Raw genomic sequence first — 54,155 nt, forward strand, 5'->3', positions numbered from 1 at the left:
CATACGCCTTGAAATCACCGAAATACTTCGTAATCGCAGCCGTCAGCGTCGTCTTGCCGTGGTCAACGTGACCAATCGTGCCAATGTTTACGTGCGGTTTCGAGCGGTCAAACTTTTCCTTAGCCATATCTGAGGCGCCTTGTCAGTTGGGGGGCGTTTCAGCCCGATTATTTACTCCGCGCGCCGTTTATTGGCTTGCGGGCTGAAAATCAAGCGCTTCCTTGCGGGTCACGCCAATTGGTGCGGGCCTGTTGCAGCGATCGGAAAGCCACCGGCGTTCAGCCTTCTGCATCGTCCGTTTGCATGTCCGGGGCCACGGCCGGGTCTTCAACGATGACACTGGTCTCTTCTGTAGCTTCCGGTGCCTCGGCGTCCGCTTCGTCTGCAACAAGGGACTGATCCGGCTCAGGTGCGCCTTGCCGCGGCTTTCGTTTGGCAGGCAGGCCGTCATCCTCGAACCAGCCTTCATCGTTATTCATCTTCACCAGCCAGTTCTGGATCTGCTTGGCGGCATTGCGGGTCAGGTTGTGCATCTGCTTTTGCTTCGACTGGGTCAGCCCCGAGCCAAAGATGGTGTTCCCGGAAATCGTTTCAGCCACGATCACCTGATGCGGTTTTTCGTTCAGCTTGCCACCCGCCGCGTCGTCCCAGGCGGTGACGTTGAGAACCAGTGCCGACTTTGGCGAGGCCACAATCGGAACACCCGGTATCGCCAGAACATAGCCTTCGACGCTGATGCCCAGATGATACAGCCTGGTGCCGTCGTAGCGGCCGAACCGTTCATCAATCGCGGCCTTCATCTCGTCGATCCATTCTTCCTTGCTTGCATCGCGCGACACCGGGCCTTTGGTCAGGTTCGGGGCCACCACAACATTATGCCCCAACGCGAAGTTCCCCAGATAGGCGGGGGCTTCATCCAGGTCATTGGGATTGGTACAGCCGGCAACGGCCAGCAGGCCAATCAGCAGAACAGCAAGACGGTACATCGGGTCCCCCTTCAGGATTTTCGTTCGTCCCCGATAACGCAGCCCGGCAAAGGGTGCAATGATTTGCCCCAGGGCCTGCCAGCCCCTATATCAGAGGCATGCCAACGAAAGGCCTCTGATGACGTCTGCCGATATACCTGTACGTGTGCCGCTGGTGACCCAGCCAATGGGCATCTGGGCCAGCCTTCAGGCAGCGCGACACAATGTGCTTAGCATCATCCCCGATATCGCGACCAAACAACCGATGGTGTCGGGCCGCACCGGCAAGCGGTGGCATATGGTGATGGACCCCGATGCCATCCGGCACATTCTGCTGGAAAACCTGGATGACTACCCCAAGTCGCTGGTCACGAAGAACCTTCTGCGCCCGGCGATCGGCGAGTCGCTTTTCATTGCGGAAGGCGCGCACTGGCGCTGGCAGCGGCGGGTGGCGGCCCCGGTGTTTTCACATCGCAATGTGATGAATCTTGCCCCGATCATGACCGCCGCCGCCGAGCGCAGTTGCGAGCGAATTGCGGCTGCAGGCCCGCGTGCGGTCGACATGGCCGCCGATATGGTGCGCACCACCTTTGATGTGATTGCCGATGTTACCTTTTCCGGCGATGGCATGTTTGACTCGGACGCGGTGCATCGCGGCATCGACGCCTATATCGCCGAGGCCGGCCGGATCTCGCTGTTCGACATCATGGGGTTTCCGGACTGGGTACCGCGGCCGGGGCGGATTCTGGCAGGCGGCGCCGTGAAAGAGATGAAACGCGTCGCCGATGAGGCCGTCGAGGCCCGCCGAAACCGCGGTCATGCAGGTGTACCCGACCTGCTGGATTTGTTGCTTGAAGGTGAAGACCCTGAAACCAAACGCCGCATGAACACAGCCGAGCTGCGCGATAACCTTCTGACGTTTATCGTTGCCGGTCACGAAACGACGGCGCTGACACTGGCCTGGTCCCTGTACCTTTGCGCCTTCGACCAGGAGGTGCAGGGCCGCGCCCATGCCGAGGCGCAAACAGTACTGCAAGGGCGTGCCGCCACAGGTGCGGATGTGGCCAAGCTGCCGTTCATCCGGATGATCGCCGACGAGGCTTTGCGGCTTTATCCCCCTGCGGGCATGATCTCGCGTACGGCAATGGCAAATGACACGCTTTGCGGGCGCGAAATACGCAAGGGCGATACGGTAATCGTGCCGATCTATGCGCTGCACCGAAATGTGCAGCTGTGGGACGATCCGGATGCCTTCCGCCCCGACCGGTTTGCCGATCGCAAGGCGGTGCCGCGCTATGCCTACCTGCCGTTTGGCGATGGCCCGCGGATTTGCATCGGCGCCTCCTTTGCCCTGCAAGAGGCGGTGATCATTCTGGCCACACTGTTTTCGCGGTTTCGGTTTACGCCTGTTCAGGGCCGGGATCCCGATCCGGTGATGATCATCACGCTTCGGCCCCAGGGCGGTGTCTGGCTTGAGGCCGAACCGCTTGGCGGGCCCTGAAACCCACCTCAGGGGGCCGCCTGTCATCGGAACGGGTGTCCCAAGCAAAATCTTTTGGAACGCACACCCGAGGGGGGCGTATTGCAAGGCGCAGTTCCTCGCTGGGCATCCGATCTGCCGAGTATTGCTTGTCCCTGAACGCTGCGTAGCACTTTCGCAGTGCGCGGGCCGCGCCCCCCTTTTCAGAGTGCAAAAAGGCCCCGCCGGACAAGGTTCAATCCAGCCAACAGCAGTACGGCCAGCGTAACCTTGCGAAAGGTTTTCTGGTCAAACCGATCCTGCAATCTGAACCCCAGCCACAGCCCCAGAACGGCGGGTGGCACCATTGCCAGCGACAGCGGCAACGTCTCGGATCGCAACACGCCTGATCCTATATGGGCCCCCAGCAACAGCAACGCACCTGACCCGTAAATAACACCCTGAATACGCATCTGTTCGGCAATCTCCGTGCCGCGCGCCGTCAACATGACAACCGTTGGCGGTCCCCAAACACCTGAAATTCCGCCAAAAAACCCGGCTACTCCGCCAATCACCGCCTCGCCCCGCGGACCGGGATCATGCGACAGGCGGATCGGCCGCCCGATCAGGGTCAGCAAGGCGTAGATCGTGATCGGCACGCCCAGCATCAGCAACATCCACGTATTTGGTATCACCCGGACCAGCTGTGCGCTGACCAGCATGACAAGCCCGCCAGTGATCAGAAACACCCGAAACCGCCGCACTGATCCCCAAGCCGCCCCAAATCCCTGCCGCAGAGCCTGCCACAGGTTGGTCACCAAGGTGGGCAGAATCAGCCCCGCCAGCGCCATTTCGGGCGACACCACAGATCCCAGACCTGAAATCATTACCATGGGCATCGCAAAGCCAACGACGCCTTTGACCACCCCCGCAAGCATCGCGATGGCAAAGGCAAGCGCCCAGAACCACAGGGGGCCGATCTGTAAAAAAACGTCCATGGGCCCTTCTTACCACCCTAGCCCAGCGCTGCACTGCAAAAATTCAATGCGTAATTTTCGAACAAAATCCAATAAAAATTGGCATAATAGTTGCGCTGCAGCTGCGAAATAGATAGAACCATGCGCAACTGCAAAAGGATGTGATTCATGGCGCATGACGGACAGGATATTGCAATGGCAAACCCAATCATTCTAGACGATTTGATGGCCCTTACCGGCGCGGCACTGGCCCCGGTCGTGGCTGTCTTCGAAGCAGCAAAAAGTAATGTGCGCCAACTGGTTAGCATCGAGGGGCGGGTATCTGGCGCGGCAATTGAAGCGAACCAGACTTCGGCGCACGGACTGGCTTGGCTGGCCACCTATATGGAATCATTGCGGCAGATGCAGCATTGGGCCACCCGGCTGCAGAAAGACGGCAGGTTCGGCGAGGTCGAGCAGCTGATTCACCAGATCGCGTTTGGCGAATACCTCAGCCAGATAAAGGGTGGCATCCAGATGAACCAGGGCGAGGTCATCCGCCTGCAGGACCTGGGCCTGACCGATGCTGACACATCCGCTCTTTCGGACCCGGCAATTGCCAGGCTTACCCAGGGCGGAAACACCCAGGCCGCGCGCACCCGTCTGGTTGAGCTGATGCAGGAACGCAACGCCGAGATTACCGTAGGCCGCACCGGTCTGGATGACGAGCTTGAGATGATACGCGAACAATTCCGCCGCTTCGCTGTGGAAAAGGTCGAACCTTTCGCCCATGACTGGCACCTCAAGGATGAACTGATCCCGATGGAAATCATCGAAGAGCTGGCCGAAATGGGCGTGTTCGGCCTGACCATCCCCGAAGAATTCGGCGGTTTTGGCCTTTCCAAGGCCTCGATGGTGGTTGTTTCCGAAGAGCTTAGCCGCGGCTACATCGGCGTCGGCAGCCTTGGCACGCGCAGCGAAATTGCAGCCGAATTGATCATTTGCGGCGGCACCGACGCGCAAAAGGCAAACTGGCTGCCGAAACTGGCCAGTGCCGAAATCCTGCCTACGGCCGTTTTTACCGAACCCAACACCGGGTCCGACCTTGGCAGTCTGCGCACCCGCGCCGTCAAGGATGGCGATGATTATCGCATTACCGGCAATAAAACCTGGATCACCCATGCCGCGCGTACTCATGTGATGACGCTGCTGGCACGCACCAATCCCGACAGCACCGATCACCGGGGCCTGTCGATGTTCCTGGCCGAAAAGACACCCGGCACGGATGAAAATCCGTTTCCCACAGAAGGTATGACCGGTGGCGAGATCGAAGTACTGGGTTACCGCGGCATGAAGGAATACGAACTGGGCTTTGATAACTTCCACGTCAAAGGGGAAAACCTGCTGGGCGGGGAAGAGGGTAAAGGCTTTAAACAGCTGATGGAAACCTTTGAATCCGCCCGTATCCAGACCGCCGCGCGCGCCATCGGTGTGGCGCAATCGGCGCTTGATGTGGCGATGCAATATGCCATCGACCGCAAGCAATTCAGTAAATCTCTGATCGAATTTCCCCGCGTATCGGGCAAGCTGGCGATGATGGCCGTTGAGATCATGATCGCCCGTCAGCTGACCTATTATTCAGCCTGGGAAAAGGATCACGGCCACCGTTGTGACCTTGAGGCAGGGATGGCCAAACTACTGGGTGCGCGTGTGGCCTGGGCTGCGGCTGACAACGGTCTGCAAATCCACGGCGGCAACGGCTTTGCCATGGAATACAAGATCAGCCGCATCCTGTGTGATGCCCGTATTCTGAACATCTTTGAAGGGGCTGCCGAAATTCAGGCGCAAGTGATTGCACGGCGCTTGCTGGGCTAACCTCTAGTCCGGCTGAAACACCGCCCCCGACCGTACCGCCCCGGCGGTACGGATCAAAAGCGCGGCAATGATCACGCACAGCAAGGCCAGCAGGGCAAGGCCGATTACTGTGTGCGGCATTGATCCGGTAGCCTCGGCATAGGTGAAACTGGCAATGGTCACCCCGGCAAACGGAAAAGACAGCGCCCAGAATGACAGCGAAAATGGCAGGCGCAGAATGCGTGGCAACTGCACCGCCACGATCAGGGAAAACAGGTAGGCGCCGTTCAAAAGTATACGGGCAAAGGAATCGACCTCGCCCACCAACTGCACCCAGCCCAGAAAGCCCACGGCAGGCGGGGCAATCAGGATCACAAGGGTCGGCTGCAGACGTTCCGGCAACGGATCATGAAAGATCAGCCGGTTCATCACCAGGGACAACAAAACGATCCAGAAAATCAGCCCGACCGATGCGTAAAACCAACTGGTCTCGACATAGCCCAGCTGCACCCCGGCGATGGGTACAATCACATTTCCCACAACCGGAATGAACCACGCAGGTGACAAATGACCATGCAGAAAGGCCCGCGCGCTGATCCAGCCGGATATGACGGCAATGGTCAGCACGCCCTGTAAAGGCACAGCAATGCACCACAGCAGCCGGGCAACGGGCATCGAAAGATTCAGCAGCGCGGCTGACAGCAAAAGAAGTGAGATTGAAATGGCCGGGAAAAAGGCCAGTTTCACCGGGTTGTTCCACTCGGCCGCGACTGCGGAGGGGTGGCGCAGGGCCTTGGCCAGATAGGCCAGACACACCGCCAGAAAAACGCCGATGGCAAGGGCGCAGGCCGCCAGAGACAGCACATTGGTCAGGCCAAGGGCCCGTTCTCCTGCGCGCAGGGCCAGTGAAAAACCACTTAACCCCATGCCAAGCGTGAACAGGGTCACCGGCACATGCTCAAGCCAGATCAAAGAATTCTTTGCCGTGTTGGCCATCAGATCACACGCTTTCCGATGCTGATCACTCGGGCGCTGCGATGGTCAGATGCAGGTCTGTCAGCCCGTCAATTGTGCCCTGCAACCGGCTACCCGGTTTCACCGGACCTACCCCCGCAGGTGTACCGGTATAGATAAGGTCTCCCGGCTGCAGGTGATAGAATCCCGACAGATGGGAAATTATTTCAGGAACCGACCAGACCATATCGCGCAGCGTGGCCTGTTGCGCCAGGGCGTCGTCATGCAACAGCCGAATGGCCTGATCCCCGATATCGCCAAACTTCGACGCCGGTGTGATGGGTGCGATTATCGCCGAATTTTCGAAATCCTTGCCCAGATCCCAGGGGCGGCGCTTGTCCTTGGCGGCCCCTTGCAGGTCACGGCGGGTCAGGTCAATGCCGCAGGCATAACCAAAGACGGCCTGCAACGCCGCGTCGGAAGACACCCGAAAGGCAGGCGCGCCGATGGCGACCACGAACTCCATCTCGTAGTGGCATTCCTGCGTACCCGGCGGATAGGGAATGGTGCGGCCTGTATCACACAGTGCATGGGCGGATTTGGTAAAGTAAAACGGCGCTTCGCGATCCACCTCGTTGCCCATTTCAGCGGCATGGGCAGCATAATTGCGTCCAACACAGAAGATCCGGCGCACCGGAAAGGTTTCATCGCGCCCCGAAACAGGAACGCAAGGGTTGGCGGGCATATCAAATAGCGGTTGGGTCATGTCAGCTCCGGCGACATCAGAGGGTACGAGACGCGTTATGCGGCCTGACCGGGCAGGTGTCAAAGCGATCCGAAGGCCATCGGCCTTGGCGCGGGGGTAAAGATTATGTCATTAGATCCTCACGCAGCCCCGCCGGTGGCTGGAACACACCGAGGGACCGCATGCCGTTCAACAGATTTGCCATCTACTACACGCCCCCACCTGGGCCTCTGGCCGAGTTTGGCAAGGAATGGCTGGGCTGGGATCCGGCGACAGGAATGCAGGTTCAGCACCCGCAGATCGACGGCCTGCCAGTACCCTTGCATGAGATCACGGAACAACCCGGTAAGTATGGGCTGCATGCAACGATGAAACCGCCTTTCCGTCTGGCCCCTGGTCAGGGCGATGCAGCACTGCAGGCGTATTTCGCAGCCTTTTGTAAGGCTGGCGCACCGGTCACGCTGGATGGTTTGGAAATCGCCCTGTTGGGCAGGTTTCTGGCGCTGATTCCTATCGGCAATCAGGCCGCACTCAACGCGCTGGCGGCGGAAACGGTACGGGGATTTGACCGGTTCCGTGCCCCCCTTACCAAAACAGAACTGGCCCGCCGCCGCGCCAATGGTCTGGACGCCGAGCACGAGGCACTCTTGCACGAATGGGGTTATCCCTATGTGATGCAAGCCTTTCGGTTTCACATCACCCTGACTTCAAAACTGCCAAAGGCACGGGCGCGGCAGGTGCATGAGATACTGACGCCTCTGCTGTCCCCCCTGATCCCGTCATGCTTTACGATCGACGCATTATCGTTGATGGGCGAGGATGATCAAGGAAGGTTCCACCTAATCGAACGTCGCCAGCTTGAAGGCTAGGACAGGCTAAGATCACCTTGGGTCATAGGAAAATTCCAGTCTTGTGCCCCCTGGCTCCAGAATCATGAAATGCTGTTTGGGGCCTTTACCAGACAGTTCCGGCGCAAATTCCACCTCGACCCCTGGCCAGTCTTTCACCCGTTCGTAAAGGCGTTGCAGCGCTGCCGCATCGGGCAGTTTCAACGCCGTGTGATGCAGGCCCACATTGGTATGACGGTCAAACCCGCTGCCCCGGTTTTTTTGTTGCCAGAGGGTCAGCTTGGCATGGCCGTCGGTCACATAGGCCGAAGGGTAATCGGGATTTCCGCCAAACTTCTCCCACCCAAGGGCCTTGGTGAAAAACTCAAGACTGGCCTGCAGATCGGCGACTGTCAGCCCCAGATGGTCGATCCCCAATGTGGTGCTCTCGGTGTCCACCTTATGTATCCTTTCAGATTTACCCCTTGGAAATCCGCAGCAGTGCAGCCCCCGACAGCGTTGCAGCCGTGGCCGCAACCTTGAGCAGGTTCAGCCGTTCCTTCAGGAAAACCACGCCAATCAACAACGCAAAAACAATGCTGGTTTCCCGCAAGGCTGTAACAAGGGCAATCGGTGAATGTGTGAAGGCATAGACCACCAGCGCATAGGCCACAAACGAGGCGCCACCGCCCAGGATCAATGTTTTAAACTGGCGCAATGCCATCGGCAAAAGTTCTGGCCGCCACCACCAGGCCACAACCGCCATGGCAATTCCGTTCAGCACCGCAAGCCAGCTGTAAAACCCCAGCGATGTCCCGGCAATCCGCGCGCCTATGCCGTCAACAATCGAATAGGACGCGATAAATCCGCCCGTTGTCAGCGCCAGCACCGCAGCCTTGCCCTGAAACAGCCCATCTGCACGGCGCACAAGGCTGATGCTGGCAATGCCGATTGCAATCATCCCGATGGCCAGCCATTCAAGGCGCGAAAACACCACCCCCAGAAACAGCACTGACGCCAGCGCCACCAGCAGCGGCGAGACCCCGCGCGCAATCGGATAGACCTGCGTCAGATCCCCCAGCCGATAGGCGGCCACCAGAAATATCTGATAACCAAAATGCAGCACGGCCCCCGCAATCAGCCAGGGCCAGCATTCCGGATTTGGCACAGGTGCAAACCCCGCTGCGGTCAGCGCGGCAATCGCCTGCCCCAATACCACGGCCACCATTGCCACAGTTTTGTCAGCGCCACCTTTGACAAGCGCATTCCACGCAGCATGCAGCAACGCTGCCAGCATCACGATGGCAAATACTCCGCCGCTCACGGTGCGGACCCGGTGATTGCGGCATAGCTTTTCAGCCGCTCGGCCAGCGTGCCGGTGTGCAGCTCGAACAGGTGATTGTCGGGACCGTGAAAATACAGCGACCGCCCTTCGCCCTCGACCCTTGGGCGTGGCGGAAGCAGATCCAGCCCCAAAGCCTTGATGCGGGCCATACAGTTGTCAAATTCGGCTTCCTCAATCTTGAAGGCCACGTGATTGTATGTGCGCGAGGGCAACGGATCACCCAGCATGGTGGCAATCCAGACCTCGCCCACCAGAAAAAACCGTTCTTCGGACAGCGAGAATTGCTTGTTCTTGCTGTCATAGACACAAACCGCGCCCAACAGGGATTCAAGAATCGCCTGCATCCGGTCCAGATCGGACACGATGAAAGTGATGTGGGATAGTCCACTGCTCATTTTTTTGCCTATTCCTGCGCTTGCCTGCCAATCCGTCTACGAATCAAGCTTAGAGCAGCCCGGACAGGATTGTCACGGAAACACCACATTACCTTTACACAAATGTCCAAAAGCTAACCTAACGTCAGTTTTGATTTCATCGACCTCGAATTTCAGCACCAAAAAGGGCGGCCCCTGTGGCCGTCCGCTTTTCTTATCGGGATACGCAATCAACACAGCACCTACTGGCAGGATTGCGCCTGTGACATTCGCGCGCCTTGAAGGTGGCTGTGGCTGGGACTATTCCGCGTGCATGACATCCGCCCCCTCAAAACGCTTGAACGCACAGGACTGGTTGCAGACCGGGTTTCAGGCCCTGTTGCAAGATGGCCCCGAGGCCTTGAAAGCCGAACCACTGGCCCGCCGGCTGGGGGCGACCAAAGGGTCGTTCTACTGGCATTTCGCCGACGTTCCGGCTTATCACGCCGCCCTTCTGGCCCAGTGGGAAACACAGGCCATCACCGATATTGTCAACGCCCTGGCTGACGAATACACCGACGTCGGACGACTGCGCCGTATGGGGCAGGTGATCGCCCAGAAAGGCGCGTCCGATCAGATGGGGCTGACGGCCGAACCCGCAATCCGGGCCTGGGCCAAAGGCAATGCCAAAGCGTTCGAAACCGTTGCCCGTGTGGATGCCAAGCGGTTGGCCTATCTAGGTGATTTGCTGTACAAGACCGGCATCGGCAATGCAGAAATGGCGCGGATCATCTATGCCGCCAGCATCGGCATGGAAGAGCTGGACGACAGCGATGCCGATCGCAACGGCGACGCAATGGGATCGCTGGTGGATCTGGTTCTGGCGTTAAGGTAACCGATATGCGGCTGACACTGATCATCGTGGCGCTCTGGGTGCTGGTAAATTGCAGAGGGGATGAAACCGTGGCCGCTTATGGCGCTGCCGGCATTATCTGGCAACTGCACGAAATTGATGGCCAGCCGTTTGAGGCCCGTACCACACTCAGCTTCCCGGAAGAGGGCAAACTGTCGGGTGACGCCCCTTGCAACCACTATTTCGGGGCTCAAACGGCACCTTATCCGTGGTTCAAGGCCGAAAACGTTGGCGCCACGCGCCGCGCCTGCCCCGATCTGGCAGCCGAAACAGTCTATCTTGCCGCGCTTTCCGAAATGAGCCTTGCCGAAGTGGCTGGTGATACGCTGATCCTCAGCAATGATGCGGGTCGCGAAATGGTTTTCCGAACCAGCGAATAAGATCCGGTCAAACACTGGCGACGCAACCCGGTAAAGGTTGACAAGCAATTCTCTATTCTGCGGCTGAAATCCTCGCCTCAAACCGGTCGACAAACCTTTGCCGTGCCTCGGGCAGCGGCTTGTGCCCCAATTCGGGCGCTAAACGGTTGCGCAGGAAATACCCGGTCAGGCGAAAACCCTCGACAATCTCGCTATCGGGGGCGGGTCCCTGACCCAGCAGGCAGGGTGGCAGGGGCAACAGCCGGTCAGCCCATTCCCCGGCGCCTGCGCGCGACACCGCCCGCCCGGTGCGCGGCGAGACATAGCTCAGATCATTCGCCTTGGCGCCATTGACCGCGCAGGCACTCAAATCCAGACCAAAGCCCAGCTCTTCCAGCAGGGCCAGTTCCCAGTTGAGATAGGCAAGCGGCCACACCTCACCCTGCCCCAGCAGGTCCAACAGCATCTCGGTTCGCCGGTAAAGCGCCGGGTGCGCCTCGCGTTCGGGCAGGGAAAAAAGCAACAACGCCGTAACCGCGTTCAACCCCGCCAGCGCCAGCCGGTCGCCCATGGATGCCGCAGCACGCGAGCGCAGCGGCTCGACCTGAAAAGTACCCAGGTGATCTTCCAGCCGCGCACGCCACGCCAGGTCCAGTTGCGCACCGGGTTGTAGCACCGGCGCCAGCTTGCGCGAAGTTCCCCCGCGCACCACCCCCGCATGCCGCCCCCGCGACGGCGTCAACACCTCAATGATCGCCGAGGTTTCACCATGTGTCCGGCTGGACAGCAAAATGCCCTGATCGCGCCACTCCATCGCTGGTCCCTTGCCCGTTCGGAACCATTCGACACCAGATCACGCAGGTTGCCAAGCCCCGCACAATTGCGCTGTGAGCATTATCGTACAGACAACACCGAACAACCGGCTTGCTGCACGACTTTCAGTGCCACGCTGCCCAAAAGCATCGTTTTCACACGCCCCAGCCCGCGATGCCCCACAACACACATGTCCGTACCGGTCTCGTCAATCATATCAAGAATTGCATCAGCTGTATCGCCTTGCGATATCATGGTCTTGGTAGTTTTGACGCCCAGTTCCTTGGCGCGATCCACCGCGCGTTTCACGATTTCTTCGCCAATCACCGTGATCAGACGCACAGTGTTGTCGCCAGGCGCTGTGTCCTTGAACAGCCCCAGCATCGTATCGGGCACGTTTGGGAAATTCACACCGGATGCCTGCGTTGCGTGCCGCACCATGTGTTCAACCTCGGCCATCCGCGCCAGCTCGTTGGCGGGGCGTTCAAAATGAAGAACATGGCCCACCGTCAGTGGTACATCAAATTTCGCGGCAAGCTCAGCCGCCTGCTCAACAGCCCTAGATGAGGCGTCAGACCCGTCCGTTGCCACAAGTATATGTTTCATTTTTTTCTCCTCATTTCGCGGCCCGCGCCATTGGCAGGGTGAAATTAAGGATAATGGAGCAAACGCTCCGGCGCATTGACGTGCGTCAACGCGGGTGTCGTGCATCAGACCGGGCCTGTCAGTCGGACAGGCCTTCCTCATCCAGCAAGTGACGTCCTGTGCGGTCTTCAACCTCGATGACCCAAAGGTCAGGGTCAAAGCTGCGCTGCCGGGCAATGGCGAGGTCAACCGCCGGCTCGTCCCCGTCGGTCAGAACCACCCATTTACGATCGCCACTCATCAGATCGAAAGAGCGCTGATAAGCTATCGCGCGCCCGTCCAGCGTGTTCAGCTTGATCAGAACAGCGCCTGCCGTGTTGTCGCCATGGGCCACCACAAAAGCAGGAATTTCATGCAGGCGCAAACGTGTCAGATAGGCCTGCACCCAGAACTCTGCCGTCAGGCGTGTCACGTATTGCCGTCCTTGAAATCAAGGCCCATTTCGGAATACCGCTCGGACTCTTCCAGCCAGTTGGGCCGGACCTTGACCTGCAGAAACAGATGAATGCGACGCCCCAGAAACTCTTCCAGTTCTTCGCGCGCGGCCTTGCTGACCGCCTTGATCGTCTCGCCTTTGTTGCCCAGTACGATGCCTTTATGGCCGTCGCGCATGACATAAATGATCTGGTCAATCCTGGCCGAGCCATCCTTGCGCTCTTCCCATTGTTCGGTCTCGACGGTCAACTGATAGGGCAGTTCCTGATGCAATCGCAGGGTCAGCTTTTCGCGGGTGATTTCCGCGGCAATCATCCGCATGGGCAGATCGGCGATCTGGTCTTCGGGGTATAGCCAGGGGCCTTCGGGCAGTTGCCCGGCAAGCCACTGGCGCATCGCATCCACGCCATGGCCCTTTTCGGCTGAAATCATGAAGGTCTCGGCAAATTCGAACTTTTCATTCAGGTCCTTGGCCAGCCCCAGCAACGCCTCGGATTTCACCCGGTCGATCTTGTTGATGGCCAGCGCCACCGTGCGCCCCCTGGTGACATCGCCCAGCCCCTCAAGGATGTTTTCCACCCCTTCGGTGATACCGCGATTGGCTTCGACAAGCAGAACAACCACGTCAGCATCCGACGCCCCGCCCCAGGCGGCGGCAACCATCGCACGGTCCAGACGGCGGCGCGGCTTGAACAGGCCCGGCGTGTCAACGAACACCAGTTGCGCCTCGCCCTCGATCGCGACACCACGGATGCGCGCGCGCGTGGTCTGCACCTTGTGTGTAACAATTGAAACCTTGGCGCCCACCATGCGGTTCAGCAGCGTGGATTTGCCCGCATTGGGCTCTCCGATCAGGGCGATAAATCCGGCGCGGGTCATGAGTTTTCCAATCTGTCCAGAAGGGCACGGGCGGCAGCCTGCTCAGCCTGGCGTTTTGATCCGGCCGTTGCCTGACTGCTTTCACCATTGTCCAGCCGGACCGCGATGGTGAATTGCGGCGCGTGGTCGGGACCGGACCGTGCTGTTTCAACGTAGGACGGCGGTTGAAACCCAAGCGCCTGCGCCCATTCCTGCAGCGCTGTTTTGGCGTCGCGCGCGTCGGCCTCGACCGCGCTCACACGATCACCCCAAAGGCGCAGGATCATGTCGCGAGCCACGTCAAAGCCGGCATCGCGGTAAACGGCGGCAATGACCGCCTCCATCGCATCGCCCAGCAGGGCCTGCTTGCGCCGTCCGCCCGACATCATCTCGGACCGGCCCAGTTTCAGCACCACGCCAATATCCACCTCGCGCGCGACGTCGGCGCAGGTTTCCTTGCGCACCAGCGCGTTGAAACGCGGCGCCAACTGACCTTCCGACGCGGATTTGTCATGCTCCAGCAAGGCCTCGGCCATCACCAGCCCCAGCACACGGTCGCCCAGAAATTCAAGTCGCTGATTGTCGTCTCGTGTAACCGAGGACATCGAAGAATGGGTCACCGCGCGCACCAGAAGCTCGGGTCGGTTAAATTGATGCCCCAACCGCGCCTCAAGCGCTTTCAAATCCGCTGATAATTTCAATCCAGCCCCTCGAAAAAGCGATCACTGCGCCATGTCCAGAAGAACAGCATCGAGCGTCCCGCGGACGAGAACATCACCCGGTCCGCGCGACCAATCAGGTTTTCAAAGGGTACAAAGCCGACCCCGCCCACAGCTTGCGGAAAGCGGCTGTCGGTCGAGTTGTCGCGGTTATCACCCATGAAGAAATAGTGCCCCTCCGGCACCGAATAGACGCCCGTGTTATCCGATCTCTGATCGCCAATATTGATGATGTTATGCGACCGGCCACCCGGCAGCGTTTCGATCTGGCGGGACTTGATGCAATCGGCGCCATTGCCCACCACACCATTTTCGCAACGGGGGCGAAGGCGCATCGGGCCTTGCTGGGCAAACTCTTCAACAAAATCACCGGCAGGTTCCAGCTTGACGGGCTCGTCGTTGATATGCAGCACCCCGTTTTTCATCTGCACTTTATCGCCGGGCAACCCGATCAGGCGTTTGATGAAATCCGAACCTTGCACCGGATGGCGAAAGACGATGATATCTCCGCGCTTGGGTTCTCCGGCCCAAATCCGGGTGTTATCGCCGTCAAGGAACCCACAAATATCCGCCGCGTCGATGTCGAGACCCAGGCGCTGAATGCGAATAGACGGGCATGACGCATAGGAATAGCCGTAGGCCATCTTGTTGACGAACAGGAAATCGCCAATCAGCAGTGTGTCCTTCATCGACCCCGAGGGTATCCAGAATGGCTGAAAAAAGATCGTGCGGAAAATGCCCGCAATCACAAGCGCCCAGAACACCGTCTTGATGGTCTCAATGATGCCGTTACTTTTTTTAGCTTCGTCGGCCATTGATCTCTCCACAAAGGTTTCCGGCGCTACATGCGGTGCGCGGGCCGGGGTGTCAAGGCGGGCGCCGTTTGCTCAGACAACAGGCCGCGCCTCGATCACAACAAAGGCCTGTGCCCAGGGGTGATCATCGGTCAGGGTGACGTGAATGATCGCCTCAAAGCCCGGCGGTGTCATATCTGCCAGTCGCTCGGCTGCCCAGCCGGTGACATGCATGACCGGCTGGCCGGTATCCAGGTTGGACACCGCCATGTCTTTCCACGATATTCCCATGCGTAAACCGGTGCCCAGTGCCTTTGAACAGGCTTCTTTGGCGGCCCATCTCTTGGCATAGGTGCCGGGGGTATCGGCGCGGCGCTCGGCCTTGCGCTGTTCGGTCTCGGTAAAGACGCGGTTGCGAAACCGGTCACCGAACCGCTCTAACGTTCCGGCGATCCGGTCGATATTCGCCAGGTCAGTGCCAATACCCAGAATCATCGCGGCAGCGCCGGGCGGATCAGCGCCTCACCGCCAAGGGCAAAAAGCGCGGCACTTACCTCGTCAATCCGGCCGATCAAGATCAGAGATGTTTCATAGCCGATCATCAAGCCTGCCCTCTTGTAAATGTCCGCTGATCTTATTCCTGGTGGCCAGCATTGCGGGCCTGTGCTTTCAACTCGTTCCTTGCCCCCATCCAGAAGGAAAACCGAGCCCCCAGAACAAAGAAAACCATCATCACACCGGTTACGATGCTCAGCGCTGAAAAACCGACCGGTGTCAGAAAATACCCCAGCATTCCCGGCAGGGCTGACATGAAAATGGCTGAACACCCCATCGTCACGCCCATTCCTACCAGGCCGAAAAGCACCGATTGCTGCCAGGCCCACGCGCCCTTGGGCAGGGCCCTTTCAGCCTTTGCATATGCGGTTCCCTCCATCATCGAGACCAGGATGATCGGCACCAACGTCGCCCCGGACGAGCGCATGTTGTAATTCAGAAATTTCTGCATGACGTAGATGAAAACCGCGACAGCAACTACGGCCAGCGCATAGCGTATCACAAATCGGGACCAGTTGGTGGAGTAGGTCATGTTCCGCCTTTCGTATCATTGCGCCGTGCCGCAGCGCTCAATTCGGTAGAAATACCGATGCCCAGAAAAAACCGGTTTGAAATAAGATAGCCCACCGCATAGATCGCCAGCACTACGTTGAACTGCATCGACATCACCGGGGCAATGGCCAACTTGGCAAATTCCGGCACCACTGCCGGGCCCACAAAGGCCAGCAAGATGTTCAGCGCCAGGGCAATAATAGTGGCTATCCAGGTGAACCGCCAGGCTTCAGCCGTGGTGGCCTTGCGCCCGCTGGTGCGCGCAAATCTCTGCCCTTCGATCAGGGCGCCGATCATCGCAGGCACAAGGACTTGCGCCGAAGATCCAAGCGCCGATTGCAGTGTCGTATTTACAAAAGTGATCAGCAGCGCGGCGCCAATGGCCACAACCAGAAACACAATCGTGTAGCGGGGATAATTCATCCGACCGAGCGATAGGCTTCACCACGCGCCTCATCCATCAGGCGCCGCATTTCGACGATTGCCGGGGCCAGCCCCAGAAAGATCGCCTCGCCGATCAGGAAGTGACCAATATTCAGCTCTTTCACCTCGGGAAAGGCGGCGATCGGCTTTACCGTTTCATAGGTCAGGCCATGGCCGGCATGCACCTCAAGACCCAGCGAATGGGCATAGGCGGACATCTCGCGCAGCGACTGGTATTCGCGGTCGCGATCCTTGATCCGGCCCTCGGCATGAGCGTCACAATAGGCGCCTGTGTGCAGTTCAATGATTTGCGCGCCGATCCGGGCTGCGGCATCAATCTGACGGGCATCGGCCGCGATAAAGATCGACACCCGGCACCCCACCTCGCGCAGCGGCGCAATGAAATGCGCCAGCCGGTTTTCCTCACGCGCCACTTCCAGCCCGCCTTCGGTTGTGCGCTCCTCACGCTTTTCGGGCACGATACAGACCGCGTGCGGCTTGTGACGCAGAGCAATCGCCTGCATCTCTTCTGTCGCGGCCATCTCGAAATTCAGCGGCACCGAAAGAACGTCCATCAATCCGTCAATGTCTGCGTCCGAAATGTGCCGGCGGTCTTCGCGCAGATGGGCAGTAATGCCATCGGCGCCTGCCTCTTCGGCAATTTTGGCTGCCCGCAGCGGATCGGGGTAATCACCGCCACGCGCGTTGCGCACAGTTGCAACATGATCGATATTCACGCCAAGCCGCAATTTTTCGTCCGTGGCCATAACAGCCCCCTTTTTTGATCAAACTCTGAGTCGCCGTTAAATCTAGTCCGGATTTTTCTTGGCGTCAGCCTTGGCAGCGGCTTTTTCTTTCATCGCTTCCCATTTAGCCTTGATCGCGCCTTTTCGGCGGTTCTGGTAGGCCTGTATCAGTGGCAGGCTGACGTAATACCCGATCAACCCGGTAATAAGGCCGGGAATGATACCGCCGATCATGTAGGGAAAGAAAACCTCGTCATAAAAGATATGCAGGTCGGTCCAGTCGGCATTGGCGTCGGTGAACAACGCGAACAGGTTTTCCTTCAGGTCCCGCCCCGCCCCGACAAAAGCCTCTCCCAATGAATGATGCACGTCGGAATTCTGCGAAATGTGTTTGCCCAACAGGAAATAACCGGTCTGCAACGAAATCGCCGCAATCGGCACAAAGGTCACCGGGTTGCCGAAAAATGTTGCCAGCAAAGCTGCAACGATATTGCCACGCAAAATCCAGGCAACCAGTATCGCTGCCACAAAGTGCATGCCAAAAAACGGTGAGTAGGTCACAAAAATTCCGGCAAAGATCCCGCGTGCAATGCGATGCGGCGGGTCGGGCAATCGACGCAAACGGTGTTTGACATAGTGAAATGCGCGCGTCCAACCGCCCTTGGGCCAGAAAAAATCTGACACAACCTTCCATGCTGGGCGTCTGTCTCGGCGCTTGAAGACCACGTCTCGCGGCTCCTAATTTTCGGTTTGCGTAGCACTACCTACCCGGGACGGATCGCGATAGCGTTCGGCTGCGGCAACGTCGTTTTCGGCGGCAAGCGCGGAAATTACTCCGTGCAGATGCTCGGCGTCTCGCAGTTCAACGTCAATATGCAGTCGGTAGAAATCTGGTTTACGCGTTACAAATGTCAGGTCCGAGATATTGGCCTTCTGTTCGCCAATCAAGGTGCAAATTCGTCCCAGCACGCCCGCATCGTTGCCAATCGTCACTTCCAGGGTCACGTCGTAGGCAGCCGGATGGGTGCCGGTGTGCCAATGCAGATCCAGCCAGCGCTGTGGCTGGTCGTCGTAAGCCGACAATGATTCACAGTCGATAGCATGCACAACCACACCACGCCCACGATAGGTGATACCGACAATCCGCTCGCCCGGCAGCGGCTGACAACAGCGCGCCCGTTCGAAACTTTGCTCGGCCGACAGGCCGATAACCGCCCGGTCGCGGCCAATTTCATCGCCTGCCTCGGGCACCAGATCGGGATAGACCGCATTCAGTACCTGTTGCGCCGTCAGTTCGGCACTTCCCAGTCGGGCACGCACCTCGTCGGCATCTTTGACACGCAGTGTGCGGGCGGCAGAATCAAGTGCCTTGTCGGTGGCCTTTTTACCCACATGCTCAAAAGCCGAGCGCGCCAGTTCACGACCCAACTTGATATAGCGGTCCCGGTCCAGTTCGCGCAGGGCACGCCGAATTGCAGCCCGCGCCTTGCCAGTGGTGGCAATGTCCAGCCATGTGGCCTGCGGTGTCTGACCTTCAGCAGTAATCACATCCACGGACTGGCCGTTCTTGATCCGGGTCCAAAGAGGGACCCGCATACCGTCAATCTTGGCCCCGACACAGGCATGGCCGATGCGGGTGTGAATGGCATAGGCAAAGTCAATCGGCGTGGCTCCGCGTGGCAGCTTGACCACTTCACCCTTTGGGGTAAAGCAGAACACCTTGTCGGCGTACATTTCCAGCTTTACCGCTTCAAGAAACTCGGCATGATCCTCTTCGGAATCAAATTGCTCGGTCAGCGATGAAATCCACTTGGCCGGGTCGACGGCAAAGGGGTTCTTGGTCCTCACACCATCACGATAAGACCAGTGCGCGGCGACGCCGGTTTCAGCCACGTCATGCATCTGGCGGGTTCTGATCTGCACTTCGACCCGCTTACCGTCGCGCCCCGACACGGTGGTGTGAATGCTGCGATACCCGTTGGACTTCGGCTGGCTGATGTAATCCTTGAACCGTCCCGGCACCGCGCGCCAACGCTGGTGGATCGCCCCCAGCACGGCATAACAGTCATATTCGGTTTCGGCGATAACACGGAAACCGTAGATGTCGGAAAGGCGGGAAAATCCCATTTCCTTTTCCTGCATCTTGCGCCAGACCGAATAGGGTTTCTTGGCACGGCCCAGTACCTCGGCCGTAATTCCGGCTTTGTCCAGCTCAAGACGCATGTCGGCGGTGATCCGTTCGATCACATCCCCGGTTTCCTTTTGCAGGGTGATGAACCGCCGGATGATGCTGGCCCGGGCATCGGGGTTCAGCACCTTGAACGCCAGATCCTCCAGCTCTTCGCGCATCCACTGCATCCCCATGCGACCTGCCAGTGGCGCAAAGATATCCATCGTCTCGCGGGCTTTTTTGACCTGCTTTTCCGGGCGCATCGCCTTGATCGTACGCATGTTGTGCAACCGGTCGGCCAGCTTGACCAGAATAACCCGCATGTCCTTGGACATCGCCATGAACAACTTGCGAAAGTTTTCGGCCTGCTGGGTTTCGGTGCTGGAAAGCTGAAGATTGGTCAGCTTGGTCACCCCATCGACCAGATCCGCCACCTCGGTGCCGAATTTTTCAGACACCGTCTGGTACGAGGCGCGGGTGTCCTCGATCGTGTCGTGCAACAGGGCTGTGATGATCGTGGCATCGTCCAGCCGCTGCTCGGTCAGAATGGCGGCGACGGCCACCGGGTGACTGAAATAGGGTTCGCCCGAGTGGCGAAATTGCCCCTCATGCATCGCGCAGCCGTAATCATAGGCCGCACGGATCAGCGTTTCATCTGTCTTGGGGTTGTAGGGGCGGATCAGCTCGATCAGGTCTTCAACGGCGATCATCCGGTCCGCATCCTTGGGCGTATGGGGTCAGGTTCAGCCCTGACCCTGCGCTTCCATCAGGGCCCGAAGCAGCTTTTCTTCGGACATGTCATCGTCTGCGGGCTTGTCGGCTTCGCCGCCCATCAACAGAGCCATCGAATCCTCTTCGGGCTCGTCCACCTCGATCTGGGTCTGGTTCGATTCGATCAGACGCTCGCGCAGATCATCGGCTGATTGGGTTTCCTCGGCGATTTCGCGCAGGGCCACAACGGGGTTCTTGTCGTTGTCACGATCCACGGACAAAGGCGCGCCAGCTGCGATTTCACGCGCACGATGGGCGGCAAGCATCACCAGATCAAACCTGTTAGGGACCTTGTCAACGCAATCTTCTGTGGTAACGCGGGCCATGAGACCTCCGATAAAGGCTGAATTTCAGAAGTCGTGTACTTAAAACCTTGGCCATGGATTTACAAGCACAGAATCACAGCGCCACAACGCTGCGGATTTCGCTTGCAGGCAGGGCTGACAACATCTGCGAAACCGTTTGTCCCAGTATGGGATGCACCCAATCCGGCGCCACATCCGCCATCGGTACCAGAACAAAGGCACGGTCCTGCAATCGCGGATGCGGCAACACCAGTTGATCGGGCGCCTGAAGGGTCTGCTGCTCCGGCGGCAAATCCCGCCAGCGGGCGTAGGTTTCGGCGTCCGGCAACACCTGCCCGTCCGCCGCTATCAGATCCAGATCAAGGGTCCTGCGCCCCCAGCGTTCAAACCTTTCGCGGCCAAACTGCACCTCAACCTGGTGCAGTACCGACAAAAGCGCCTGCGCGTCTCTGTCAAAATGGATACAAGCGGCCGCATTCACATAGTCCGGCCCGGCACCCGGGGGGAAACAGGGGGTCTGGTAAAACCGGCTGACAGACAGGATTTCGGCGCCGCATTTTTCAAGTTCAGCCAGCGCCGCACGAATGGTATCCGCCGGCGGACCCGCCGACGACGGTAGGTTTCCACCCATGGCAATCAAGAAATGGTGAGCTAATTTCATTTGCATCCTATCCATAAGGTGGGTGTACTACCTCTTGCTTTCATCAGCAAAATACCTAATTTTAGTTCGCATGTCTTTCCGCTTCCCTACCACTCACCTAAGAACACAGCGGATAGATAAAGTGAATTCGGAAGGACATTTAAAATGTTTTACAAAGACGAACGGCTTGCGCTGTTCATCGATGGATCAAACCTTTACGCTGCGGCAAAATCGCTAGGTTTCGACATCGACTACAAGCTTTTGCGGACGGAATTTATGCGTCGCGGCAAGCTTTTGAGGGCCTTCTACTACACGGCGCTGTTAGAGAATGACGAATATTCTCCGATTCGCCCGCTGGTCGACTGGCTGAACTACAACGGCTTTACCATGGTGACCAAACCGGCCAAGGAATATACCGACAGCCAGGGTCGCCGTAAGGTCAAGGGCAACATGGATATCGAACTGGCCGTGGACGCCATGGAACTGGCGCCGCGCGTTGATCACATCGTGCTTTTCTCGGGCGATGGTGACTTCCGGCCGCTGGTCGAAAGCCTTCAGCGCCAGGGTGTACGCGTTTCAGTTGTCTCGACAATCCGCAGCCAACCGCCGATGATCTCGGACGACCTGCGCCGTCAGGCCGACAACTTCATCGAACTGGAAGGTCTCAAGGATGTTATCGGCCGCCCGCCCCGCGAGATGCCGGTTGACCGCGAGGAAGCCTACGCAAAACAAGACTGACCAAGACAAACCGGGGCCGCGCGCCCCGGTTTTCTTTTCAGGGCGGGAGAAAAGCAAGCGTTTCAGGTTTATTTTGACCGACGCTTAGCTTGCGCGCCCCAAAAGTTCCTCAATGACGTTTTCAGCCACCGCAAACGCATGCGTCATGCCCTGACCGTTTGTCATCGTGACCGCCGTAACCCCTTCCCCGGGTGTCAGCACCAGCACCTCGACCCCCGGCAAATGCGCGTAGTGCCCCAGCCAGTGATCGGCAATTTTGGGCTTGGGCAAGGCAATCAAGCCAGCCAGATCGTCCAGAATAAGCTGATCTATCTCGTCTGCTCCGGTCAGCTCCGGCGCAGAGCCGTAGTGGTGTGAATCGCCTATGGTGATGCTGCCATCGTCTTCCTGACAGGCAATCACGTGAATGCCTTGGGCAAGATGCCGGGCCTGGTTTTTCGTCTGATAGTCCTGCAGAGCGCCAAGACTGGGGCAGCCGTCAAATACGCTGTAGCGGGTCATGCTGAGGCCACCCAAAACAAAAGGAACCAAGCGATAACCATGCGGCTGGGGATGCGTGCGCATCATCTGCAGCCGGCACCGTGTCACGCCCGTTGACCGGAATGCATCGGGGAAAAGCGTTGCAAACTCATCACCTGCACTCAAAATGATATGCCCCGCCCCGACGCGCCCGGAGGCAGTTTCAATCACACCTTTCGAAACCGCGTTCACCTGTGCAGAATAATGAAACGTCACGCCGTGGTCGCGCCGCAGCCAGTCCGCCATTTTCACCATTGCCTGCCGCTGATCCACCTTCCAGGCATCCGGGCTCCATAATCCACCCAGAAGGTGATCGGTGGGTGACCCGCCCAAATACTGGTTCAGCTTGTCTTTTGCCACCGTCTCGAATGTATGACCTACTGATTTCGCAACGGCAGCACATTCCGAAAGCACACTCATTTCCTCGGGTACGCGCGCCAGAAACAGACAGCCAGCCTGCCGCATTGCAATCCCCGCTCCGGCGGCCACCTCTTGCCAGCAGGCCAGCGCCCGGCGGGCATCCCTCAACTGCGGGCCGGGCCGCTGCGCCACAACAGCCAGCATGCCGAAATTGCGCACGGACGCCCCGCACGCCTGGGGGTTGCGGTCAAAGACCACCACCGACAGACCGGCCCGTGCCGCATGCCAGGCATGGGCCAGCCCCATTATGCCGGCTCCGACTATGGCTAGATCATACTGTTTCATCGTCCCACACCATCCGATTTGGTTCTCGGACGTTGGGCCGGAGCGCGAGGTCAAGTCAATCGCGTTTTCAAGCCCTGCAGTGCAGCCTCGCACCTGTGCCGATCCTCACTAAATCCGCTTCGCTACCGACCAAACCCTCTGGACCTCGCGCGCCGCACCCCTTACCTCTGCCCCGACAGGAGACGCGCCATGACCAAACCACAGCTGACCTTATATCTGGCCGCGCCGCGTGGCTTTTGCGCCGGGGTCGACCGGGCCATCAAGATCGTTGAAATGGCGCTTGCGAAATGGGGCGCGCCCGTCTTTGTGCGCCACGAGATCGTGCACAACAAATACGTGGTCGACGATCTGCGCGCCAAAGGGGCGGTATTCGTGGAAGAACTGGAAGAATGCCCCGATGATCGCCCGGTGATATTTTCCGCCCATGGCGTACCGAAATCCGTCCCGGCCGAGGCGGCGAAACGCGACATGCTTTATGTCGACGCCACCTGCCCGCTGGTTTCAAAAGTGCATATCGAGGCCGAACGTCACCACGCCTCCGGCCTGCAGATCATCATGATCGGCCATGCCGGCCACCCCGAAACCGTCGGCACCATGGGCCAGTTGCCCGAAGGCGAGGTTTTGCTGGTCGAAACCCCGGCAGATGTGGCCGCACTCAACGTGCGCGACCCTGCCGGGCTGGCCTTTGTCACCCAGACCACCTTGTCGGTGGATGATACCATCGACATCGTCGCGGCGCTGCAAAAGCGCTTTCCGGCCATCAAGGGCCCGCACAAAGAAGATATCTGCTACGCCACCACCAACCGGCAAGAGGCGGTCAAGGCGATGGCGCACAAGGCCGATGCGATGCTGGTGGTGGGCGCGCCCAACTCATCCAATTCCCGCCGCCTGGTCGAGGTCGGAACCCGCGCCGGATGCAGTTATTCGCAACTGGTCCAGCGCGCCACCGATATCGACTGGCGTGCACTGGAGGGTATCCGCAGCATCGGCATCACCGCCGGGGCCTCGGCCCCCGAGGTGCTGGTGGACGAAGTCATCGCCGCCCTGCAGGCACGCTATGACGTGACCATGGTAGAGATCGAGACTGCCAAGGAAAACGTCGAATTCAAAGTCCCCCGCGTCCTGAGGGAAACCGCATGAGCTCCGATCCTCAAACCCTGAAAGTCTACGGCGAAAAAGTCGCCGACTATGTGAAAGTTACCGAAGGTGCGGCCAAAGACCCGCTGTTGACTGCCTTCATCGGCGGACTGGCCAGGGGGACCCGCGTTCTGGATCTGGGCTGTGGGCCCGGCTTTGCCGCTGCCGAAATGGCGCGCGCCGGTCTGCAGGTCGAAGCAACCGATGCGACGCCTGAAATGGTGGCGCTGGCGGCCGCCCATGACGGGGTGAATGCCAGCCTTGCCACATTTGACGAAATCTCGGGGGAAAACCTGTATGACGGCATCTGGGCCAACTTCTGCCTTCTGCACGCCCCGCGCGCCGACATGCCGCGTCATCTGGCAGCCTTGCGAAAGGCGCTCAAACCCGGTGGGCTGTTCCACATCGGCCTGAAAACCGGAACCGGTGAACATCGCGACAAACTGGGGCGGCTCTATACCTACTACACCGAGACCGAGCTTACCGGCCTTCTGACCGCAGCGGGATTCACGCCCTTTTCATCGACCACTGGATGCGACAAGGGGCTGGACGGCAAAATGTCCGACTGGGCCGCGATAGCCGCCCATGGCTGAGCTTTTCGCCTATACCGACGGGGCCTGTTCGGGCAACCCCGGCCCCGGAGGCTGGGGCGTTCTGATGCGTGCCACGGACAGTGGCGTGGTCGTCAAGGAACGCGAACTTAGCGGCGGAGAGGCCCTGACCACCAACAACCGGATGGAATTGCTGGCTGCCATCCACGCACTGGAAGCGCTGTCGCGTCCCAGCCAGATCACCATCGTGACCGACAGCGCCTACGTGAAAAACGGCGTCACCGGCTGGATTCATGGCTGGAAGCGCAACGGCTGGAAAACCTCGAACAGGAAACCCGTCAAGAACGTCGAACTGTGGCAACGCCTGGAAGAGGCAGCAGCGCGTCATGATGTGACCTGGGAATGGGTCAAAGGCCACGCCGGACATCCTGAAAACGAACGCGCCGATGAACTGGCCCGCGCGGGCATGGCACCCTACAAACCTGACGGGGCAGTCAAATGACGGCGCTGGTTCTGCTGGATTACGCCTCGGTGCTTATTTTTGCCCTGACCGGCGCATTGGTCGCCTCGCGCGCGCAGCTTGACATGGTGGGCTTTGCCTTTGTCGCCTGTCTTACGGCCGTGGGCGGCGGCACTGTGCGCGACGTTCTGCTGGATCGCAACCCGGTCTTCTGGGTCGGCAATCCAAATTATATTCTGATCGCAGTGGTCGCGGCGCTTGTGGTTTTTTTCTCTGCCCACCTTGTCGAAAGCCGCTATCGCTGGCTGCTTTGGCTGGACAGCTTTGCCTTGGCCGTTGCCGTGCCTGCCGGTGTGGGCGTGGCCATCCAGATGCTGCAACCGGGGCTGATCATCGTGCTGATGGGCGTGGTGACCGGCTGCATGGGCGGTCTGTTGCGCGATGTGGTCTGCAACGAGGTGCCGCTGGTGCTGAAACAGGGTGAGCTTTACGTCAGCGCCGCCCTCGGCGGGGCGCTGGTGGCGGTGGGCCTTCTGCAAGTCACCCATCTGGTGATGCCGGTCCTGCTGGCCTGCGCCCTGACCACATGGGCGCTTCGGGCCGGATCCATCCTGTTCGGCTGGCGCCTGCCCGTCTACCACAGCCGCCCCCCGCGGCAGTGACGGTCAGCTCAGCGGACTTAGCGAGCCTTCGCTGCGGTTGCTCCAATGACCCCTTTGGACAAGCACTAATCTGCTCCGGTACTTGACAAACCTGAGGTCTTGATCGCAGACAGGCGCGCGCTTTAAAGCAAGCCGAGCTGTGACATTTTCAGCAAATGGCTGTTGTTGGCGGTTTTGTATCTCACTTGGCGTTATGCGCCCGACTCTCCTGTGGGCCATTGCCGGGGCGTAGTTTGCTGCTCTGTCATCTCGGATCTGCGGCTGGCGGCTGACGAACGCTGGGCATAAAGTGTGAGGAAGACGCCGAGACCAACCAGAGCGCAGGCGAAAATTTTCCAACCATCAACCGTCTCCCCCAGAAAAGCTGCGCCCATAATCAGCGTGACGATTGGAATAAGCGCTGTCAAAGCCGCCCCAGCCGAGGCTCCTAAGTATTCTGTTGACTTTGTGAATGCAAATACCGCCAAAGCACCAGTGAGCGCACCTTGGTAAATCGCTTGGGCTGCAATGTCGCGCACCGGAGCCTGCAATATTTGCCCCCCAAAAAACACAAGATAGACCGGCAGAAACGACAGAGCTGATCCGACGGCAACGATCGCGGTTGCATGAAGGGCGGGGAGATTGGTTTTCCGCACGATGATGACATAGCTCGCCCACATCCCACCCGTTATTGCGAAAATGAGGTGCCCGAAGGAGGCCTGCCTCAAAGTCAGCAGGTCCGTGAACAGCGCGGTCCCGGCCAGCACCGCCAGTATCCCTGCGATTTTGGCCACCCTCATGTTTTCGCCCAGAAAGATCCACCCAAGAATGCCAACGAACACAGCCATGAGACCTGGATTGATCGCCCCGGCGTCAGAGGCAGGCGCAAACTGAAACCCGAAGGACAGCACCATTATGTAGGGCGCGCCATTGCACGTCACGAGAGCCAGAACACCCAAGACGCCCAGCTTGTCCATCGCCCACCCGCGTCGCCAGATGACACCGACCAACAACAAGGCCGCGATGCCAAAACGCAGTGCCGCAAGATCGAACGGCGTGAGGGATGTCTGAACGCCAAGCCGCAACATGACGAGAGATCCGGACAATACCGCGACGGCGATGCCGCCCCAAAACAGGCCTGACAATAGGGTCTTCGTTGATGCATCCAAGTCTGTTCTCCTCAGTTGAGGGGAAGTTAGCCCTGTTCATCACATTAGAAAAACGATACATTCTGGACTTATGAATGAGATATCCTCACCGTTATTTTCTAATGATGCTGAGCCAATGCGGACGATTAGCCTCGACATGGCGCGCACATTTGCGGCGATTTGTGACACAGGGAGTTTTCGATTGGCCGCAAACCGCGTCAATCGCTCCCCTTCGGCTGTCAGCTTACAAGTTGCAAAGCTCGAAGAGCTCCTGAACTGTGAGCTGCTGCACAGAGATGCCCGGAAGGTCACGTTGACTCAAGCAGGTGAACAGTTTTTGGGATATGCCCGTCGCCTGCTGAGCCTGAACGATGAGACGCTGTCAAAATTTCGCGGGTCGACACTTTCGGGACATCTGCGGCTTGCTGCACCGCATGATTTGGGAATATCGACGGTTCCCGCGCTTTTGAAACGCTTTGCCGTGACGCACCCGAACATATGCGTCGAAGTCAGACTGGATGCATGTGATGCGGCTCAGGACCTTTTTGGGTCTGGAAATGCACAGGTAGTCTTTTTCAGTGAGCAGAATTCTAGGATACGCGCTGCGCGCAAACTCTATACGGAAGAGCTTTGTTGGTTGCAAGCGACAGATGGTGCGGCCGTGCAGAATACGCCTCTGCCAATTGCTGTTTCGGAAAAGGGGTGTTCGTGGCGGGATGCAGCACTTGCCGCGTTGGATCAGGCAGCAATCCCTTATCGAGTGGCTTATTCGAGCGACACATCCGCAGGGCAGCTGGCGGCGGTGCGGGCTGATCTTGCAATTGCAGCGTTGCCAAAAGCAATTGCAAAGAACGATGTTTCACTTGTTTCGTCGGAACTTGGTTTGCCAAGCATCGGTAATGTGACGACCTTTATGGCACACGACGATAGCAAGAACGCAGTTGCCTTTGCCGCGCATGTTGAAGCGCATCTGGCAGAATCTCCGTATCGTTGATCAGATTCAAAAAACCAAGCGCACCTTGGCTTCCCGCTATCCACTGCCCATCAAGCACCGAGAAACAGGATCGAAAAACCGGTTCAAACTGCCCGCTCTGGTGCTCGAAGCACATTGTAACGCGACGGAGTGAAGAAGCGTCCGAAGTAAGGGCGATACTGCTGCGGATCGCTGAGGCGGCCTGTAAGACACGTCAGGTCAGACACCGCCAAACCTGCCATTCGTGCGCTGCGCAGCATTGGTTAAAACGGGCTCAGATCAGACATACCCTTTCATCTCCAGCCTGCCGAAAGGCGCGTTTTTACTTCCTGAAAAACGTCTTCCAGATCCAGATCAGCAACAGCGATCCCAGCACCGCGCCTATCAGCCCGCCCAGAAGCCCGGAAACTGTCAGGATAACCCGGATAATGAACCCGCCAATCAGTGCGCCGCAGATACCTATCACGACCGTGGTGATGATATCGGTTTCCAGTTTCATCATCCGGGTTGCCAGAAACCCGGCTGCCGCACCGATGATGATCAGGTAGATGATGGTCATGGCACGTTCTCCTTTACCTGCGTTTGCGCCAATGTGTGGGCACGATGATCAGCGCCCCGATCGAGGATAAAATCGCATCGACCCCCGGCGCACCAAATCGTATCCCGAACATGATCCGCACGAAGTAAAACAGAAACGCCCCGCCCACGCAGATGATGATTGATGGTAGATAACCGTTATTCGTGAACCCGGTTTTCTCGCTGACATAGCCAACGATCCCGGCGATCACAACGGTTCCAAACAGCATCAGAAACATCCGTTTTCTCCTCTAAGACAGCGCTGTGCCCCTGGGCACGGGCATGCCTCGCAGAAATTCTGCCGTATCCTGCGCGCCCTTGCCGGCGCGTTGCAAGCGTAAAACCTGTACCGCCCCGCGTCCGCAGGCCACGGTCAGGTGATCATCCAGCACCTCACCCGGCGCGCCACAGCCCTGCGCCAGACGTGAGGCCAGCAGTTTGATGCGCTGTCCGTTCACTTCCGTCCAGGCGCCGGGAAAGGGCGAAAGCCCGCGGATGTGACAATCCACTTCCTGTGCCGTCCAGGTCCAGTCAATGCGCGCCTCGGCCTTGTCGATCTTGGCGGCATAGGTAACACCGTCCTGCCCCTGCACCTCTGGCTCCAACGCGTCCAGACGGGCCAGTGCCTTGACAATCAGACCGGCACCCATCGCCGACAGCCGGTCATGCAACGCACCAGTCGTTTCCTCGCTGCCGATCGGGGTGGCCTGGCGCAGCAAAACAGGCCCGGTATCCAGCCCCGCGTCCATCTGCATGATGCAGATACCGGTCTCGGCGTCACCTGCCATGATCGCGCGATGAATGGGTGCCGCCCCGCGCCAGCGTGGCAAAAGGCTGGCGTGAATGTTCAGGCAACCAAGCCTGGGCGCATCCAGCACCGCCTGCGGCAGGATCAGCCCATAGGCCACCACCACCGCCACATCGGCATCCAGCGCGGCAAAGTCTGCCTGTTCCGCTGCGCCTTTCAGACTGACCGGATGGCGCACCTGCAGCCCCAGATCAAGCGCACGGGCATGCACCGGCGTCGGGCGCTCTTTCTTGCCGCGTCCTGCGGGGCGGGGCGGCTGGCAATAAACCGCTGCTACCTCGTGACCAGCCTCAACCAGCGCGTCCAGAACCGGCACCGAGAACTCCGGTGTTCCCATGAAAATGATACGCATGTCACCCTCGTAGAGCGGGGTTTACCCCGCCAGCTTCTTTGCCTTGCGCAGCAGCATATCCCGTTTCACCTTGGATAACCGGTCGAAATACATCCGGCCATTCAGATGATCGATCTGATGTTGCACACTTGTCGCCCACAGTCCGACAAAGTCGCGCTCTTCCACCTCTCCGGCTTCGTTCAGAAACCGCACTGTTACCGCTCTGGGGCGTTTGATCTGCGCTGACACGCCCGGAAGGTTGGGGCTGGCCTCTTCATGCGGGCGCAATTCGGCGCTGGCATGCAGGATCTCGGGGTTGGCCATACGCACCGCCATGCCGCGCTTGTCGCTGGCATCCACGACAGCCAGCCGCTGCATCACGCCGATCTGGCTGGCCGCCAGCCCAACGCCGGGCATCGCCTCCATCGTATCGATCATATCGGCCCACAGGGTGCGGATCTCGTCAGTAATCCTGTCAACAGGCGCCGCCGGGCTACGCAGCCGCACGTCGGGCCAGGGCAGGCAGCGCCGCACCGCCACCCCGTTCAGGCCCTCGCCTTTTCGCGTTTCAGTTTCTGCATCCGGCGGGTGATAAGCTGCCGTTTCATGGCGCCGAGATAATCAATAAACAGCTTGCCGTTCAGGTGGTCGATCTCGTGCTGCACGCAGGTGGCCCACAGCCCGTCAAAACCTTCTTCGTGCTCTTTTCCGTCGCGATCAATCCAACGCACCTGCACCTCTTTCGGGCGGGTCACTTCGGCATATTGCTCGGGGATCGACAAACAGCCTTCTTCATAGACGTTTGTCTCCTCCGACGCGGCCACAACCTCGGGGTTGAACATCACCAGCGGGCGTGGCGCCTCATCTTCGTCCTTTACACAATCCATCACGATCAGACGGTCCAGCACGCCCACCTGTGGCGCGGCCAGGCCGATGCCGGGCGCATCATACATGGTTTCCAGCATGTCATCGGCCAGCTGCCGCAACTCGTCCGACAAATCGGCGACAGGCGCGCAGACCTTTTTCAGGCGTGGGTCGGGATGGATAAGAATAGGCCGTTTCATGGGGTGTCATTTAGGACATGAAAGCCGGTTCTGCAACGCCCCTTGCACCCGGCGCATAATCGGATAGCTTTCGCCGCGAACGGTACAGGAGAACACCATGGATTTCGATCAGATCATCGACCGCCGCGCCCACCGGTCCAACAAATGGGATCTGATGGAGCCGCTTTATGGCGTTTCATCGGATGATGGTCTGTCGATGTGGGTGGCTGATATGGATTTCCGCTCGCCCGATTGCATTCAGCAGGCGGTGCGTGATCACCTTGATCACGGCATCTATGGCTACAGGAATGATCGCGCGCCTTATACCGCCGCGATCCGCTGGTGGATGCAAAACCGCCATGGCTGGACTGTCCAGGACAACTGGATTTTCACGGCCGCCGGGATATGCAACGGCGTCGGGCTGGCGCTTGATACCTATACCAACCCCGGTGATGGGGTGATCTTGTTCACGCCCGTCTACCATGCCTTTGCCAAAATCATCCGCGCGGCAGAACGTGACGTGGTCGAATGCCCACTGGCCCTGAATAATGGCCGCTACGAGATGGATTTCGACGCCTACGAGGGCCTGTTGAAAGGCCACGAGAAAATGGTGATCCTCTGCTCGCCCCACAATCCCGGGGGGCGCGTCTGGAGCAAGGCCGAGCTGCGCGCCGTCGCTGATTTCTGCGTTAAACATGACCTGTTGCTGGTATCAGATGAAATCCATCATGATCTGGTCTTTTCCGGCAATACCCACACCCCGATGCCCGTAGCGGCCCCCGATATCATCGACCGGCTGATCATGCTGACGGCCCCGTCAAAAACCTTCAACATCGCGGGCGCCCACACCGGTCAGGTGATTATTCAGGATGCTGACCTGCGCCAGAAATTCGCAGCCCGAACAGCAGCGCTGTCAATGGGCACCCATGATTTCGGCATCGCCATGACCACCGCCGCCTACAGCCCCGCAGGGGCCGCCTGGGTGGATGACCTTGTGACCTACCTCGATGGCAATCGTCAGGTTTTTGATGCCGGCATCAACACCATCCCCGGGCTGTCGTCGATGCCGATGCAGGCGACCTACCTGTCCTGGGTGGATTTTTCGGGCACCGGCATGCCCGCTGCTGAATATCAAAACCGGGTGCACAAGGTTGCAAAAATCGCCGCCAACCACGGTGACACCTTCGGCTCTGGCGGCGAAAGCTACCTGCGGTTCAATATCGCCATGCCGCGTGTCCAGATCACCGAAGCGGTGGAGCGCATGCAGGTGGCCTTTGCCGATCTGCAATGAAACGGTGGGGTCTGCGTATTGCGGCACTGACCCTGCTTATCGGCATTATCGTGTTCAGTTGGGGCAGATACGGCCCCCACCCCCCGGCCCCGGTTCTGGCGCCGCTCAGTCAACAGATCGACCGCATTGAAATATACAAAAGCGCCCGCACACTGACCGTGTTTCGCGATGACGTGCCCCTGCGGACCTATGACATCGCCCTTGGTTTTGCCCCCGAAGGGGACAAGCAACAGGAAGGCGATGGAAAAACACCCGAAGGGGATTTCATCATCAACCGGCGCAACCCCAACAGCGCATTTCACCTGTCTCTGGGCCTAAACTATCCCCGCCCGCAGGATATCGCGCGTGCCAAAGCCGATGGCGTATCCCCGGGCGGCGATATTTTTATCCACGGCCAACCCAATGGATTGGGAAAGCTGACAACATTGGCAAATGACTGGACAGCCGGATGCATCGCCATTTCAGATGCCCAAATTCAGGAACTCTGGCAGATCACACCCAATGGCACGCCCGTCACGATTTTCCGTTAAAAAAGCCTAACGCGGCAACAGGGCCACCGGGGCGTTGGGTTCGCGGTAAAAATCCAGCGGCTGCTCACCGGTCGCCTCGGTGGTACGCTTGAATTCAAACCGCATCTCTCCCGCCTCTTCCTCAGAGGCGACGATCAGACATTGTGACAAAAGCCGTGCGCCATCATACAAATCGACAAGCCCGCGCAGCCCCGGCGCCTCGTCCGCATCCAGGGCAAAACCATTGTCCCAGGTTCTGAGAATGTGAAAAACCTGATCGCCGGCCTGTACCCGCAACCTGCTGCTTTTCTTTTGCGCCAGTTTACGGGCGGCATCCAACCCGGCCTGCACGTCAGGCGGTAAAAACGTCATCATGGCAGCGAATCCTACTTGTTACCCCTCTCAGCATGTCGCAGAGAAATGTAACGGTCACGCAAAAATGCAACGTTTTCGGGGATTAAGCCTTCATTTTGACCTTTGGGCGCAACACATGCGGGATTTTTGGATCGTATAACGCGCTATCCGTGAAATCGCGCACCTCGCCCAGAACCGGCCCAACCAGCGTCAAAGCGGTGCGGGTGATCTTTTCGGCGCGTACCTTGGCCTGAATATCGCTCAGCGTGCCGCGGATGAACATCTGATCCGGCCAGCCAACGCGATAGGCCACCACAACCGGGCAATCAGCGCCATAATAAGGCGTCAGCACACGCTCGATCTCGCGCAGGTTTCGCACGCCCAGATGGATCGCCAGCGTCGCGCCGGTGCGGGCGAAGTTCTCCAGCGTTTCACCATCAGGCATTGAGGTCGATTTCATCGACACCCGCGTCAGAATGATCGACTGCGCCACCTCCGGCACGGTCAGTTCCTGACCCAAAGCCGCCGCTGCCGCCGCATAGGCGGGCACACCGGGGATGATCTGATAGTCGATTCCGTCCGCGCGCAGCCGCCGGATTTGCTCGGCAATGGCGCCATAAAGCGACGGGTCTCCCGAATGCACGCGGGCCACATCCTGCCCCTTTGCATGGGCCGCCAGAATCTCGCCGTGGGTGTCGTCAAGCGTCATCGTGGCCGTGTCCATTACGCGGGCCCCTTGGGGCGCGCAGGCTACGACCTCGGGCGGCACAAGGCTGCCTGCATACAAACAGACCGGACACTCGCCGATCACGCGCTGCGCCTTGAGCGTCAGCAATTCCGGGTCTCCGGGACCGGCCCCAATGAAATAAACCGTCATTCGCTCAAAAGCCCCTTAAGCTGATCATTCAGATAGTAACAGACACACACCCTGCCGCCTGCGCCATGTGCACCCAGATAGACGCCATCAGCATCCGAGATATAGGCGCAGATCGCCAGATAATCAGCCAGAACCGCCTCATCGACGGGCCCGCCCCGGCTCAGCAGTTCCTCGATTTCCTGCCGCTCGCCAAATTGCTGCACGGCCCATGCGGCCTGTTGCATCGGCTGCGGCACATCCGGATGGCCCCAGCCCCACATCCATGTGCCATCATCCGCATACGTGCCCACAATCTGCGCATCCGCCGACACATCAGGCTGATCAGGAAACATAAAAGTGACCCGGCCCTTTTTAAGGTTCAGACTGAAATCCGAAACCTCGTCCAGACGCTTGCCTACCGCGCACCCGGCCATTTTTGGTTTCAGGTAAAACTGCGCATTTGTCGCTATTTGGCGAAAGCATTCGGGCAGTTGCGTGGCGCCTGCATCGGCCATCCGCCCGGCAAATTCCAATAGTATTCCGTTCATCCCACGACATCCTTTTGCGCCAGGTCGCCATCGATCTTGCGGGCATAGCCGCGCGGCGTGAACATACGCGGCCCCTCGCCCATCTGCGCCAGACGTGAGTTGCTGGAGCCGACAAGCACCACCGTCAGCATGTCCACCTCATCCACCTGCAATTCATCCAGCCGCCGATAGCGCACATGCTCTTCGGGGCGCCCAAGCGAGCTGGCCAACATCACCGGCGTGTCACCCGGACGGTGTTGCAACAGGATATCACGGGCCTCGGCCAGCAGGGTGCGGCGGGTTTTCGACACCGGATTGTAGAAGGCGATGACAAAATCACCCGTCGCTGCCGCATGCAGGCGCCGGATGATGTCATCCCGCGGGGTCAGCAAATCGCTTAGGCTGATCGTACAGAAATCATGCCCCAAGGGCGCCCCGGCCCGCGCCGCAGCCCCCTGCAGGGCCGACACGCCGGGCGAACAGATCACCTCGACCCGGTGCGCGGCATCGGACACGCCGTGTTCATCGGGGCCGCGATCCAGCAGTTCAAACACCAGCGCGCCCATCGCATAAATGCCCGCATCACCCGAACAAACCAGCGCAACGTTTCTGCCCTTGGCCGCCTGCTCCAATGCATAACGGCACCGCGCCTCTTCACCGCCCAATGGAAAATCGGACCGGTCCTTGCCAGCGGCCAGCGGCCCCAGCAGATCAATATAAAGGCCATAACCCACAAGTTCCTGCGCCTCGGCCACAAGCCGCGACACTTCGGGCGTGCGCCACGCGGCCTGACCGGGGCCAATGCCCACAACACTCAGACGACCCCGGGCACGACCCGCGAATTCAGTGATCGGTGTCTCGCTGCGGGTGAGCGCACAGGTCGCATTCGCGGTTTTGCGCTTTTGCACAACCAGGTCGCCCCCACAGGCCAGCGCCGCACCCTCAGAGACACCATGGCACCCCACTTCGGCAAACACCACCTCAGACGGATTGGCCAGTTCATCGGCCTTGTCTTCCAGTTCTTCAGCGGTAAACAACCGAAACGGCACGCCAAGGCGGCGGGCAACCTCGTTCATCGCAGGTTCATCCGCCTTAAGGTCGATCGACGCCACACAGGCCACCGCCCCCTTGGCAATACCGGCATGTTCCAGCGTGTCACACACCAGTTGCCACAGCTCCTCGGGGTCGGCGTTCCGTGCACAGCCCAGCCCAAGCGCAAAGCGCTGTGGGTGATAAACCAGCCGCTCTTCGCCCCCTGTCTGAGGCGCCTCGCTGACGATCAGTTCAACCGCGCCGCCCTGATCTTCGATATCAAAGATATTCTCGCCAGTCACGGTCACCCCCGCGCCCGACAACATCACCGCCATCGCCGATTTTGCGTCTGCGGGATTGGCCAGACGATAGCCTGCGGGGGGGGCATCCAGCGCCACACCCATTGCCACATCGCCCGCCGTGGTCACTGCTGCCGTAGCACCCAGTCCCTCGGCGATCACTGACGCCAGACGATTGGCTCCGCGATGCCCGCCCAATAACGGCACAACCACGCTGCCGTCATCACTGACCGAAACAATCGGCGGCTCGGTCGTCTTGTCGGCCAGCAAGGGCGCGACAGCCCGAATAAGAATACCGCTGGCACAGACCCCCACCACCGGCACTCCGGCGGCAAACAGATCACGCACATGATCCAGCGCGTTGGGAAAAAACGCATCGGCCCTGCCCACGCGCCCCTCGCGCCCGTGCACCTGCGCGTCAATCAGCCCGGCCACGCGATGTGCGACATCCTCACCCGAGCGGCTCAGCGCCAGAACAACAGGTTTCACAGCCATGGGTCGGCCCCTTTCGTCAACAGGATCATGGAAAAATACGGTGCCTTTTCGGGGGCGTCCGCCAGCGGGCAAACCACCTCGTCGGGCAGGCTGGCCCGTTCGATATACATCGCGTGATCGGTCAGACCCAAGGCGTCAATCACAGAACGAATCTTGGGCAAATGCCGCCCCACCTTCATGATTGCCACGCTTTCAGCGCCATCAATCCGCGCGCGCAACTCATCTTCAGGCAGCGGCCCCGGCAACACCGTCAGCCGCTCATTGCGCGCCGCCAGGGGCATGCCCGCACGCGCCGCACAGGTGGTAATCGAGGTGACACCGGGCACAACCTGCACCTCATAGCGGTCAGAAAGCCGGGCAAAAAGATACATGAAAGAGCCATAGAAAAAGGGATCGCCCTCGCACAGGCACACCACATCGCGGCCCGATTCCAGTGCGGCGGCAATCTCGGCCGCGCCCTTGTCATAGGCCGCCTGTGCCGGTTCCCGCGCCGTGGTCATCGGGACATCCATCACAATTTCATCCGCACCTGCCGGTATGATATCCGCCGCAATAGAGCGCGCAAAACTTTCGCCCCCGGCCAGTGTCGGATAGGCCACAACAGCCGCCTGCGAAATCAACCGATGTGCCCTCAACGTCATCAATTCTGGATCACCGGGGCCAAGTCCAACACCGTACAAAACACCGCTCATCTCTTGATCAGGCTCCATTGTGTGACCGGCATCAAAGGACGCCACCCGGTGAGCGGCCCCACCGGTTCAGCCCGGTTGACCTGCAACTTCACCAGTTGCCCCCCGTGCTCCTTGTGTAGGTCCAGCAACAAAGCCTCGCTTTCCAGCGTCACGGCATTGCACACAAGCCGCCCCAACGGACGCAGCGCGGTCCAGGCCGCCTTGAACGTGTCACGGCTCAGCCCCCCGCCGATAAAGACCGCATCGGGCGGCTCAAGCCCTTGCAGCGCCTGCGGAACCCGCCCTTCGATCAGTTCCAGTTTGGGTGTTCCCAGCGCCAGTGCATTAGCTGCCGCCATGGCCCGTCTGTCGGCACGCGGCTCAATCCCCACGGCACGGGCATAGCGCGCACTGCGCATCCATTCCACTGCGACCGAGCCGCAGCCGGCGCCGATGTCCCATAAAAGCGCCCCGCGCATCGGCATCAACTTTGCCAGAGTGACCGCGCGCACCTCTTGCTTGGTCATCGTGCCATCGCTTTGAAACAATTCGTCCGCCAGGCCCGGCACCCTGGGCAACAACGCCGCATCAGGTGCCGCGACGCACTCCACCGCCAGGGTGTTGAAGGCGGGCACCACGTGATCCCAGCTTTTTGCCAACCCGTCAAACCGCGCCTCGTCCTTGCCACCCATCGCCGCCAGCACGGTCATCTTTGAGCCACCAAATCCGCGCGCGGTAAGAAACCGCGCGATCTGCCCGGGCGTTTCAGCCCCCGTGGTCAGGATTAGCAGGCGCACATCCGGCTGGATAAAAGCGATCATCTGCTCAACCGGGCGGCCATGTACGGTAAGGGTTTCCACATCTGCCATTGACCAGCCCATCCGGGCCGAGGCCAGTTGAAAAGCTGATAGCTGCGGGTGATAGGTGATCTCTGAAGGGTCAATCACACGGCCAATGCGTGCCCCCACAGAAAACCACAAGGGATCGCCCGTTGCCAAAACCACCACACGACGGCCGCGCATCGTTTTCAGCATGTCAGTCAGCGCATCGAACGGCGACGGCCAAGCCACCCGTTCGGCGCTCACCGAGTCCGATAGCTGGTGATGACGATCTCCTCCGATAATAACCTCGGCAGCTTTGACAACCGCACGGGTGGCTGGCAATAACCCCTCCATCCCGTCTTCGCCGATCCCAACGATATGAAGCCAGGGGTCAGACATCGCAAACCCCCGGAAAATTCGCAGAATTTTCACCAGACGATTTTTCTGCGAAAAATCTCATTCAGCGCCCTCTGGAATTCCCACCGCCAACGCATTCACGGCAGCACTTGCAATCGCCGAGCCCCCGCGGCGTCCACGCAGGGCGACGTAGTTACATCCCCGTGGATTCGCGGCCAGTTCCGCCTTGGATTCGGCTGCACCGACAAATCCCACAGGGAAACCCAGGATCACCGCAGGTTTCGGCGCCCCTTGATCCAGCAGTTCCAGCAGATGGAACAGTGCCGTGGGAGCATTGCCGATGGCCACGACCGCCCCCTGCATATGGTCCGTCCACAGTTCAACCGCGGCAGCCGATCGTGTATTGCCAATGCTTGCTGCGATGCCCGCCACACGAGGGTCGTTTAGGGTAACGATCACCTCGTTTTCGCGGGGCAGATAACGTCGGATAATCCCCGCTCCGACCATTTCGCAATCGCACAGCACCGGGGCACCGGCCTGCAATGCCGCATGTCCTGCGGCGTAAATATCCTCGGAAAACGCCAGCCGGTCAGCCACCTCGACCATGCCGCAGGCATGAATCAACCGGATCGCCAGTGCTTCCATTCCAGAACCGAACCGCTCCAGCCGCGCCTCTCGCCGAACAGTGGCAAAACTTTCAGCATAAATAGACGAAGGGTTTTTTTCGTAAGGTCGCATCAGACCCCCGATTTTTCGCAGAAAAATCGTTCCACCCGTCACACCCGGTTCTTACGTGCGCTTTCCGGCCCGTGAGGGTGGTCAGCATGCGGATATTCTGGGTGATCGTGATCATGATGGTGGTGATGAGCATGATCATGACCGTGGTCATGATGATGGTGGTGATGGTGGTGCCTTTGGGCCTCAAGCCGACAAAGGCCGGTGCAGAATGTATCGCAAAGCTTGCAATCTTCGACATTCGAACCGGGTGCCGAGGCGCCCTGCCCTTCGACATGGTGGTGATGGCTTTCCTGCACGGCGCCCACCTCGGTCTCGAATCCCAGCACTTGCGTGCGATATTTGCACATCACGCAGGTCGGCGGCGGTACGGCGCCAAAGGCCGGATGACCGGCCCGTTCATCGGCTGTGATTTCCCGAACTTCCTCACCCTCGATAGCCAGAATCTGGGTCCGATAGGCGCAGGTCCCGCAATTGGGCGGCGGCACTGCCCCCACCTGTTCGGTCACCCGTTCGGCAAAGGTTTCCAGCACTTTCGGGTGATCGCCCAGATAGCCCGCCTTTACGAACTGGATATCCGGGTATTCGGCGGCGACCTTGTCGGTAAAGCCATAAATCCGGTCAATCAGGATGCCCGAGAACAGGAAATACGGGAACACGATCACCCGGTCATATCCCAGCCGGGTAACATGTTCCAAACAGGGCTCGACCAGCGGGAAGGTCACCCCGGAATAACCCACCTCGCACCAGCCAAAGCCCATACCTTCCTGCAGCATACGTGCAATCTTGGACACGTTGCTGTTGGCATCCGGGTCCGACGCACCGCGCCCAATGACCACAAGGCAGGTGTCATGCAGGGCAACTTCGCCCAGTTCTTCATTGGCCAGGTCCAGTGCTTCGCGCACCCGCGCGCCCGCGGCGGCGATCATCTTGGGATCCACGCCCAGCTCACGGCCATAGCTGACCTCGATGCCATGCTTGGCAGCATAGGTGTTCAGCACGGTTGGGATATCATTTTTGGAATGCATCGCTGCAAACAGCATGCCAGGGACGGCCAGAATACGGTCGCATCCCTTTTCGCGCAACTTGTCCAGACCGTCGCGGATGACCGGATTGGCAAATTCCAGATAGCCATACTCCATCTCCCAGCCTTCGGGCAGGTAGGGCGGCAGCTTCTGGGCCAGCGTCGCAAATTCATCCACCGCACTTTGCGACCGCGAACCATGCCCGCAGATCATTACACCGGTCTTGGTCATGGGCTCAGGCCTCCTGCAATTCTTCGTCAGCCGTCTCATCCTCGGTCTGCGCCTCGGCGGCCGGCTTGCGGCCTTTCAGCCCGGCCCAAAGACCGATGGCAATCGCAGCGCCCAGGGCGGCAGCACCCAGCCAGTGACCATGGCCTGCCGCTTCGGCCATATGGCCCGGATGCGCCTTGGCTGCGGTGCCTGTCAGCAGGCTCAGAACGATCATCGCGTATTTCATCAGGGTCCCCCCGTCTTGCAGTTTCGACAACGGAAAAGGGAAAAGGCGATGCTACCCGCCCTGACGACTACACAAACCGGCCCCCGATATGGGTCAGCCCCGTTTCTGTACACCTTTCCGGCCCTTTGTCGGGCTTCGTCATTAAAGGGCTTATAGGCCCGGCTGGAATGCGGTGCAAACGAAGAAACGCCCCCGGCAACGCCGTTTCCGACATGTGCATCGTTGCACGTGACCTGCGCAGTCAAGGGTCTTACCGCATTCGGATCCGCGCCCTATGTCATGATCAAAGGAGATGATCATGGGCCAACTGGTGAATGGTGTCTGGCAGGACACCTGGTATGACACTGAAAAGACAGAAGGTAAATTTGTCCGCGACGGCGCGAAATTCCGCAACTGGATCACCGCCGACGGCAGCCCTGGCCCTTCGGGCAAGGGCGGCTTTGCCGCGCAATCCGGGCGGTACCATCTTTATGTCTCGCTTGCCTGCCCCTGGGCGCATCGCACGCTGATCTTCCGGGTACTCAAGGGGCTGGAGGATCATATTGGTGTCTCTGTCGTGCATCCCGACATGATGGGCGATGGCTGGACCTTTGACAGGGATTATGCTGGCGCAACCGGCGATACGCTTTACGGCCTGCCTTTCGCGCGCGACTTATATCTCAAGGCCGATCCTGAAATTTCGGGGCGCGTCACCGTGCCCATCCTTTGGGACAAAGAGCGTGAAACCATCGTGTCCAACGAATCGTCCGAGATCATCCGCATGTTCAATTCGGCATTCAATGATCTGACGGGCAACTCCGACGATTACTGGCCGCAGGACCTGCGCGACGACATCGAAGCGGTTAACACCCGCGTCTACGACACCGTCAACAATGGCGTCTACAAGGCCGGGTTCGCCACCACGCAAAAGGCCTATGACGCCGCCGTGCATCCGCTTTTCGACAGCCTTGACTGGCTGGAACAGCATTTGGCCAAAAACCGCTACCTGGTGGGCGACAAGATAACCGAAGCCGACTGGCGTCTTTTTACCACTCTGATCCGGTTCGATAAGGTCTATCACCTGCACTTTAAATGCAATCGCGCACGGATCGTCGATTATCCCAATCTGTGGGGCTACCTGCGTGAACTCTATCAATGGCCGGGCGTGGCGGGCACCGTGAATTTCGATCACATCGTGCGCCACTATCACTACAGCCATGACACGATAAACCCGAACCGGATTATCCCGATCAACCCCGACCCGGATTTCGACGCGCCACATGGGCGCGGCTAAAGCATTTCGGCGCCGCCCTCGTCCAGCGGCAATCCCTTGTCACAAACTTGCCCCCGGCGTTCCGGGGCTCGGGGCGAGTGAACTTGCAATTGAAACAAGGGTCGCTCTGTGTCCTTGGCTTCACAATTGAAACCAAACCTGAAAAGCATGGCTAAATGACCGCTTTGAGCCCTTTCCAGCTGTTGCTTACTCCCTGCAACATTCGTCGCGAAGCAGTGAGAGCTTGCTTTCGCAGAAAGACACAAATCTCCTGCTATAAAATGATTGAATAGATCACTTGGCGGAAGCCGGAACATCCCGGCCGGCTGCCGCAACCTGAGCCAGACGGTGCATGCTTGAGACCCACCAAAGCTGGGCATACACTTGCAATTGTTTTCAGTCGGGGTTGCGATGTCAGCGCAAAGGGAAAGTCAAAGTTCAGCTCAATCTATATCCCATCTCCGGTGGATGAGATTGGTCGTGGTGTATTTCCTCATCCCGCTGATTTTATTGGTCTGCGGCGGGGACCTCGGTTGGTGGCAGGCGTGGCTCTATTCCCTTCTGATCGTTGCGGCTGGCATTGGTGGGCGTCTGTGGGCGGAACAGCGGCATCCCGGGTTGACCGCCGAACGACAAAATATTGAGAATTACCAAAATGCAAAAGCCTGGGACAAAGTGCTCGCGCCACTGATGGCGGTGAGTATCGTATTCCCCCTTGTCATCGTCGCAGGGCTGGACCACCGTTACCATTGGTCTCCCGAATTTCCGTTATGGGTCAATGCCGTTGGCTTCATCTTGATCTCGCTTGGATATTTTTTAGGGGCATGGTCATTGGCCGAGAACCGCTTTTTCTACAGTGTGGTGCTCGTTCAGACGGATCGGGGACATGTGGTATGTGACAGTGGTCCGTATCGGTTTGTGCGGCATCCGGCCTATGCGGGAAGTATCTTCCCGTTGTTCGGCATTGTTCTTGCTCTGGATTCGGTTTGGACCCTGTTTCCTGTGGCTGCGGCGACAATCATCACGGTACTCAGAACGGTACTTGAAGACCGAACCCTGCAAGAAGAGTTGCCGGGCTATCGCGACTATGCACGTCGTGTGCGCTATCGGTTGCTTCCCGGGATATTCTGAGCATCCGGAATGATAGGCGCCCCGGATCACGGGTGACGGTCAGCCGGGAAAGCAGTGCACCGCCTGACAGGGGCGTGCACGGGCATATTCTCTTAGGGGCTGGAACCCGAGAATGCAGACCTTGCCCAACAACCTGTATGGCCGGAACGGTTTTTGTAGTACTCAGAAAATATGAAGCCGACGGTCACGACACTTGATACGCCTGAAGTGGAAACGCTCGACGTGGAAATTGTCGAGCGCAAAGGCCTTGGGCACCCGGACAGCATTTGCGACGCCATTGCCGAACAATTCAGCCTTTCGCTTTGCCGTTTCTATCTGGATCGGTTCGGCCTCGTACTTCACCACAACGTCGACAAGGCGCTATTGTGGGGCGGTAGCGCACGCCCGGCTTTCGGCGGCGGCGAAGTGAAACAGCCTTTCGAGTTCTTTGTTGCGGGGCGCGCCACGGCCGAGTTCAAGGGCATCAAGGTGCCGGTCGAGAAATTGTTCCATGAAGCCGCAACGACCTGGCTGCGGCAGCATATGCACGCCCTCGACCCGACAACAGACGCGGTTTTCCATACTTTGACGAGGTCCGGTTCACCCGATCTGGTCGATCTGTTCCTGCGTCAACGTTCAGAGGGGGTTGCGCTGGCGAATGACACATCCCTCGGCGTCGGTTACGCGCCGCTGAGCGAGTTGGAAACGATCGTTTTGCGGCTAGAGCAGCATCTGAACTCACCATCTGTCAAAGCGGCCCATCCAGAGATCGGCGAAGACATAAAGATCATGGGCGTCCGAAATGCTGGCATCATCCAGCTGACGATCGGTTGTGCGTTCGTCGATCGTTTTGTTTCAGGCCTGCATGAATATTGCGCGGCAAAAACGCGTGTCGCTGAGATGGCCATGCAAATTGGCAGGCGCTTCACCGACAGGGACATCGTGGTCAACGTCAACGCGGCCGACAACGTGGCCACTGAGAGTGTTTTTATGACTGTGACCGGAACGTCAGCGGAATCGGGCGACGATGGCGAAGCCGGGCGCGGAAACAGGGCAAACGGATTGATCACACCCTATCGCCCAATGACCATGGAATCGATCGCTGGCAAGAACCCGATCACCCATGTTGGAAAACTCTACAATCTCGCCGCTGGGCTGGTCGCGCATGCACTTGTGGAAGAGATACCGGATGTCATCGAAGCACAGTGCTTCCTGGTCAGCGAGATCGGCAGGCCGGTCAACGAACCTCAGGCAGTGGATATCAAGTTGCGGCTGCGCGATCCTGCCCGGATGCCGGATGCACGACACTTCGCGCAAGAAATAGCCGCGGATCAAATCTCTCGCCTTGATCAGATATGGTTACAGTCGTTGAACGGCGAGATTGGTTTCAATCGCTGGCCCCTGAAATAGGGCGAAAACCACACAAGGCAAAACCGCGATGGCATAGCAACTTGCCCTGGAGTTCACGACGAAATTTACAACGTTGGAACGACAGCTTTGTCCCGCTGACCGGACGCAACACAATGCCGGGTCTCATCGGATTCGATTTTGTGGCAAGCGACAAAAAATGCGCCACCCGCCCGGGTCCCGGCAGTGTCGAAACAGTCGTCTTTTGTTTATCAACCCAAGGCGCGGGAATGGCCCGGTTTCGTACAATTCGTACGTTTCGTACGTCGGCTGGCGTTTCTGACGCGGATCGCGTACGAAATTCACGTACGTTTCGTACGCTTCGTACGAAACCCGGCGTCCATTTTCCAACGGCGAATCCCTTGACGCCCAGGCTCTTTGCGCCTAAAGACCGCGAGATCGGAATTCCGGGCGCTGCCTCTGGCGGTGCCCATTTATATTGAGAGGGGCGCCGCCGCCCCTTCAGCAAAGACGAGGATGAACCCATGTCGCGCCGCTGCGAACTGACCGGAATAGGCCCCATGGTTGGCAACAACAACAGCCACGCCAACAATAAAACCAGACGTCGGTATCTGCCGAACCTGAATGATGTGACCCTGCAGTCCGAAACCCTGAACCGTGGTATCAAGCTGCGGATCACGGCAAAGGCGCTGCGCAGCGTTGATCATCGGGGCGGGCTGGACGCGTACCTTGCAAAGGCCAAAGATACCGAACTGTCGGCGAACGCGCTGAAAGTAAAGAAAGAAATCGCCAAAGCTCAGGTCGCTACTGCCTGATACGGTCTTTCTTTGACGGGAATTTCAAACAGCCCTGCCAGACCGGCAGGGCTGTTTCCTTTTGTCGCTTTCCTCTTGCCGAAAGGCGTGCCTATATCGGCTTGAGATGAAACTGATGCGTCCATATCTGGGGTTTGCCCTTTGCCTGATGCTGGCCATCACCAGCCATTCAGCGGCTGTCGCACGCGGTGCGCCAGGCCCGGCAGGTCAGATGGTTCTGTGCACAGGCACGGGCCCGGTGACTGTTCTGGTTGATGCGCAAGGACAGCCCACAGGTGCCGTTCATATCTGCCCCGACTATGCGCTTGCGCTTTTTGCGGCGTTGGATTCGCCAGCGGCTTTGCCGCTCTATTTCGCAAACAGCACTCTGCTTCATACTATTGAAATCAAACCGGAAATCGAAATTTTCGAACGCCCTGCATTCCAGGCGCGCGCGCCACCTTTGGCTTCCTGATCACATTTTTCCCCTTCAAAGCAGTTCAACAATAAGGAGAGGCGCAATGTCTTTCAAATCAACCGTCCTAGCCGCCATGACAGCCGCCACACTTGCCTTGCCCGCCTTCGCGCAAGATATCATGATCCTCGATTCCTATGCCCGCAGTGCCTCACCCGTGGCAAAATCCGGGGCAGCCTTTCTGGTGATCGAAAACCGCTCGGATCAGGATGACCGGCTGATCGGCGTGGCATCGCCGGCGGCCAAACTGGTTCAAATGCACACCCACACGCAAAACAGCGAAGGCGTGATGCAGATGCGCCATGTTAAAGAAGGATTTGCCCTGCCCGGTGAAGGCATGATCATGATGGAGCGGGGTGGTAACCATGTGATGTTCATGGGGCTTAACGTCCCTTTCAAACAAGGCGACCTGATCCCGCTGACCCTGACGTTTGAAAAGGCGGGTGATATCAAGGTCGAGGTGCCCGTGGATCTGGAGCGCCAACCCGGCATGGGCCACAAACACAAGAACACTGAATAAGACAGAAGGTTCCTCCTCGGGCGGCGCTGCCGCCGTCGTCGAAACCTTTGGGCGCCCGACCTAGGCTGTCAGCAAATCGTCAACCCACCGTGGAACGATTTCTGACGCGGGGCCCAGGAAGCGCTGATCGAAGTCGCGTGCATTGGCTGATGGCTCCAGGTTCAATTCAACCGTCCGCGCGCCCATCCGGCGCGCGTGCTGCGCATAAGCAGCCGCCGGATAGACCTGCCCCGAGGTGCCGATAGAGGCAAAGATGTCAGCAGAGGCAAGGGCCGGGTCTATGACCGACATCCCATAAGGTACTTCGCCAAACCAAACGATATCCGGCCTTGTCGTCTGTTTCTTACAGGCCGGACATGTATCCGAGGGCCGCATTTCCATAGGCGCTTTCCAGCGAAACCCGCAGACCTGACACAGCGCACCCGTCAGCGCGCCGTGCATCTGCACGACATTTCGGCTTCCGGCCCGGTCGTGCAGGTCATCCACATTCTGGGTAATGATCAGCACATCCCCATCAAACCCGGCTTCCAACCGCGCCAGAGCCAGATGTGCCGCATTGGGCTGTGCCTGCACTGCCTGTGCACGGCGGGTATTGTAAAACCGGTGGACCAAAGCGGGATCACGGGCAAAAGCCTCGGGCGTTGCCACATCCTCGATCCGGTGTTTTGCCCATAACCCGCCTTCGTCGCGAAATGTTCCAAGTCCGCTTTCGGCAGAAATGCCCGCTCCTGTGAGTATAACTATTTTTTTCATGCCGTAGTTTCGCTGAATTTTCCGAATAAAGTCAAAGCTGAGCTTCGGTGCGAGGGTTGAAAAATAGATTGAACCAATAGCCGGGATTTTCCAATGTTTCGTGATACGAACCCAATTCATGAGTTTCGTGGCCCTTTGGGAATCCCTGTGCAGATCGGCGGTTCTCTGATTGTTCTGGCACTCTTTGATCTTTCCACTTCAGGTGGGAATTTCGCGTGAACGCTGACCTTTGCCGCGATGCTGATCGTTGCGATATTCCTGCACGAAATGGGACATGCCTGGGCCGTTGTTTTTCGGTCTGCGCGCCCGGCAGGGAACAACACGCCAGTAAGGTTGCTAACCGACTACGCCCCGCAATCCGGCAAGCATCATATACCAGACCCTTACTATACGCACGATTTTGAGGGAACGCTTGACCTGATTGAACAGGCAGTAAAGGGCCTGAACGCTGCAATAGGTTGATCCTGATATGGCGGGTTCCAGACCGAATATCGGGCTTTTGCGTAAAAATCCTCCCAAGCCTGTAAATCAAGGTTTCAGGTTTTCCGAAACGACTGTTTAGCGCAGAGAAAAACAAGGGAGACTGGCGCGCAAATCGCTTGCTCGAGAAGGGAGTCAGGCGCATTCCAGTGGGTAAGGAGATATTGCTGATGGCCCTGACCTACCTGAAAACTGCCCCCGGAGAGCCACCACAAACGGCCGCTGACATTGTTGACACCGTGCAGGTGATGCTGGCACGGCTGAAGGCAGGTGGCGCACAAGTGGCACTGGAATATGCCCACACGCTGGATGGCTGGCAGGGCGGGATCACCGTCACGAGCGACCAGATCGTGGCGGCGATTGAAGCAGTGCCGCAGGCTCTCAAGGACGACATCCAGTGGGCGCATGACAATATCTCGCGTTTTGCCGAAGCTCAGCGCGCGACAGCGCAGGACATGCAGGTAGAACTGCGCCCAGGTCTGATTGCCGGACAGCGACAAATTCCGCTGCAGGCGGCGGGCTGCTATGTGCCGGGCGGTCGCTATACCCATATCGCATCCGCATTGATGTCAATCGGCACTGCACGCGTGGCAGGTGTACCTGACATCACGGCAGTTTCGCCCCCAAACGGGGCCGAGGGCATTCCGGCCGCAATGCTATATGCCATGAACCTTGCCGGCGCGACACGCATCCTGACCATTGGCGGCGTGCAAGGGATTGCCGCGATGGCCTTTGGCATGTTTGGCGCCCCAAGGGCAGATATCCTGGTCGGGCCTGGCAATGCCTATGTGGCCGAGGCCAAGCGCCAGCTTTACGGCCCGATTGGCATTGATATGTTTGCGGGCCCCACCGATAGCCTTGTGCTCGCCGATGAAACCGCTGATCCTGAAACCGTTTCTGTCGACCTGGTCGGTCAAGCAGAGCACGGGGCAAATTCACCGGTCTGGCTTGCCACCACTCACAAATCACTGGCCGATCAGGTTTTGGCACGGGTGCCGGCTCTGATCGCTGATCTACCCGAGCCAAACCGGCAAGCCGCGCTGACCGCCTGGACTAACCTGGCTGAAATTGTACTGTGCGACAGCGCGGAAGAGATGGCGCACTATGCGGATGAAAAAGCGCCCGAGCATCTGCACGTACAGGCACGCGACCTGCCGTGGTGGCGCGAGCGTCTCAGGGCCTATGGTTCACTTTTTCTGGGAGAAGAAACGACCGTGGCATTTGGCGACAAGGCCGCAGGCCCCAACCACGTTTTGCCCACCAGTGGAGCCGCTCGTTATACAGGGGGGCTGTCAGTACATAAATTCCTGAAAACCGTGACCTGGCAACAGGTAGATCAACGCACTCTGCCCGATCTGGCCCGTGTCACCGCCAGCCTCAGCCGTGCCGAACGTATGGAGGGACATGCCCGTTCGGCCGATATCCGGTTGCCCAAGACGGCACCCGGGAAGCGGGCTGCAAACGACTGATCCCACTACGCTTGAACAAACACTGCTTCAGGATCAGCGAAAGGCCGGTCGCGTCATACGGTCAAGGCCCTGACACCGGCCACAGAAATCGCCGCCGCATCATATTGCAATCGCACCCAGGCTGCATCGGTCAGGTCGTTGCCTCCGGTGCGCGTCCGTACCAATCTGATGTTTAACCGCGTAGCGGGCAATTGGCCGGACAGGTCCACCAGTTCGCCGCGCTCCAGCGACTCGTGCGCCACCGAGCGGGGCAGCCAGCCGATCCCCAGCCCCTGCCGGATAAACTGTAGCACCGCCGGTGTCAGCCCGGTTTCGGCCACGTTATAGGTTGTCGTCTCGCGCGACAGCTGGGGCAGAATATGCATTCTTAAAACCTCGCCCAGATAGATGTCAGCAGGATAGGTGATCAATGGCAGATCCCTGCGCGCCAACGCCTCGCGTATCGTGTCATGATCGCGCAGATTACCAACCGGAATCAGGCCATCCACACCAAGAGGTATCTGCTCGAACAGGCCAATGTCGAATTCCAGCGCATCCTCGGCGGTCTCGTATACCAGCCCAAAATCCACCTCCTGACGCAAAAGCATCAGATGGCAGGCACTGCGCGTGCCTGAGCGTATCCGCAGTTCAACATCCCGGCTTTGGCCCAGACTGCGCGCCAGCCCGGGCGACACCATGGTTGTCAGCGCATGTTGGCATCCCAGCGACAGACGTTTGCGGTGCTGACCGTGGATATCCGACAGGCCCAATCGCAATTCCCGAAAGCGTCTTGCCGCCTCGCGCAATTCGAACTCCATCATCCGGACATGCGGCAGCAAGGTGACTGGCTTGCGATCCCGGTCAAACAGCGCGCAACCAAGTGCATGTTCAATGCTCCGAATCCGGCGAGTAAAGGCCGAGGCCGTCAGATACCGGCGCTCTGCGGCGGCGCTGAACGATCCCGTATCAAGCACCGCCAGAATATCTTCGATCCACTCAAGTCTCATGCACGATCCTAACTTGCAATTTCCGCAAGTTAAAGTCGATATTTCGAAATTGTATGCGAGAACGAGATGTGGTTTCTTTCGCAAAAAGAAAGTTAAGGAGTCTGCAATGAATCTCGCCAAATTTCCCCGCGTCCACCTTGCCCACCTGCCCACCCCGCTGGAACTGATGCCGCGCCTTTCCGAACACCTGGGCGGGCCAGAAATCTGGATCAAACGGGACGATTGCACCGGGCTTTCGACCGGCGGCAACAAGACCCGTAAACTGGAATTTCTGATGGCCGAAGCGCAGGCGCAAGGCGCTGATATTGTACTGACCCAAGGGGCCACCCAATCCAACCACGCCCGCCAGACCGCAGCGGCGGCCGCCAAACTGGGCATGGATTGCCATATCCTGCTGGAGGACCGCACTGGCTATAACTATGACAATTACAAATATAACGGCAACGTCCTGCTGGACCACCTGCACGGTGCAACGATGGAACATCGCGGCCCCGATCTGGATATGAACGCCGAAATGGAAGCCGTGGCCGACAAATTCCGCGCCGAAGGCCGCAATGCCTATACCATCCCCGGCGGTGGCTCGAACGCCACGGGCGCGCTAGGCTATGTCAATTGTGCTTTGGAAATGCTGGGCCAGTTTGTCACCACCGGCCTGAACGTAGATCACATCGTGCATGCCACCGGCAGCGCGGGCACGCAGGCGGGGCTGATTACCGGCCTAAAAGCCATGAACGCCAACATTCCCCTGCTGGGCATCGGCGTACGCGCACCCAAAGCCAAGCAAGAGGAAAATGTCTATAATCTGGCTGTCAAAACCGCCGAGAAGCTGGGCTGCCCTGGTGTTGTCGCGCGTGAAGATGTCGTGGCCAATACCGACTACGTTGGTCCCGGCTACGGTATGCCAGGCGATGATACCCTGGAAGCCATAGATATCTTCGCAAGAACCGAGGCGATTCTACTGGATCCGGTCTATTCTGCCAAAGGGGCTGCCGGACTGATTGACCTGTGCCGCAAAGGCCATTTCAAAAAGGGTGAAAAGGTGGTGTTCCTTCATACCGGCGGCGCCATTGGTCTGGCCGGCTACAGCCACTGTTTTAACGTTCCAAAATGAAACCGGTCGGCGTGCTTGGCGGGATGGGCCCCGAAGCGACCATCGCGCTGATGCAAAAGGTACTGCGTGCGGTGCCTGCGACGGACGATGCTGATCACATACCGCTGATCGTGCATCAGAACCCGCAGGTGCCAAGCCGCATCAAGGCGCTGATCGAAGGCACCGGGCCCAGCCCTGCACCGGTGCTGGTACAAATGGCATGCGACCTGAAACTGGCCGGCGCGCAAGCGCTGGCCATGCCTTGCAATACTGCACACCACTATGCCCACTCTGTGGCTGGCGCAACCGACCTGCCCTTTTTGAACATGCTGGAACTGACAGCGCAGACGCTGGCCGCGTCCGGCGCGAAAAGAATCGGCATGCTGGCCTCGCCCGCCACGCGAATTGCAGGGGTCTTTGATATGCCCTTTGCCGCCAATGGGCTGACCGCTGTAACTGCCCCGGATGACACTGCAATCCTGTCACTCATTCGTTCCGTCAAGGCTGGGCAAAGCAGTGACCAGCTTGGGTTAGCGCTACACGCAGAGGCGACAAAACTGCTTGACGCGGGCGCCGACCATCTGCTGATCGCCTGCACGGAATTGTCGCTGTTGACCGAATTTCTACCCGACGGCGCAGACTGGTCTGACAGCCTTGATTGCCTTACTGCCGCAATTGTTGAGTTTTCCGCACATTAGAGCGTTTTGCGATCAAGCTGCATCACTGCTGTATCTTGAAACGCTTTAGACCGATTTTGCGGTTACTTTTTCAATGTGGATACGCATCTCTTCAGCTTCACGTCGCGCCTCGCGCAACCCGTCCATCGTGGCAGCCAATTCGGCCTCTGTCTGGCTTAACTGATTGGTCAGTTCGGCCTCGCGCTGCTGAAGATATGTAATCGCCTGATCGCGGGTTTCTTCGGCCTCGTGCAGTTCTTGCGCCATTTTCTCCAGCTCACCCACGTCCGATTGCGATACGCGGATAAACTTGTGAACCAGCCAGTTGGCAAACCAACCCATGCAAAACGCCACAAACAGCACGATGGCAGTGGCGATGATAAACTCAGTTCTGTTCATCTGGCGTGTCTTCCTGGTTAGGGCTCTCTGCCCCTTCTTCAACCGGTTCCTCAAGGCTTTCAAGACCTGTCTGCCGTTCCTTTACAGGTTCGGGACGGATCAGACGAAATTCGATCCGGCGATTGGCCTCGCGCCCGCCTTCACTATCGTTATCGGCAATTGGCTGGCTTTCGCCATACCCCTTCGCCGAGATCGACGAGGTCAGAACCCTGCGCAACCGCAATTCGTTCAGAACCGCATTTGCCCGCGCCTGGCTAAGTTGCTGGTTCATAATTTCGCGCCCCTGGCTATCTGTATGACCGCCAATTTCCATGCGAATCTCGCCGCATTTCTTCAGGACCTTGGCGATGTCGTCCATGATAGACGCACCGCTTGAGTCGATCGTCGAAGAACCCGGCTCGAAATTGATTTTTCGGGTCAGCTGTATTTCGGCGATCTGTTCTTCGCATTCATCCGGCGTCGGAATACCGGCAACTGGATCAAGTGCTTTTTTGTAGGTCACATCGATAGAAAATTTTTCAGCTTCCCCCAGCTTTTCGGACAAAAACTGCGAGATCAGCGCGCTTGCCTCTTTGCGACCGGTATTGCCACGCACACTCAGGCTGTCTGGCGTAACAGTCACGGCCCCGTTTGACAGGTAGGAAAGGGTCTCCAGCCCGGTCAGGATGCGAAGTGGCCAGTCCTGTGGCAAACCTTCCGCCACGCGCGCTGTTGTATGAACCGAGTCCGAGGTAAAGCGCGCCCTAGCGAAACTATCAACCGTTTCACGGGTCAGTTCACTTCCAACCCGGCCCCTGATCTGCACCAACCCTTCAGGCGACAAAGTGGCGACGAACTCGGGTGCAACCGGCGCACTTTCATCAGGTGGTTCCGGTAATACCGCATGCAGGGCAAATACTTCGGGCAGAGTGTTTTCCAGCCGCCCAACAACGTCATCAAATGTGCGTTGCGGTGTTCCTTCGCTGGCCAGCAACGAAATATCTGCATCCGAAATTGTTAGACTCCCGCTCCCTAGCTCTGCAAGCGCTGCAATGGCCTGCACCGAGGCCGCCCCCCACTGAGGTGAAGGAACTCCAAGTCCGATTGTACACTCGGCCTTTACCTGCAGACCGGCCTTGCCGGCAGCGCTCAGAATTTCTTGACGGGCCTCTTCGGTATCTGCGGAACAGGCATCAAACCGGGCGTTGCCGTCCTCAATCAGAAATCTAAGCGTAAAAGGCGTGATAACAGGCCGTGGTGCAGAAATATTCAAAGCCAGCCGAACATCATCGGGGATTCGGCGGGCCAATTCAGTCTCGACTTTCGCCTTGTCTTCTGCGCTGTCGGCCATGGCCGTAATCTGAACCCGTTCGGCGTCTACCGAAATTTTTGTACGAGGCAGGTCTTCAAGTGATTTCACCGCATAGCCCAAAGCACGCGGCCAGGTTCTGGGTTGGGGATAATCAGCTGATTCCAACAAATCAGCCACCTTCGCACCACCCGTAATCTTTGATATATCTTGCAACAACTTTTCACGGTCCGTCGCAGCCGGGATCAGCCCGATCAAAGAAATACCATGGTCATTTCTTAAAATTTCAACCGAAAACCTTGGTGGTGTGACATCGGCCGTATCTTCGACCAACATCTGGTCGATTACCCGAGCGGCATCTACAACGGTACCGGCAACCGAAAGGGCCTTGAAGCGCGTTGCTTCACTTGGGGCCGTGCCACCTAGAAAAATCTGCAAACCATCCGCATCTACTTCGGTCCAGACTAGGCCGTTTTTATCCAGCGTGTCGCGCACCGAAACACGCGAATTATCTTCGATGACAGTTACCGAAAACCTCGCTGCGACAAGGCACAGAACCGCAGCCACCAGAAAGGTCGCGGAAATCGCAAAAATCGAAGACAGGCGCATCAGAGGGGCCGTTTTTTTGTTACTCATAAGTCTTTAGGCGGTGAAGGCACCAAGTTCAATCACAGGAGAAGCGCTACGGCGAAAAACAGCATAGGCAGAAAGCCGGCGTTGCGATTCGACCGAAACAGCCGTAGCAGACCCGCGTTGTCAGAAGCGTCGAAATGGCGGAGTTGCCATTGCAGGTGCCAACCCAGGGCCCAGGGGCCGCAAATGGCCACCAGCAATGCCAGAAACCGCCCATCCGGAACGGCCATGATGACCGCCCCGGCCTGCAACGATACGGTCGCCACAAGAAACCAACGCAACCATTTTGGAGTATTTTCACCAAACAGGCGTGCAGTGGATTTGACCCCGATCAGCGCATCATCCTCGGCATCCTGATGGGCATAGATCGTGTCATAAAACAGAGTCCAGGCAATACCCGAAACGTAAAGGATAACGGCAGGCAACTCCAACCGGCCGGTATGGGCGGTCCAGGCCAGCAAAGCCCCCCAGTTGAAAGCCAGCCCCAGAAAAACCTGCGGCCACCACGTAAAACGTTTTGCAAATGGATAAATTGCCACTGGCAGCAGCGACAGAACACCAAGACCTATGGCCGCGATGTTAAAGGTCAGAAGGATGCCAAACGCCACAAGCGTCTGTGCCGCCAACCAGACCAGCGCCTGTTTGA

65 protein-coding genes and 1 pseudogene (1 of these 66 running past the window's edge) are annotated in these 54,155 nt (G+C 58.6%); 23 read left to right on the forward strand and 43 right to left on the reverse strand.

Annotated features, from left to right (window positions below; genetic code table 11):
- Window positions 1-127 (reverse strand): GTP-binding protein (locus tag PEL8287_RS15520; RefSeq protein WP_229861849.1); only part of this gene is annotated, 127 nt, incomplete at its 3' end.
- 151 nt (window positions 128-278) lie between these two features.
- Window positions 279-986: a hypothetical protein gene (locus PEL8287_RS15525; protein ID WP_085893355.1), complete on the reverse strand. Its 708-nt coding sequence runs from the start codon at window positions 984-986 to the stop codon at window positions 279-281.
- A gap of 118 nt (window positions 987-1,104) precedes the next feature.
- Between PEL8287_RS15525 and PEL8287_RS15530 the strand changes: the two genes are divergently transcribed.
- On the forward strand, window positions 1,105-2,466 hold the full coding sequence (locus PEL8287_RS15530; RefSeq protein WP_085893356.1) for a cytochrome P450: 1,362 nt from the start codon (window positions 1,105-1,107) through the stop codon (window positions 2,464-2,466).
- A 182-nt stretch (window positions 2,467-2,648) separates the two neighbouring features.
- Here the strand turns inward: PEL8287_RS15530 and PEL8287_RS15535 are convergent, their stop codons facing one another.
- Window positions 2,649-3,422: a sulfite exporter TauE/SafE family protein gene (locus PEL8287_RS15535; RefSeq protein WP_085893357.1), complete on the reverse strand. Its 774-nt coding sequence runs from the start codon at window positions 3,420-3,422 to the stop codon at window positions 2,649-2,651.
- Between the two features lie 147 nt (window positions 3,423-3,569).
- Here PEL8287_RS15535 and PEL8287_RS15540 point away from each other — a divergent pair, with 147 nt between their 5' ends.
- A complete protein-coding gene (locus tag PEL8287_RS15540) occupies window positions 3,570-5,255 on the forward strand; it encodes an acyl-CoA dehydrogenase family protein (protein WP_085893358.1) in 1,686 nt (561 codons plus the stop codon).
- A 3-nt stretch (window positions 5,256-5,258) separates the two neighbouring features.
- Here the strand turns inward: PEL8287_RS15540 and PEL8287_RS15545 are convergent, their stop codons facing one another.
- On the reverse strand, window positions 5,259-6,230 hold the full coding sequence (locus PEL8287_RS15545) for an SLAC1 anion channel family protein (RefSeq protein WP_085893359.1): 972 nt from the start codon (window positions 6,228-6,230) through the stop codon (window positions 5,259-5,261).
- A gap of 25 nt (window positions 6,231-6,255) precedes the next feature.
- Entirely contained in the window at window positions 6,256-6,954 is a 699-nt protein-coding gene (locus PEL8287_RS15550; protein ID WP_085893360.1) for a fumarylacetoacetate hydrolase family protein, read from the reverse strand.
- 161 nt (window positions 6,955-7,115) lie between these two features.
- Here PEL8287_RS15550 and PEL8287_RS15555 point away from each other — a divergent pair, with 161 nt between their 5' ends.
- On the forward strand, window positions 7,116-7,802 hold the full coding sequence (locus PEL8287_RS15555; protein WP_085893361.1) for a DUF1045 domain-containing protein: 687 nt from the start codon (window positions 7,116-7,118) through the stop codon (window positions 7,800-7,802).
- Between the two features lie 12 nt (window positions 7,803-7,814).
- On the opposite strand, the gene PEL8287_RS15560 is transcribed toward PEL8287_RS15555, so the two are convergent.
- The 3 genes from PEL8287_RS15560 to fosX are packed head-to-tail and all read right to left on the reverse strand — an operon-like array spanning window position 7,815 to window position 9,500.
- Complete coding sequence (locus PEL8287_RS15560; protein ID WP_085893362.1) at window positions 7,815-8,219, reverse strand: VOC family protein; 405 nt, start codon at window positions 8,217-8,219, stop codon at window positions 7,815-7,817.
- 19 nt (window positions 8,220-8,238) lie between these two features.
- Window positions 8,239-9,084 (reverse strand): EamA family transporter, encoded by an 846-nt coding sequence (locus PEL8287_RS15565; RefSeq protein WP_217807691.1) that lies wholly within the window; start codon window positions 9,082-9,084, stop codon window positions 8,239-8,241.
- Window positions 9,081-9,500, reverse strand: a complete 420-nt coding sequence (fosX, locus tag PEL8287_RS15570) for a FosX/FosE/FosI family fosfomycin resistance hydrolase (RefSeq protein ID WP_085893363.1) — start codon at window positions 9,498-9,500, stop codon at window positions 9,081-9,083. Before fosX ends, PEL8287_RS15565 begins: the two co-directional genes overlap by 4 nt.
- 241 nt (window positions 9,501-9,741) lie before the next feature.
- On the opposite strand from fosX, the gene PEL8287_RS15575 reads away from it, so the two are divergent.
- Window positions 9,742-10,353, forward strand: coding sequence for a TetR/AcrR family transcriptional regulator (locus tag PEL8287_RS15575; protein ID WP_235862318.1), 612 nt, complete (start codon window positions 9,742-9,744; stop codon window positions 10,351-10,353).
- A 5-nt stretch (window positions 10,354-10,358) separates the two neighbouring features.
- On the forward strand, window positions 10,359-10,751 hold the full coding sequence (locus PEL8287_RS15580; protein WP_085893364.1) for an META domain-containing protein: 393 nt from the start codon (window positions 10,359-10,361) through the stop codon (window positions 10,749-10,751).
- Window positions 10,752-10,803: 52 nt separating this feature from the next.
- Here PEL8287_RS15580 and recO read toward each other — a convergent pair whose 3' ends face one another.
- The 14 genes from recO to folK form a co-directional block, all read right to left on the reverse strand.
- A complete protein-coding gene (recO, locus tag PEL8287_RS15585; RefSeq protein WP_085893365.1) occupies window positions 10,804-11,544 on the reverse strand; it encodes a DNA repair protein RecO in 741 nt (246 codons plus the stop codon).
- Window positions 11,545-11,624: 80 nt separating this feature from the next.
- Window positions 11,625-12,149, reverse strand: coding sequence for a universal stress protein (locus tag PEL8287_RS15590; RefSeq protein ID WP_176228669.1), 525 nt, complete (start codon window positions 12,147-12,149; stop codon window positions 11,625-11,627).
- A gap of 118 nt (window positions 12,150-12,267) precedes the next feature.
- A complete protein-coding gene (locus PEL8287_RS15595) occupies window positions 12,268-12,600 on the reverse strand; it encodes a DUF1491 family protein (RefSeq protein ID WP_085893367.1) in 333 nt (110 codons plus the stop codon).
- Window positions 12,597-13,502, reverse strand: coding sequence for a GTPase Era (era, locus tag PEL8287_RS15600; protein ID WP_085893368.1), 906 nt, complete (start codon window positions 13,500-13,502; stop codon window positions 12,597-12,599). The genes PEL8287_RS15595 and era overlap by 4 nt, the downstream gene beginning before the upstream one ends.
- Window positions 13,499-14,182 (reverse strand): ribonuclease III, encoded by a 684-nt coding sequence (gene rnc / locus PEL8287_RS15605; RefSeq protein ID WP_085893369.1) that lies wholly within the window; start codon window positions 14,180-14,182, stop codon window positions 13,499-13,501. The genes era and rnc overlap by 4 nt, the downstream gene beginning before the upstream one ends.
- Window positions 14,179-15,015 carry a signal peptidase I gene (gene lepB / locus PEL8287_RS15610; RefSeq protein WP_085893370.1) on the reverse strand — a complete coding sequence of 279 codons (837 nt, stop codon included), beginning with the start codon at window positions 15,013-15,015 and terminating at the stop codon, window positions 14,179-14,181. The genes rnc and lepB overlap by 4 nt, the downstream gene beginning before the upstream one ends.
- A gap of 72 nt (window positions 15,016-15,087) precedes the next feature.
- On the reverse strand, window positions 15,088-15,489 hold the full coding sequence (acpS, locus tag PEL8287_RS15615) for a holo-ACP synthase (protein WP_085893371.1): 402 nt from the start codon (window positions 15,487-15,489) through the stop codon (window positions 15,088-15,090).
- A 139-nt stretch (window positions 15,490-15,628) separates the two neighbouring features.
- On the reverse strand, window positions 15,629-16,081 hold the full coding sequence (locus PEL8287_RS15620; protein ID WP_085893372.1) for an ABZJ_00895 family protein: 453 nt from the start codon (window positions 16,079-16,081) through the stop codon (window positions 15,629-15,631).
- Window positions 16,078-16,524, reverse strand: a complete 447-nt coding sequence (locus PEL8287_RS15625) for an ABZJ_00895 family protein (protein ID WP_085893373.1) — start codon at window positions 16,522-16,524, stop codon at window positions 16,078-16,080. The genes PEL8287_RS15620 and PEL8287_RS15625 overlap by 4 nt, the downstream gene beginning before the upstream one ends.
- Complete coding sequence (locus PEL8287_RS15630; protein WP_085893374.1) at window positions 16,521-17,291, reverse strand: pyridoxine 5'-phosphate synthase; 771 nt, start codon at window positions 17,289-17,291, stop codon at window positions 16,521-16,523. Before PEL8287_RS15630 ends, PEL8287_RS15625 begins: the two co-directional genes overlap by 4 nt.
- Window positions 17,292-17,333: 42 nt before the next feature.
- Window positions 17,334-17,996 carry a DUF2062 domain-containing protein gene (locus PEL8287_RS15635; RefSeq protein ID WP_085893375.1) on the reverse strand — a complete coding sequence of 221 codons (663 nt, stop codon included), beginning with the start codon at window positions 17,994-17,996 and terminating at the stop codon, window positions 17,334-17,336.
- A 12-nt stretch (window positions 17,997-18,008) separates the two neighbouring features.
- Window positions 18,009-20,150, reverse strand: a complete 2,142-nt coding sequence (locus PEL8287_RS15640) for a RelA/SpoT family protein (protein WP_085893376.1) — start codon at window positions 20,148-20,150, stop codon at window positions 18,009-18,011.
- Between the two features lie 33 nt (window positions 20,151-20,183).
- Window positions 20,184-20,537 (reverse strand): DNA-directed RNA polymerase subunit omega, encoded by a 354-nt coding sequence (rpoZ, locus tag PEL8287_RS15645; RefSeq protein WP_085893377.1) that lies wholly within the window; start codon window positions 20,535-20,537, stop codon window positions 20,184-20,186.
- Window positions 20,538-20,610: 73 nt separating this feature from the next.
- Window positions 20,611-21,177, reverse strand: coding sequence for a 2-amino-4-hydroxy-6-hydroxymethyldihydropteridine diphosphokinase (gene folK, locus PEL8287_RS15650; RefSeq protein WP_085893515.1), 567 nt, complete (start codon window positions 21,175-21,177; stop codon window positions 20,611-20,613).
- Window positions 21,178-21,321: 144 nt separating this feature from the next.
- On the opposite strand from folK, the gene PEL8287_RS15655 reads away from it, so the two are divergent.
- Window positions 21,322-21,894 (forward strand): LabA-like NYN domain-containing protein, encoded by a 573-nt coding sequence (locus tag PEL8287_RS15655; protein ID WP_085893378.1) that lies wholly within the window; start codon window positions 21,322-21,324, stop codon window positions 21,892-21,894.
- Between the two features lie 84 nt (window positions 21,895-21,978).
- Here the strand turns inward: PEL8287_RS15655 and PEL8287_RS15660 are convergent, their stop codons facing one another.
- Entirely contained in the window at window positions 21,979-23,118 is a 1,140-nt protein-coding gene (locus PEL8287_RS15660) for a TIGR03364 family FAD-dependent oxidoreductase (RefSeq protein ID WP_085893379.1), read from the reverse strand.
- A gap of 189 nt (window positions 23,119-23,307) precedes the next feature.
- Between PEL8287_RS15660 and ispH the strand changes: the two genes are divergently transcribed.
- The 4 genes from ispH to PEL8287_RS15680 are packed head-to-tail and all read left to right on the forward strand — an operon-like array spanning window position 23,308 to window position 25,928.
- A complete protein-coding gene (gene ispH / locus PEL8287_RS15665; RefSeq protein ID WP_085893380.1) occupies window positions 23,308-24,258 on the forward strand; it encodes a 4-hydroxy-3-methylbut-2-enyl diphosphate reductase in 951 nt (316 codons plus the stop codon).
- On the forward strand, window positions 24,255-24,848 hold the full coding sequence (locus PEL8287_RS15670) for a class I SAM-dependent methyltransferase (protein WP_085893381.1): 594 nt from the start codon (window positions 24,255-24,257) through the stop codon (window positions 24,846-24,848). Before ispH ends, PEL8287_RS15670 begins: the two co-directional genes overlap by 4 nt.
- Window positions 24,841-25,308, forward strand: a complete 468-nt coding sequence (rnhA, locus tag PEL8287_RS15675) for a ribonuclease HI (protein WP_085893382.1) — start codon at window positions 24,841-24,843, stop codon at window positions 25,306-25,308. Before PEL8287_RS15670 ends, rnhA begins: the two co-directional genes overlap by 8 nt.
- Complete coding sequence (locus tag PEL8287_RS15680; RefSeq protein ID WP_085893383.1) at window positions 25,305-25,928, forward strand: trimeric intracellular cation channel family protein; 624 nt, start codon at window positions 25,305-25,307, stop codon at window positions 25,926-25,928. The genes rnhA and PEL8287_RS15680 overlap by 4 nt, the downstream gene beginning before the upstream one ends.
- 191 nt (window positions 25,929-26,119) lie before the next feature.
- On the opposite strand, the gene PEL8287_RS15685 is transcribed toward PEL8287_RS15680, so the two are convergent.
- Window positions 26,120-27,076 (reverse strand): DMT family transporter, encoded by a 957-nt coding sequence (locus PEL8287_RS15685; RefSeq protein ID WP_085893384.1) that lies wholly within the window; start codon window positions 27,074-27,076, stop codon window positions 26,120-26,122.
- Window positions 27,077-27,146: 70 nt separating this feature from the next.
- On the opposite strand from PEL8287_RS15685, the gene PEL8287_RS15690 reads away from it, so the two are divergent.
- Complete coding sequence (locus PEL8287_RS15690; protein ID WP_085893385.1) at window positions 27,147-28,049, forward strand: LysR family transcriptional regulator; 903 nt, start codon at window positions 27,147-27,149, stop codon at window positions 28,047-28,049.
- Between the two features lie 301 nt (window positions 28,050-28,350).
- Here PEL8287_RS15690 and PEL8287_RS20085 read toward each other — a convergent pair whose 3' ends face one another.
- From PEL8287_RS20085 to def (PEL8287_RS15715), 5 genes are read right to left on the reverse strand one after another with little or no spacing between them, the layout of a single operon-like run.
- Window positions 28,351-28,587 (reverse strand): GlsB/YeaQ/YmgE family stress response membrane protein, encoded by a 237-nt coding sequence (locus PEL8287_RS20085; RefSeq protein WP_085893386.1) that lies wholly within the window; start codon window positions 28,585-28,587, stop codon window positions 28,351-28,353.
- Window positions 28,588-28,600: 13 nt separating this feature from the next.
- Window positions 28,601-28,843: a hypothetical protein gene (locus tag PEL8287_RS15700; RefSeq protein ID WP_085893387.1), complete on the reverse strand. Its 243-nt coding sequence runs from the start codon at window positions 28,841-28,843 to the stop codon at window positions 28,601-28,603.
- Window positions 28,844-28,855: 12 nt separating this feature from the next.
- Entirely contained in the window at window positions 28,856-29,764 is a 909-nt protein-coding gene (gene fmt / locus PEL8287_RS15705) for a methionyl-tRNA formyltransferase (protein ID WP_085893388.1), read from the reverse strand.
- Window positions 29,765-29,785: 21 nt separating this feature from the next.
- Window positions 29,786-30,283, reverse strand: coding sequence for a peptide deformylase (gene def, locus PEL8287_RS15710; protein ID WP_085893389.1), 498 nt, complete (start codon window positions 30,281-30,283; stop codon window positions 29,786-29,788).
- Window positions 30,284-30,288: 5 nt separating this feature from the next.
- Window positions 30,289-30,807: a peptide deformylase gene (gene def, locus PEL8287_RS15715; protein WP_085893390.1), complete on the reverse strand. Its 519-nt coding sequence runs from the start codon at window positions 30,805-30,807 to the stop codon at window positions 30,289-30,291.
- Window positions 30,808-30,904: 97 nt separating this feature from the next.
- Between def (PEL8287_RS15715) and PEL8287_RS15720 the strand changes: the two genes are divergently transcribed.
- Window positions 30,905-32,077: a MalY/PatB family protein gene (locus PEL8287_RS15720; protein ID WP_085893391.1), complete on the forward strand. Its 1,173-nt coding sequence runs from the start codon at window positions 30,905-30,907 to the stop codon at window positions 32,075-32,077.
- Window positions 32,074-32,607: a L,D-transpeptidase family protein gene (locus tag PEL8287_RS15725; RefSeq protein WP_085893392.1), complete on the forward strand. Its 534-nt coding sequence runs from the start codon at window positions 32,074-32,076 to the stop codon at window positions 32,605-32,607. The genes PEL8287_RS15720 and PEL8287_RS15725 overlap by 4 nt, the downstream gene beginning before the upstream one ends.
- Before the next feature lie 6 nt (window positions 32,608-32,613).
- Here PEL8287_RS15725 and PEL8287_RS15730 read toward each other — a convergent pair whose 3' ends face one another.
- The 9 genes from PEL8287_RS15730 to PEL8287_RS15770 form a co-directional block, all read right to left on the reverse strand.
- Window positions 32,614-32,961, reverse strand: a complete 348-nt coding sequence (locus PEL8287_RS15730; RefSeq protein WP_085893393.1) for a hypothetical protein — start codon at window positions 32,959-32,961, stop codon at window positions 32,614-32,616.
- A gap of 82 nt (window positions 32,962-33,043) precedes the next feature.
- Complete coding sequence (cobM, locus tag PEL8287_RS15735) at window positions 33,044-33,817, reverse strand: precorrin-4 C(11)-methyltransferase (protein ID WP_085893394.1); 774 nt, start codon at window positions 33,815-33,817, stop codon at window positions 33,044-33,046.
- A complete protein-coding gene (locus PEL8287_RS15740; protein ID WP_085893395.1) occupies window positions 33,814-34,344 on the reverse strand; it encodes a DUF6882 domain-containing protein in 531 nt (176 codons plus the stop codon). Before PEL8287_RS15740 ends, cobM begins: the two co-directional genes overlap by 4 nt.
- On the reverse strand, window positions 34,341-36,149 hold the full coding sequence (gene cobJ / locus PEL8287_RS15745) for a precorrin-3B C(17)-methyltransferase (RefSeq protein WP_085893396.1): 1,809 nt from the start codon (window positions 36,147-36,149) through the stop codon (window positions 34,341-34,343). The genes PEL8287_RS15740 and cobJ overlap by 4 nt, the downstream gene beginning before the upstream one ends.
- Entirely contained in the window at window positions 36,140-36,841 is a 702-nt protein-coding gene (gene cobI / locus PEL8287_RS15750; protein WP_085893397.1) for a precorrin-2 C(20)-methyltransferase, read from the reverse strand. The genes cobJ and cobI overlap by 10 nt, the downstream gene beginning before the upstream one ends.
- Window positions 36,838-38,040: a precorrin-6y C5,15-methyltransferase (decarboxylating) subunit CbiE gene (cbiE, locus tag PEL8287_RS15755; protein WP_085893398.1), complete on the reverse strand. Its 1,203-nt coding sequence runs from the start codon at window positions 38,038-38,040 to the stop codon at window positions 36,838-36,840. The genes cobI and cbiE overlap by 4 nt, the downstream gene beginning before the upstream one ends.
- A gap of 57 nt (window positions 38,041-38,097) precedes the next feature.
- Window positions 38,098-38,736 (reverse strand): precorrin-8X methylmutase, encoded by a 639-nt coding sequence (locus PEL8287_RS15760; RefSeq protein ID WP_085893516.1) that lies wholly within the window; start codon window positions 38,734-38,736, stop codon window positions 38,098-38,100.
- Between the two features lie 38 nt (window positions 38,737-38,774).
- Window positions 38,775-39,989, reverse strand: coding sequence for a sirohydrochlorin chelatase (locus PEL8287_RS15765; protein WP_085893399.1), 1,215 nt, complete (start codon window positions 39,987-39,989; stop codon window positions 38,775-38,777).
- A gap of 4 nt (window positions 39,990-39,993) precedes the next feature.
- Window positions 39,994-40,215, reverse strand: a complete 222-nt coding sequence (locus PEL8287_RS15770) for a DUF6732 family protein (protein ID WP_085893400.1) — start codon at window positions 40,213-40,215, stop codon at window positions 39,994-39,996.
- Window positions 40,216-40,513: 298 nt separating this feature from the next.
- Here PEL8287_RS15770 and PEL8287_RS15775 point away from each other — a divergent pair, with 298 nt between their 5' ends.
- The 6 genes from PEL8287_RS15775 (at window position 40,514) to PEL8287_RS15805 (ending at window position 45,734) form a co-directional block, all read left to right on the forward strand.
- Window positions 40,514-41,488 (forward strand): glutathione S-transferase family protein, encoded by a 975-nt coding sequence (locus tag PEL8287_RS15775; RefSeq protein ID WP_085893517.1) that lies wholly within the window; start codon window positions 40,514-40,516, stop codon window positions 41,486-41,488.
- Window positions 41,489-41,950: 462 nt separating this feature from the next.
- Entirely contained in the window at window positions 41,951-42,598 is a 648-nt protein-coding gene (locus PEL8287_RS15785) for a methyltransferase family protein (protein WP_217807692.1), read from the forward strand.
- A gap of 171 nt (window positions 42,599-42,769) precedes the next feature.
- Window positions 42,770-43,987, forward strand: a complete 1,218-nt coding sequence (locus tag PEL8287_RS15790; protein ID WP_085893403.1) for a methionine adenosyltransferase — start codon at window positions 42,770-42,772, stop codon at window positions 43,985-43,987.
- Window positions 43,988-44,469: 482 nt separating this feature from the next.
- On the forward strand, window positions 44,470-44,760 hold the full coding sequence (gene rpmB, locus PEL8287_RS15795) for a 50S ribosomal protein L28 (RefSeq protein WP_085893404.1): 291 nt from the start codon (window positions 44,470-44,472) through the stop codon (window positions 44,758-44,760).
- A 106-nt stretch (window positions 44,761-44,866) separates the two neighbouring features.
- Window positions 44,867-45,214: a hypothetical protein gene (locus PEL8287_RS15800; RefSeq protein WP_085893405.1), complete on the forward strand. Its 348-nt coding sequence runs from the start codon at window positions 44,867-44,869 to the stop codon at window positions 45,212-45,214.
- 46 nt (window positions 45,215-45,260) lie between these two features.
- Window positions 45,261-45,734 (forward strand): copper chaperone PCu(A)C, encoded by a 474-nt coding sequence (locus tag PEL8287_RS15805; protein WP_085893406.1) that lies wholly within the window; start codon window positions 45,261-45,263, stop codon window positions 45,732-45,734.
- Between the two features lie 60 nt (window positions 45,735-45,794).
- Here the strand turns inward: PEL8287_RS15805 and PEL8287_RS15810 are convergent, their stop codons facing one another.
- Window positions 45,795-46,487 (reverse strand): NAD-dependent deacylase, encoded by a 693-nt coding sequence (locus PEL8287_RS15810; RefSeq protein WP_085893407.1) that lies wholly within the window; start codon window positions 46,485-46,487, stop codon window positions 45,795-45,797.
- A 303-nt stretch (window positions 46,488-46,790) separates the two neighbouring features.
- On the opposite strand from PEL8287_RS15810, the pseudogene PEL8287_RS20365 reads away from it, so the two are divergent.
- Both PEL8287_RS20365 and hisD read left to right on the forward strand, forming a co-directional pair.
- Window positions 46,791-46,949 (forward strand): annotated as a pseudogene (locus tag PEL8287_RS20365) (arsenate reductase/protein-tyrosine-phosphatase family protein); the annotation flags it as partial.
- A gap of 188 nt (window positions 46,950-47,137) precedes the next feature.
- Entirely contained in the window at window positions 47,138-48,436 is a 1,299-nt protein-coding gene (gene hisD / locus PEL8287_RS15820) for a histidinol dehydrogenase (RefSeq protein ID WP_085893409.1), read from the forward strand.
- Window positions 48,437-48,489: 53 nt separating this feature from the next.
- On the opposite strand, the gene PEL8287_RS15825 is transcribed toward hisD, so the two are convergent.
- Window positions 48,490-49,422, reverse strand: coding sequence for a LysR family transcriptional regulator (locus tag PEL8287_RS15825; protein WP_085893410.1), 933 nt, complete (start codon window positions 49,420-49,422; stop codon window positions 48,490-48,492).
- A 106-nt stretch (window positions 49,423-49,528) separates the two neighbouring features.
- On the opposite strand from PEL8287_RS15825, the gene cuyA reads away from it, so the two are divergent.
- Complete coding sequence (gene cuyA, locus PEL8287_RS15830; protein ID WP_085893411.1) at window positions 49,529-50,533, forward strand: D-cysteate sulfo-lyase; 1,005 nt, start codon at window positions 49,529-49,531, stop codon at window positions 50,531-50,533.
- On the forward strand, window positions 50,530-51,210 hold the full coding sequence (cuyB, locus tag PEL8287_RS15835) for a cysteate racemase (protein ID WP_085893412.1): 681 nt from the start codon (window positions 50,530-50,532) through the stop codon (window positions 51,208-51,210). The genes cuyA and cuyB overlap by 4 nt, the downstream gene beginning before the upstream one ends.
- 45 nt (window positions 51,211-51,255) lie before the next feature.
- Here cuyB and PEL8287_RS15840 read toward each other — a convergent pair whose 3' ends face one another.
- The 3 genes in view from PEL8287_RS15840 to ubiA are tightly spaced (at most 59 nt apart) and all read right to left on the reverse strand, a layout consistent with a single transcriptional unit that may run on beyond the window.
- Window positions 51,256-51,588 carry a hypothetical protein gene (locus PEL8287_RS15840; RefSeq protein WP_085893413.1) on the reverse strand — a complete coding sequence of 111 codons (333 nt, stop codon included), beginning with the start codon at window positions 51,586-51,588 and terminating at the stop codon, window positions 51,256-51,258.
- The gene (locus tag PEL8287_RS15845; RefSeq protein WP_085893518.1) at window positions 51,575-53,485 is read right to left on the reverse strand and encodes an OmpA family protein; all 1,911 of its coding nucleotides are present in this window, start codon (window positions 53,483-53,485) and stop codon (window positions 51,575-51,577) included. Before PEL8287_RS15845 ends, PEL8287_RS15840 begins: the two co-directional genes overlap by 14 nt.
- A 59-nt stretch (window positions 53,486-53,544) precedes the next feature.
- A protein-coding gene (ubiA, locus tag PEL8287_RS15850; RefSeq protein ID WP_085893414.1) for a 4-hydroxybenzoate octaprenyltransferase crosses the window boundary here: on the reverse strand, window positions 53,545-54,155 show its 3' portion. Its footprint extends 355 nt past the window's final position; 611 of the gene's 966 nt are visible here — the last part of the coding sequence; its start codon lies beyond the right edge, outside the window; it ends in the stop codon at window positions 53,545-53,547.

Origin of the sequence: Roseovarius litorisediminis, from assembly GCF_900172295.1 — a bacterium.
GTDB classification, from domain to species: domain Bacteria; phylum Pseudomonadota; class Alphaproteobacteria; order Rhodobacterales; family Rhodobacteraceae; genus Roseovarius; species Roseovarius litorisediminis.

Bases quoted from the DNA above. Each gene is read 5' to 3' on its own strand.
- PEL8287_RS15525 (WP_085893355.1), bottom strand. From the start codon at position 986: ATGTACCGTCTTGCTGTTCTGCTGATTGGCCTGCTGGCCGTTGCCGGC.
- PEL8287_RS15530 (WP_085893356.1), top strand. From the start codon at position 1,105: ATGACGTCTGCCGATATACCTGTACGTGTGCCGCTGGTGACCCAGCCA.
- PEL8287_RS15535 (WP_085893357.1), bottom strand. From the start codon at position 3,422: ATGGACGTTTTTTTACAGATCGGCCCCCTGTGGTTCTGGGCGCTTGCC.
- PEL8287_RS15540 (WP_085893358.1), top strand. From the start codon at position 3,570: ATGGCGCATGACGGACAGGATATTGCAATGGCAAACCCAATCATTCTA.
- PEL8287_RS15545 (WP_085893359.1), bottom strand. From the start codon at position 6,230: ATGGCCAACACGGCAAAGAATTCTTTGATCTGGCTTGAGCATGTGCCG.
- PEL8287_RS15550 (WP_085893360.1), bottom strand. From the start codon at position 6,954: ATGACCCAACCGCTATTTGATATGCCCGCCAACCCTTGCGTTCCTGTT.
- PEL8287_RS15555 (WP_085893361.1), top strand. From the start codon at position 7,116: ATGCCGTTCAACAGATTTGCCATCTACTACACGCCCCCACCTGGGCCT.
- fosX (WP_085893363.1), bottom strand. From the start codon at position 9,500: ATGAGCAGTGGACTATCCCACATCACTTTCATCGTGTCCGATCTGGAC.
- PEL8287_RS15580 (WP_085893364.1), top strand. From the start codon at position 10,359: ATGCGGCTGACACTGATCATCGTGGCGCTCTGGGTGCTGGTAAATTGC.
- recO (WP_085893365.1), bottom strand. From the start codon at position 11,544: ATGGAGTGGCGCGATCAGGGCATTTTGCTGTCCAGCCGGACACATGGT.
- PEL8287_RS15590 (WP_176228669.1), bottom strand. From the start codon at position 12,149: ATGAAACATATACTTGTGGCAACGGACGGGTCTGACGCCTCATCTAGG.
- era (WP_085893368.1), bottom strand. From the start codon at position 13,502: ATGACCCGCGCCGGATTTATCGCCCTGATCGGAGAGCCCAATGCGGGC.
- lepB (WP_085893370.1), bottom strand. From the start codon at position 15,015: ATGGCCGACGAAGCTAAAAAAAGTAACGGCATCATTGAGACCATCAAG.
- acpS (WP_085893371.1), bottom strand. From the start codon at position 15,489: ATGATTCTGGGTATTGGCACTGACCTGGCGAATATCGACCGGATCGCC.
- PEL8287_RS15620 (WP_085893372.1), bottom strand. From the start codon at position 16,081: ATGACCTACTCCACCAACTGGTCCCGATTTGTGATACGCTATGCGCTG.
- PEL8287_RS15625 (WP_085893373.1), bottom strand. From the start codon at position 16,524: ATGAATTATCCCCGCTACACGATTGTGTTTCTGGTTGTGGCCATTGGC.
- PEL8287_RS15630 (WP_085893374.1), bottom strand. From the start codon at position 17,291: ATGGCCACGGACGAAAAATTGCGGCTTGGCGTGAATATCGATCATGTT.
- PEL8287_RS15640 (WP_085893376.1), bottom strand. From the start codon at position 20,150: ATGATCGCCGTTGAAGACCTGATCGAGCTGATCCGCCCCTACAACCCC.
- rpoZ (WP_085893377.1), bottom strand. From the start codon at position 20,537: ATGGCCCGCGTTACCACAGAAGATTGCGTTGACAAGGTCCCTAACAGG.
- folK (WP_085893515.1), bottom strand. From the start codon at position 21,177: ATGAAATTAGCTCACCATTTCTTGATTGCCATGGGTGGAAACCTACCG.
- PEL8287_RS15655 (WP_085893378.1), top strand. From the start codon at position 21,322: ATGTTTTACAAAGACGAACGGCTTGCGCTGTTCATCGATGGATCAAAC.
- PEL8287_RS15660 (WP_085893379.1), bottom strand. From the start codon at position 23,118: ATGAAACAGTATGATCTAGCCATAGTCGGAGCCGGCATAATGGGGCTG.
- ispH (WP_085893380.1), top strand. From the start codon at position 23,308: ATGACCAAACCACAGCTGACCTTATATCTGGCCGCGCCGCGTGGCTTT.
- PEL8287_RS15670 (WP_085893381.1), top strand. From the start codon at position 24,255: ATGAGCTCCGATCCTCAAACCCTGAAAGTCTACGGCGAAAAAGTCGCC.
- rnhA (WP_085893382.1), top strand. From the start codon at position 24,841: ATGGCTGAGCTTTTCGCCTATACCGACGGGGCCTGTTCGGGCAACCCC.
- PEL8287_RS15680 (WP_085893383.1), top strand. From the start codon at position 25,305: ATGACGGCGCTGGTTCTGCTGGATTACGCCTCGGTGCTTATTTTTGCC.
- PEL8287_RS15690 (WP_085893385.1), top strand. From the start codon at position 27,147: ATGAATGAGATATCCTCACCGTTATTTTCTAATGATGCTGAGCCAATG.
- PEL8287_RS20085 (WP_085893386.1), bottom strand. From the start codon at position 28,587: ATGACCATCATCTACCTGATCATCATCGGTGCGGCAGCCGGGTTTCTG.
- PEL8287_RS15700 (WP_085893387.1), bottom strand. From the start codon at position 28,843: ATGTTTCTGATGCTGTTTGGAACCGTTGTGATCGCCGGGATCGTTGGC.
- fmt (WP_085893388.1), bottom strand. From the start codon at position 29,764: ATGCGTATCATTTTCATGGGAACACCGGAGTTCTCGGTGCCGGTTCTG.
- def (WP_085893390.1), bottom strand. From the start codon at position 30,807: ATGAAACGGCCTATTCTTATCCATCCCGACCCACGCCTGAAAAAGGTC.
- PEL8287_RS15720 (WP_085893391.1), top strand. From the start codon at position 30,905: ATGGATTTCGATCAGATCATCGACCGCCGCGCCCACCGGTCCAACAAA.
- PEL8287_RS15725 (WP_085893392.1), top strand. From the start codon at position 32,074: ATGAAACGGTGGGGTCTGCGTATTGCGGCACTGACCCTGCTTATCGGC.
- PEL8287_RS15730 (WP_085893393.1), bottom strand. From the start codon at position 32,961: ATGATGACGTTTTTACCGCCTGACGTGCAGGCCGGGTTGGATGCCGCC.
- cobM (WP_085893394.1), bottom strand. From the start codon at position 33,817: ATGACGGTTTATTTCATTGGGGCCGGTCCCGGAGACCCGGAATTGCTG.
- PEL8287_RS15740 (WP_085893395.1), bottom strand. From the start codon at position 34,344: ATGAACGGAATACTATTGGAATTTGCCGGGCGGATGGCCGATGCAGGC.
- cobJ (WP_085893396.1), bottom strand. From the start codon at position 36,149: ATGGCTGTGAAACCTGTTGTTCTGGCGCTGAGCCGCTCGGGTGAGGAT.
- cobI (WP_085893397.1), bottom strand. From the start codon at position 36,841: ATGAGCGGTGTTTTGTACGGTGTTGGACTTGGCCCCGGTGATCCAGAA.
- cbiE (WP_085893398.1), bottom strand. From the start codon at position 38,040: ATGTCTGACCCCTGGCTTCATATCGTTGGGATCGGCGAAGACGGGATG.
- PEL8287_RS15760 (WP_085893516.1), bottom strand. From the start codon at position 38,736: ATGCGACCTTACGAAAAAAACCCTTCGTCTATTTATGCTGAAAGTTTT.
- PEL8287_RS15765 (WP_085893399.1), bottom strand. From the start codon at position 39,989: ATGACCAAGACCGGTGTAATGATCTGCGGGCATGGTTCGCGGTCGCAA.
- PEL8287_RS15770 (WP_085893400.1), bottom strand. From the start codon at position 40,215: ATGAAATACGCGATGATCGTTCTGAGCCTGCTGACAGGCACCGCAGCC.
- PEL8287_RS15775 (WP_085893517.1), top strand. From the start codon at position 40,514: ATGGGCCAACTGGTGAATGGTGTCTGGCAGGACACCTGGTATGACACT.
- PEL8287_RS15790 (WP_085893403.1), top strand. From the start codon at position 42,770: ATGAAGCCGACGGTCACGACACTTGATACGCCTGAAGTGGAAACGCTC.
- rpmB (WP_085893404.1), top strand. From the start codon at position 44,470: ATGTCGCGCCGCTGCGAACTGACCGGAATAGGCCCCATGGTTGGCAAC.
- PEL8287_RS15800 (WP_085893405.1), top strand. From the start codon at position 44,867: ATGAAACTGATGCGTCCATATCTGGGGTTTGCCCTTTGCCTGATGCTG.
- PEL8287_RS15805 (WP_085893406.1), top strand. From the start codon at position 45,261: ATGTCTTTCAAATCAACCGTCCTAGCCGCCATGACAGCCGCCACACTT.
- PEL8287_RS15810 (WP_085893407.1), bottom strand. From the start codon at position 46,487: ATGAAAAAAATAGTTATACTCACAGGAGCGGGCATTTCTGCCGAAAGC.
- hisD (WP_085893409.1), top strand. From the start codon at position 47,138: ATGGCCCTGACCTACCTGAAAACTGCCCCCGGAGAGCCACCACAAACG.
- PEL8287_RS15825 (WP_085893410.1), bottom strand. From the start codon at position 49,422: ATGAGACTTGAGTGGATCGAAGATATTCTGGCGGTGCTTGATACGGGA.
- cuyA (WP_085893411.1), top strand. From the start codon at position 49,529: ATGAATCTCGCCAAATTTCCCCGCGTCCACCTTGCCCACCTGCCCACC.
- cuyB (WP_085893412.1), top strand. From the start codon at position 50,530: ATGAAACCGGTCGGCGTGCTTGGCGGGATGGGCCCCGAAGCGACCATC.
- PEL8287_RS15840 (WP_085893413.1), bottom strand. From the start codon at position 51,588: ATGAACAGAACTGAGTTTATCATCGCCACTGCCATCGTGCTGTTTGTG.
- PEL8287_RS15845 (WP_085893518.1), bottom strand. From the start codon at position 53,485: ATGCGCCTGTCTTCGATTTTTGCGATTTCCGCGACCTTTCTGGTGGCT.